This window comes from Chryseobacterium sp. CFS2 (genome assembly GCF_036543225.1).
GTDB lineage: Bacteria > Bacteroidota > Bacteroidia > Flavobacteriales > Weeksellaceae > Chryseobacterium > Chryseobacterium culicis_A.
In genome coordinates, this window is sequence record NZ_JAZHQU010000001.1 from 692,058 (window position 1) to 749,728 (window position 57,671).

A 57,671-nucleotide genomic window follows, 5' to 3' on the forward strand; every position below is an offset into this window, starting at 1 on the left:
GAGTAATCATTTCTGTAAACGCTTGAGGTATACTCATAAATTTGTCTTCTTAATACTCCGTATTGAGTATGAATTAATATTTAAACTCTTTAAATTTTCGTCTGCAAAGGTACTATATAATAATGATATATTAAATTTTTCGATTGCATAAATAGGCTCTCAAAATACAAAAAATTGGCTATCAATTGATGAGAGTTTCAAAGTTTATATCCTTAATGTCAACTTTTCTGTCATTTATAAAAATAAAAAAGTGTTTTTTTTAAAGATAATGCATTGAAAAATCCAGTCGTTTTTGTATTATTGTCTCAAAAAATGAAAATAATACTATCCTATGGAGAAAGTATACATTTCATTATAAAAATCATTAAAATTATTGCAAAGACATAGGCGGATTCCTATATTTGCCCTACTTCACCAAATACAATGCTGTAGGCAAAAAGTTAAGGGCTATTCCTTAAGATAAATAAATGTTTATGATAAATAAAGAAGTACAATCTCAAAGCAGGAATTACACGGTTCCGTTGATTACCATCACCCTGCTGTTTTTTATGTGGGGATTCATCACCTGTATGAATGACATCCTGATCCCCTATCTGAAACAACTTTTCAATCTTACCTTTTTCGAATCCATGCTGGTACAGTTCTGCTTTTTCGGAGCTTACTTTATCGGATCACTGATTTATTTTCTGATCTCTATCACGAAAGGAGATCCCATTAATAAATTAGGATATAAAAAAGGAATCCTGTTCGGAATTTTTCTGGCAGCTTTAGGCTGTGTCCTGTTTTATCCGGCAGCTACTTTTTCGTATTACCCACTGTTTCTGGGTGCTTTGTTTATTTTAGGACTCGGCTTTACAGTACTTCAGATTACGGCCAATGCGTATGTTTCGCTGCTGGGAAGTGAAGAATCTGCTTCCAGCCGTCTGAATATGACTCAGGCATTCAATGCATTCGGAACAACCATTGCTCCGGTGCTTGGAGGTCACCTTATTTTTGAATTTTTCTCTTCTCCGGACGGATCTTTCAGCGCTGTAGCCACAAGAATTCCTTACCTTATTTTTGCAGGGATTCTTTTATTGGTCGCCTTATTGATCTCAAGAGTTAAGCTTCCTTCATTCCAGATGGGTGAAGAAGAAATTGTAAAAGGCTGGGGAGCGCTTGAATTCAGTCACCTGAAATTTGGAGTATTTGCTATGTTCTGCTATGTAGGCGGAGAAGTAGCTGTAGGAAGTTTTATCATCAGCTTCCTGGAACAGCCACAGATTATGGGCTTTAATGAAATCATCAGTAAGAATTATCTTTCCATGTATTGGGGTGGAGCCATGATAGGACGTTTTCTTGGTGCGATTTCTCTAAACCAGTCTTTGAGCCAGAGTAAAAAAGCGCTTTATATGCTGGGAGCTGCTGCTGCTGTTTTCCTTGTTATTTTCAGCATTGTAAACCTCACTTTCTCTCAGATCAGCTTTTTCATTGTATTTATTATTCTTAATTTCATTGCCTTCTTCATTGGTAAAGCAGCACCGGCAAGAACATTATCAATCTTTGCCGCAATTAATGTTGTATTATTGATTTCCGCAATGGTGAATCATGGTGAAATGGCCATGTACAGTATTTTAGGAATCGGAATCTTCAACTCTATTATGTTCTCTAACATTTATACCCTCGCCATTTCAGGACTGGGGAAATATACCAGTCAGGGATCATCTTTAGTGGTAATGGCTATTTTGGGAGGAGCTATTGTTCCTATTTTCCAGGGATACCTTGCAGATCAGTTTGGAGTACAGCATTCATTTATTATTCCTGTATTCTGTTATCTGGTGATTCTTATTTTTGGAGCTTACTGTACCAAATATCTTGGTCATGTAGAAAGCACTGAAGCCAAATCAGGACATTAAAATAAAATCAAATCAAAATGTATAAGCGGAATATCTCAAAGGTATTCCGCTTCTTTTTGGATCTTATCATGTAACTTTTCATTGAAAAAAGGAACTTATCTTATTAATAAACACCATTACAATGAAAATACAGTTAAAGCTTGAATACGCAGCATTTCTGTTGTTAGGAGCATATGCTTTTGCCCAGACAGGATATTCTTGGTGGTGGTTTGCAGGACTTTTCTTGGCACCCGATATTTCCATGCTGGGATATACGGTTAATAATAAAGTGGGAGCTTTTTGCTATAACCTTTTCCATCATTTTGGAGTAGCCATTGTGGTGTATCTTGCCGGAACAGCTCTCTCACTGCCCTATTTACAAATGATCGGAACGATCTTATTTTCCCATTCTGCTTTTGACAGAATTCTGGGATATGGATTGAAATATCCTGATAGTTTTCAGAATACCCATTTGGGGAAGATTGGGAAAAAGGTTGAGTAAATGAATGCTGCAGAGAATTAACCACCCCGTCAAAAATTCTTTGAATTTTCGCCACCCCTCCGGAGGAGGGGAATTATCACACCTTCAGTTGTGCTATTGGCTTAAGTTGTAATCTTTTTATGGATAATAAAAGCTGGATTCCTACGGAATGACACAATTCAAATAGAGTTTTAATCATTCAATTTGTCATTCCGTAGGAATCTCAACAAAATTGATCAGAACCTTCTGTGACTTTTGTGGTTATATTACAACTAAAAAAGCAACCTCTTTCGAAGTTGCTTTTTATTTTGAAAATCTTTATAGATTATTTTCTTAAACCTAGTTCAGCAATAATTGCTCTATATCTTGCGATATCTTTGTTTTTAAGGTAATCTAGTAAACTTTTTCTCTTACCTACCAATTTCACTAGAGATCTCTCTGTGTTGAAATCATGACGGTTAGCCTTTAAGTGCTGAGATAAGTGGTTGATTCTGAAAGTGAAAAGAGCGATTTGTCCTTCAGCACTCCCTGTGTCTTGTGCAGATTTTCCGTGTTTTGCGAAAATTTCCTGCTTTTTGTCTGTTGTTAAGTACATTCCAATATTGTTTAATGATTATTATGTAACGGGTGCAAAATTACGACTATTTTTTGATTCTGCAAACATTATTGATTTCATATATCAAAATTGATAGAAAAAAATGTTAAAAATTTCTTAATAAATTATATGCAATCCAACGAAAAGGCAGTAATTTTGCATTCGGATTACAAATGAAAAAAATTATATTCTTTACAGCGGTTACTACTTTTTTATTCATCGGGTTTACTTCGGTAAAAGCCCAGAGGAATGCTGATGATAAAATAAAAAAAGTTCTATACTTCAATCCCGAGGTAGAACCTGATATTGATGAAATAAAAGACCCTACCAACAGTGCTTTCTTTGATGCAGTTACCGATAATTTTGGTGACAGAAGGAATAAAATGCTTCGTGCAGAAGTTCAGGTTCCCTTTGACAGTATTGATAAACAGACTATCGTAGACTACTGCCATAATAATGATGCAGACTTTGCCATTGTTTCCAAAGTAAGATATTTCAAAGTAGGTTTTGGAAAATATGTATTCTCCAACCAGGTGGTTGTCAGCATGAAACTTTTTGGTTCTGACGGAAATCTTGTAACCGAAACAGATCACGATACTTACCGAAAAAATATGCGTCTGCTGGGCTCTACCGTAAATTCTGTTAAACTAGGAACTGAAGGAGCCATAAAAGGAATTATTAAGAAACTGAGAAAATTAAAACCCACGGAAGCAGAGCTTTGAGTTTCGGGTTCAAGGTTTAAAGTTTAAGGTTTAAGGTTTAAGGTTTAAGGTTGGAATATAAGACCTTTATAGTCAATGGTCAATTTTGCTTCGCAAGTCAATTGTGAATTTTTATTCCTGGGGTAAGTAATGCGTACCAGAAAAAATTCATAATTCATAATTCATAATTCATAATTCATAATTCATAATTCTTTCATAGCCCTTTTCCGGTAGAATATCTTTGTGTTTATAAACCATTTGAAGGCTTTCATTAATTTGGTTTTATCTTAAATCTAAATTATTATGAAAAATTCAAATTTAAAAAAGTTAAGCAGAGAAAGTCAGAGAGAAATCTTAGGAAGTATCATCCGTCTTCAGAAATGCCAGTATCATTTTGAATGTCCTGGCGGATCATGCTGTCATCGGGTATGCGTTGCTTATGCATGTCCGGAATTATAAAAATTTTCATGTTATACAGAGCACTTGTTTACTTTTACAAACAGGTGCTTTTTGTTTATAAAACGCTATAAATAATTGATTAACAATTAAATATTTTCACTAAATAATGATTTATTAAATATTTTTTACTATTTTAGTTCAACATTAAAACCAAAATCTCATGAAAAATTTCAAGAAACTCAGCAGGCAGGCTGCCAAACAAATTAACGGAGGATCCATGGAAAGATGCAGTGAAAGCAATCCATGTCCTGTAGGATATTGCTGCAATGGTATTTGCTCACCCTTTATCTGCCTTGAATAAAAGTACACCTAACCATCAACTATAAAATAAACATCATGAAAAATCTAAAAAAACTCAGCCGACAAGTACAGAAAGAAATCAAAGGCAGCGGACCTTTCAAAAGATGCACAGAGCATTACGAATGTCCGGGCGGATCATGTTGCCATAACATCTGTGTCATAAATCCATGTCCCCTGGAATAATATATGATCATTACAGACACCTGCATTTGTAGGTGTTTTTTATTTAAAACTTAAATAAAACATTGATTCATAGTAAAATATTTTCACTCACAAATGAATAATATAGAAATATTTACTATTTTAGTCTAACATAAAATCAAAACTATAAACTATATGAAAAATCTAAAAAAACTCAGCAGAGAAGCTGCCAAACAAATTAATGGAGGTATTGGACCATTCAGATGCAGTATAACAAGACCTTGTTCCGTTGGATACTGCTGTAATGGAGAATGCCTTGATCATGACTGTCCGATAGAGCCTTAATCTTGCTATATTTGATTGCCATGAAAAATTCAAATCTTAAGAAGCTCAACAGGCTGGAACAAAAAAACATTAAAGGAAGCGGAATAAAAAAGTGTGGTGACAATTCAGATTGCGGACCATACCAATGTTGTACAAATGCTGTTTGTATATACATTCCTACTTCAGAATGCGAACCAATGTAAAGAATATTGGAATTTAAAATTTAATTTTTGCACATCCGTTTCGGCGGGTGTTTTTTTTTGCTCTTATAGTGAAGCATTAAACTTTAATTAATCCTTAATTTTGTCAGTTTATAGCTCAGTCTTAAAAATTTGAATTATTTTTGCATATCCAAAAAATTTCACGTTTTGAATTCTAGAGACGAACTTATCTTCAACCCTGCCGATATTGCCGAAACCCTCAGCGAACTTCCTGCTGATGAGAGGCTGCTCGCATTCCTGAAGGTTCCCAAAGAATACAAAGCAGAGGTTTTTTCACATCTTGATCCTGATTTCCAGGAAGATACCATCAGAAGTATCGGAAGCGATGAAGTTTCCGAAATCCTGAATGCCATGACTCCGGATGACAGAACTGCTCTTTTCGAGGATTTCCCGGATGAGCTTATCAAGTATTCCATCAACCACCTTAACCCTCAGGAAAGAAGAATTGCTTTAAAGCTTCTTGGATACAACTCGGATTCAATTGCCCGTCTGATGACGCCCTATTATATTCAGATCCGTAAGGAATGGACGGTAAAAAGATGTCTTCAGCAAATCAAAAAGGTAGGAAAAAGAGTGGAAACCATGAACTATCTGTATGTTGTGGATGAAAGAAACCGCCTCATTGATGACCTTGCTATCGGAACTTTACTTTTGGAAGAGGAAGATACTTTGGTTTCAGATATTACAGACAATCATTTTGTAGCCATTACTACCACTACCTCTAAAGAGGATGCGGTAACCTATTTCGAAAAGTATGACCGTGGCGCTCTTCCTATTATTACGGAAGCCGGTGTTTTGGTAGGAATCGTAACGATAGATGACATCCTAGATCAGATTGAACAGCAGAACACAGAAGATATCCAGAAATTTGGGGGATTGGAAGCATTGGATCTTCCCTATACCCAAACTTCATGGACAGAGATGATTAAAAAAAGGGCAACCTGGCTGATCATTCTCTTTGTTTCGGAAATGCTGACGGCTTCAGCAATGGGATATTTTGATAAAGAAATTGAAAAAGCCGTTGTTCTGGCCCTATTTGTTCCGTTAATTATTTCCAGCGGAGGAAATTCAGGATCCCAGGCTGCCACTTTGATTATTCGTGCGATGGCTCTTCAGGAAATCAATCTCAAAGACTGGTGGTATGTCATGAAAAAAGAGATTATCTCCGGATTATGTCTGGGGGCCATCTTAGGAATCATCGGATTTATACGAATTATGCTTTGGCAGCAGATAGGTCTTTTTGATTATGGCCAATATTGGGTATATGTCGGATTAAGTGTTTCTGTTTCTTTGATTGCTATTGTGTTGTGGGGAACGTTATCCGGTTCTATGATTCCGTTTGTTTTAAAGAAATTAAATCTTGACCCTGCTACCTCTTCTGCTCCATTTGTAGCAACATTGGTGGATGTTACGGGGCTTATTATCTATTTTACCGTAGCCGGACTTTTCTTAACCGGAAAACTTTTGTAATTTTAGGCATCATCTAACATGCCAATATGAAAATCGTTTCTCTTGTACCCTCTATTACTGAGGCTTTATTTGACCTTGGACTTACCGAAAATGAAGTTGTCGGCAGAACAAAATTCTGTATTCATCCTCAGGATAAAATAAAAAATGTAGCTGTAATCGGAGGAACAAAAAATATCAATATTGATAAAATTAAAGCGCTGCAACCGGATCTTATTCTTGCCAATAAGGAAGAAAATGTAAAGGATCAGGTAGAAGCTTTAATGGGCGATTATAAAGTAATGGTAACCAATATTGACACGATTGAAGATAATTATTATTTGCTTAAAAATCTCGGAAAGCTTTTCGGAAAGGAAGACAGAGCACAGCTTTTCAATCTTAAAATTTATGATATCCTGAATCAGGCAAAACTGGAAACTCCAGTCAAAGCAGCTTATCTTATCTGGAATAATCCTTATATGACCATTGGCTCAGATACTTTCATCCACAGAATTTTATCGGAAATTGGTTTTGAGAATATTTTCAAAGATAAAACCCGCTATCCTCAAATTACTGTTGAAGACCTGGCGGATGCTGATGTCATCATGCTTTCTTCTGAACCTTTTCCATTTAAAGAAAAACATATTCAGGAACTACAGGTTTTTTATCCGGATAAAAAGATTATGATCGTAGATGGGGAGGCATTTTCCTGGTATGGAACTCATATTGCGAAATGCGAAAATTATTTTAAAGAACTGCTTGCTGAAATTCATCTGATGCAGCAAAGCTGATTTTCAACCATCAACTTTAAACTCTAAACTTTAAACCCAAAACATTAAACTTTAAATTTTTAATTCACATGTCTGATACCATTATTTTATCTGAGGGAGCCGAATTTGATCACGTTATACAGGAAGTTTCGAAATACATCAATCTTTATGTTATGGCGTTTGAAAAAGATGAACGCACCATTACACGTGTCGACAAACGTGAAAATATGTATGGAGGAAACGGAACTGTTTATATGCTGCAGATGTTTGATCAGAAAGAATTAGCAAATAATCGTTTAGCAGCCTATATGGTTTTACTGAACAAAGGGGACGAGTCTGGTTTTCATACGCACAATCAAAGAAATGAACAGGAATTGTATGTTGTTGTTCATGGAACCGGAGAGTATAGAGAAAGAACAGGAACAGAGGGCTCCATACGTAAGAAAGCACTACAAAAAGGGGATATTACAGCCATTAGTTCCATCGGATATCATTCTGTGGAAAACACTGGAGGTGAACCCTTAATTATGTTTGTCATTACCACTAACAATCCATAAAAAAACTCCGGATCAATCAGCCGGAGTCTATATTTTATTGTAAGTTTTCAATTACAAAATCTTAGAAACTTCATTACAAAGCCATTCTAATAATTCACGGTCTTCCTTCGTGAAAGGATCAATGGTATGAGAATCAATATCAATCTGGCCAATGTTTTTTCCGTCTTTAAAAATCGGAACTACAATTTCAGCTTTTGTATCGATAGAACAGCTAAGGTAGTTGCTCTCTTCATGTACGTCAGGAACTACAAATGTTTCATTGGAAACTGCTACCTGACCACAAATTCCTTTACCGTAAGGAATAATGGTATGATCTGTTGGTGCTCCCACATAAGGGCCTAAAATCAACTCTTCCTTATCTCCGTTTTTGAAATAAAAGCCAGTCCAGTTGAAGTAAGGAATTTCCTGATCCAACAAGTGGCAAACTTTTTCAAGTTTTTCTTCTGTATTATGTTTAGGACTTTCAAGAATTGAGGAAAGTCTTTTCTTTAATTCTGACATTGTATATATATTTTAAGAGAATTGTTTTAGGGAAAGTTCTTCTTTATATCCGAACATTCCACGCTCTTTAATCATTTCTGCTACACCTTCCGGAACCTGAGTTTCCCAACCTTTCACACAGCAGGCAATTTTTCTCAATATTTCTCTGGAATAAATTTCCAGAAACTCCGGATTATAATTGGTAATATCAACAATACGGTTGTTGTGTTTGAAATATTTATAGAGTTCTTTAAGGTTTTCTTCTACTTTCAGGTTTGAAGAATCCAGTAACTGGTGAGTTTCCGGATCTTTATAAGGATACAGATATACTCTCATCCCGTTTCTGAAAAATTTCCCGAATGCTTCAAGGATTCCACCTGACAAATCTTTATAGTATTTCTCATCAAATACCATTAAAAGGTTGTTTACTCCCATTGCTACACCAATATCTCCACTGGTATAAGATGCAAAATAATCGATCAGTCTGTAATATTCAGAGAAGTTAGAAATAATAACAGTGTATCCCAGTTTAGCCAGAATATCAACCCTGTCAAGGAAATCTCTTTCGTCAATATCTCCGTCTGCTCTCAGATTGGAAATAGTAATCTCAATAAGAACTTCTGTTTCTTCATGGGTACAGATGGCATCTTTGAAGAACATATCCATCCCGTTTTTAAGCATGTCAATGTTTACTTTCGTTACCGGTCTGAAACTTCCTCTTACCGCAAAAATATTTTTCTTGTACAGTACATCTGCCGGAAGCATGTTACTTCCTTGAGAATTGAAGATTACTGCATCAGTCATTCCATTCTTTACCAATTGAAGAGACATCAGTCTGTTATCAACATAGGCAAAGGCAGGTCCGCTGAAATCAATCATATCAATTTCCAGGTTGTCTTTTGCCACATCATCGTATAAAGATTCCACTAAAGTTCTTGGGTTGTCAAAATAATTGAAAGCCCCGAAAATAAGGTTCACTCCCAGATTCCCTAAGGTTTCCTGCTGAAGAGTGGCATCATTTTCTTTGAATTTTACGTGAATTACGATTTCATTGTAATCTTCATTTTCTTTGGTCTGAAAACGAATTCCTACCCAGCCGTGGCCTTTTACAGTCTTGTCAAAATTAATGGTGGTTACCGTATTGGCATAAGAAAAGAATTTTCTGTCAGGATTATTATCCCTTGAAATCCTCTCTTCAATCAAAGCTACTTCATATCGAAGCATTTTGCGAAGCCTGTTTTGGGTAACATACCTGTTTTTTACTTCCTTTCCGTAGATGGCATCACTAAAATCTTTGTCATAAGCAGACATTGCCTTAGCAATCGTACCGGAAGCTCCCCCTGCTCTAAAAAAGTGGCGAACAGTCTCCTGCCCTGCTCCAATTTCTGCGAAAGTACCATAAATAGTAGGATCTAGATTAATTGTTAATGCTTTTTGTTTAGGAGTTAGTTTCTGATACATTAGGACATGAAATTTTTTGTAAATTTACCAAAATTAAACCAACCTCAAAACAAAATGAAGTTGAAATTTTTAGGAACTGGTACTTCTCAAGGTGTACCTGTTATAGGCTGCACATGTGAAGTATGTACTTCACAAAATCCCAAAGACAAACGTTTACGTTCTTCCGTGATGGTTACCACGGAAGAAAATAAAAAAATACTGATCGATTGCGGTCCGGATTTCAGGCAGCAAATGCTTACCAATCATGAACATACCGTAGATATTGCGTTGATTACCCATGAACATAATGATCACGTAATCGGACTGGATGATATGCGGCCACTGATTTTTAAGAGTGGAAAAGATGTTCCGCTCTACTGCTATTCAAGAGTGGCTCATGAAATAAAAAACAGGTTTCCTTACGCTTTTGCAGATGTAAGATATCCCGGTGCGCCCGCTTTTGAACTTCACGAAATTGAAAATAAGCCTTTTCAGGTACTGGATACGGAAATCACTCCTGTGGAAGTGATTCACTATAAGATTACCGTGTTTGGATATAAGTTTAAAAAGCTGGCTTATATTACAGATGCCGGATTTATTTCTGAAACGGAGAAAGAAAAATTGAAGAATCTTGATATTCTGATCTTAAACTGTATCAGAAAATTTGATCCCCATCCTGCCCATTTTATCCTTCCGGATGTTATTAAGCTGTTTGAAGAGCTCAAACCTGAGAAATTATTTTTAACACACATCAGTCATCATTTAGGACTGCATGATATTGAAGATAAGCAGCTTCCACCCGGAATACACCTTGCCTACGATGGTTTGGAACTTAATTTTTAAAAAAATTCTTCAAAAAGCTTTTGAACATTGAAAAAAGTTCCTATATTTGCACACCAATTTGAAACAAACACCATGTTTGTACTCAACATCAAGCCCAGGTGGCGGAATTGGTAGACGCGCTGGTCTCAAACACCAGTTCTTAGGAGTACCGGTTCGATCCCGGTCCTGGGTACAAAAAAACCTCTGAAATCTTTTGATTATCAGAGGTTTTTGTTTTTCATGAGAGTTAAATGGGGCTATTTTATATTTTTAATTTATCAATTCGGATCAACCCCAAAAGTGGATCAGTATTGCGGCCGGCCAATGAAAATTATTGTTTGCCAGCCGCATACTATAGTATTTATTTATAAAATCTAGTTTTTCTCATATACATAAATATGTACATTTCCTGGTAAAAAAGCCAGATCATTATTACCACTGGTGGTTCCATTAAAGTTATTATGATTTCTTCTTTGAGCAAATATTCCTACGTTAAAAGTCCCGACAGGCACATTTCTAAAGACAAAAGATCTGAAATTGGCTTTTTTCGTATCAGCAAAATTAGTTCCATCCATTCCTATGGGCCCGCTATCAGAAAGAGCAATTTCTGTACCTGCTGAATTCGTTATATTAGTTTTAAATAAGTAGGCTATTCCAGCTGAAGTGGATAAACCATTGACATAAGCATCTATGTCAATATATATCACAACAATATTATTAGGGCTGCTTACCTTTAATCCATTTTTAGCACCTAGTATGAGAGTTGGACCATTTTCCGTGCTTAAAGTGAACGTAACGTTATTCGTTACAAATTCACTAAATGATGTCAGTAAATTGACAGGCCCCGTTACAGCACTAAGATCTTTCCAGACCGCCGGGCTTCCTGCACCCTGTGATACTAAAACCTGATTGCTCAGTCCGGCTGATCCGGCTGTGGTTGCAGTCCCTCCGACTTTAATTTCCCCGGTCACCTGAACTGATCCGTTAACATGCAGCGCCTCTTGAGGGGTTGATGTGTTAACCCCAACATTTCCCCCTGGGGTAATAGACAATCTAGGAAAGTTATTGGTCATCAATCTCAGATCGTTATTAGTAGTAGTCCCAAAAGAACCAATGCCTGAACCAATATATGACGTAAGAACTGCTGTACCATTGGTGTGACTGAATCCAAAATTATTATCAGGTGTACTCACCGTAAGTTTAGTATTAGGCGCGTTTGTACCAATCCCAACATCTCCCCCTGGGGTAATAGACAATCTAGGAAAGTTATTGGTCATCAATCTCAGATCGTTATTACTAGTAGTCCCAAAAGAACCAATGCCTGAACCAATATACGACGTAAGAACTACTGTACCATTGGTATGACTGAACCCAAAATTATTATCAGCTGTCGTAACCGTAAGTTTAGTATTGGGCGCGTTTGTACCAATCCCAACATCTCCCGCTGAGGTAATAGACAATCTATGAAAGTTATTGGTCATCAATCTCAGATCGTTATTAGTAGTACTCCCAAAAGAAACAATGCCTGCTCCTATATGTGACTTAAGATCTACTGTACCATTGGTATGACTGAACCCATAACTACCATCAGGTGTACTCACTGTAAGTTTAGTATTGGGCGTCGTTGTCCCCACTCCTATACGGTCATTGGCTGCATCTACCGAAAAGGTAGCACCATCTACCGAAAATGCATTGGCTTGGGTCCCCGTGAATGCCAGGGTGTTAGCTCCTTGCGTTACTGTTCTGTTGCCTGTAAGGGTACCATCTGTATTGTAGATATTACCCGCTGTTGCATTGGTGGGATTATGCAGCTTTACCCACGCTGTTCCGTCATAGTAGTAGTACCCTACAGCATCTATATTGACTGCTGTTCCCGCTTGTGATCCGGTAGCTATACTGTTGACATAGATTAAAGTGGAAGCAGGAACTCCTGTCATACTTTGGGCTCTCTGCCGGTCCAGCCGGGTAATCAGAACTCCGTCTACACTGGTAGAAGTGCCGGTAGCCTTTTTGGCATTGATATCCAGCGTAGCAGCAGGACTTGCCGTATTAATACCCATCTGCGAATACGCTTTGCAAAAACCCAGCAAAACTATCGCCAATGGTAATAGTTTTTTTTTCATACATAAAAAGTTTTATTGTTTACATTCATTTGATTTGACAAAATTAATCACAAACCAATAGGCAAAACAAAATCAGGATACATCATAAATACGACAGTTATACATCAAACCTGCACCACTAATGTAGAGACAAATAAAAATCCATAAAAGTATAAAAGAAGGAATATATGAAAAGGAATTCTCCATTACTTTTTAAAGCCCATCTGTTTAAAAATACAGCATTGAGGGTATTTGTAAAAACAAGAATAAAGCACCTGTTCCATGCTATAAAAAACCTCCGAAATCTTTTGATTATCAGAGGTTTTTATTCAAGCATTATAATAACAATATCGAAATCGATAATTCTAATTCGATTCGTCAAAACTAAACACAAAACAAGCCTTACACAAGAAAAACAATACATCAAATATGCACCCAGCATACATTACATATACACCATTAAAAATAAACAACGGAAAATCAATAAGAAAAACCAAGTCATCAAAAATTCTTGTCCAGATGAATGTATAAGCAATACGGAATTGCAACCCATACTTAATAACTGCCTAACAATTATTCATGTATAAGTAAGATTTATGCTACACTCACTCCAAAAAGCCTTCCCACTAACGCGGTAATTCCCATGGCCACTGTTCCCCAGAAACAGATCCTCAATACGGCTATTTTAATACCTGAACCTCCCGCTCTAGCTGAAATTGCTCCTAAAAGCATCAAGAATATGATGGAGAACCCATATTGGAAGTACACCATCTGTTTAATTGGAGCCAGAAGAGAAACGGTAAATGGCAATAAAGCTCCTACCGCAAATGAACCAAATGAAGCCATTGCTGCCTGTAAAGGTTTGGCTTGTGTTATCTCATTAATCCCCAGTTCATCACGGGCATGTGCTCCCAGTGCATCGTGTTCTGTAAGTTCAATAGCTACCTGCATCGCTGTTTCTTTGGTACAGCCTCTTTTTTCATACACTTTGGCCAATTCTCTAAGTTCTACCTCCGGCATTTGTTCAAGCTCACGTTTTTCACGGATCAAATCTGCTTTCTCTGTATCTTCCTGTGAACTTACGGAAACATATTCACCGGCTGCCATAGACATTGCCCCGGCAATCATACCCGCCAGTGCTGCAAGAATAATCATATGCCGATCCGGTTCTGCTGCTGCAACTCCTATGACGATACTTGTAGTGGATAACAACCCGTCATTCGCTCCCAATACTGCTGCCCGAAGCCAGCCTACTCTGTTTACATAATGTTTCTCCAGCTGATGATGCATAACTTTTATTTTGGTGGTACGCTAAAGTTACCCAATATTTCATCAAGAATCATTTTAAATTATATTCATTCTTAATTCGGATAGGGGTTCTCAAACAATTTGTAACACCTTAAAAATCAAATCAAAAACCCAAAAACCCACCTCATTCTGTCCGGAAATTCCTATTTTCTTATCTTTGCAACAATGAATTTATTATATATCAACTGGGACATCAATCCCGAAATCGTCAATATCCTAGGACTTCCTATAAAATATTACGGATTATTATTTCTTACAGGACTTGTTTTATCGCTAAATATTTTAAAACGTATTTATAAAAAAGAAGGCCTCAGTACACAAGCACACGAAGCTTTATTTTCCTATGCGCTTATAGGAATTTTGGTGGGTGCGAGGCTGGGACACTGTCTTTTTTATGATTTTGATTATTATTTACAACATCCGCTTGAAGTATTTTTACCGATTCAGAAAGGACCAGACGGAGTTTATCATTTTACAGGATTTGCAGGTCTTGCCAGTCATGGTGGTGGTATCGGTCTGGTGATTATGCTTCTTTTATATGCGAGAAAATTTTCTATTCCGTTTATGACGGTTCTTGATGCTATAGCAATTGTACTTCCGTTGGGAGGAACCTTCATCAGGCTGGCTAATCTGATGAATTCTGAAATCATCGGAGTTCCTACTGACGTTCCATGGGCGTTTATCTTCCGTCAGGTAGATGATCTTCCGAGACATCCGGCACAACTGTATGAAGCAATCTCTTATGCCCTTATTTTCTTATTTATTTACTTTATTTATAGGAAAGATATTTTTAAAATCGGAAAAGGGTTTTATTTTGGGATCAGTATTCTGCTCATCTTTATTATGAGAATTCTGATTGAATTTATCAAGGTGGATCAGGTAGAATTTGAGCACGGAATGATTTTGAATATGGGGCAGCTTCTGAGCATTCCATTTGTTCTTCTTGGATTATTCTTTATCATTAAAAGTATATTGGAGAAAGGAAAGATTAAAACAACTTAATTTTTTCCTTTATCTTACCATAAAAAACTCACTGAAAGCTATTTTTCAGTGAGTTTCTTTTTTAATGGATTCTACAATATGCTATCTCGTTGTATATCCGCCGTTAGCAAATATCGTTTGGCCTGTGATCCACCAACCATCTGTTACCAGAAATTCTACCAATGGAGCAATATCCTTAATATCCGTTAGTCCTCCGAGTGCTGATGCTGATTTATGATATGCTACCGCATCATCGGTTTCCTGTCCGTAGAAAAAAGGAGTATCCATGGGACCGGGTGCTACTGCGGTTACCGAAATCCCTCTGTTTCCAAATTCTTTGGAAGCTGCTCTTGTAAAATGTTCTACCGGTGCTTTTGCTCCTGCATATGTGGAATACAGTCCAGTGTAAGCCGCCAGCAATGAAGTAACTATGGTACAGATCTTCCCGTGATCGTTCAGCTTTTTACCCGCTTCCTGCAAAAAGAAGTAAGCAGATTTTGAATTGACATTGAACATGGTATCATATTCTGCTTCTGTAGTCTCCGAAAATGGCTTTTTCAATACCATTCCCACGGTATTGATTGCAATATCAATTCCTCCGAAACGGGAAATCGTTTCCTCAAAGAACTTTGTAATATGGTCTACTTTGGTAAGATCACCCTGGAATAGAAATGCTTCAGCTCCCAATGCCTGTACTTCAGCCAGTGTTTTTTCACTTTCTGCTTTTGAGCTTTCACTGTTGTAGTGGATGGCCAGCTTTGCCCCTTTTGCTGCAAAATCCCTGCTTAATAATCCGCCTAAATTTTTACCACCTCCGGCAATTAAAACAACTTTCCCTTTTACATTTTGTGTTGACATGTTTTTTTATATTTAAATGTTAATGAGACAAAGATGAATAATAAAAATGGCCACAACATGGTGAAATTTTCGGGATTTTTTGATTTCGGATTTCCTACTGAAGGTGAAATATTTATTATTTTTTATGTAAACAATAGCTTCTCAATAGAATGCTATTTACCAGCCAGATACGCCTTGAGACCAACCTTTTTAGTTAAACACTTTTGTATAATTCCCAAAATCACATCAATTTTAGGCATAACATTTGATACGTTCCTCCCGTATCACGCACCACCACTTCATTTTTAATATATTTTTTTATAATCCTCAGTTTTCTGGGGATTTTTTATAGGATTATTACCGCTTTCTTGATACTCTTACACTCAGATCATAACATATCCTGCAAAACCATTTCTGATAATCAATCATTTAAAACCTGATTATTCATTTTATTGTTGTATATTTGTACATTATAAACCAAGTCTCTACTTTGTTTTCTGTAACGACCCGAATATTTTTATTCAGTCTTTGCCTTTTGAGCAGCCATCTTTTTAACTTTTATTCTTCTATTAAGAACAATACTTGTCGGAATTTTAAAGCTCTGTATGATTGGGATGATCCAAAACAGAAAACATAGCCAGGCTTTATAGGGTCTAAAACAGATCAGATTGAACCAATTAATTTATAGAAACTAAATACTAAAAATAATTTATGGCAGATTCTTTTTCTAAAAAGGAAAATTTCAAGAAAAAAATTCAAAAGCAAAAAGAAAAGGCGCTAAGACGCGAAGAACGTAAAACGAACAACAACAAAGGAGCGGAGGATGTCTTCATGTATGTAGACGAATTCGGAAGATTAACTTCTACTCCACCTGAACAAAGACAGGAAGTAAACCTTGATGATATTCAATTGGGTGCTGCACCTATCATTGAAGAAGATCCAAGAAAAACAGGAATTGTTACTTTCCTGAGTGAAAAAGGATATGGCTTCATTACTGAAGATAATAACAAAGAAAATATCTTCTTCCACAACAACAACTGTGCAGAGCCTGTGAAAAAAGGGAACAAAGTATCTTTCGAAAAAGAGAAATCTCCTAAAGGATTTTCTGCTGTTGAAATTCAGCTTGTTAAATAATAGGTACTTATAAAATGTTTCTGCAGGATAAGTAGATACATTTTAAACCATATACAAAGAGACTGCCCTTCAGGCAGTCTCTTTTTTTGGGGACATATAAAAAAAGTTAACTCAACTTGTAAAAGTTGGATTCTTACGCAAGATCCTGGAATTATTTCAATTATCATTACGGGAATCCGTAGAATCTGATTATACTATAAAAGAAGCTGCCTAAAAGACAGCTTCTTCATCGTAAAAAAAGTAAAAATTAATCCAGTTTCCCGCCCAGTGCTTTAAACAGCAGGACGTTATTTCTGGTATTCTGATGCTGAAACTGCAGTAAATCCAGTTCAGCCGTTAATTTGCTCTTTTGAGAATTAATCAATTCAAAATAGTTCGCGTAACCTGTCAGATACAAATCATTGGAAACCTCAACACCGCGGTCAAGAAAGCCTACTTCTTCTGATTTCAGTTTCAAAACACGTTCATAGATCTTCGTCTGTTTCAAAATAGACTGAAGTTCATTAAAAGCAGTCGTAATACTTTTCTGATAATTCAAAAAAGCGATTTCCTGCTCTTTGCTCGCTACTTTAAATTCATATTTCAACTGTCCTTTATTGAAAACCGGAACCATTAATCCTCCTAATAACTGCCCTGCTAGTGAGCTTGGTTTAAAGAATGTTTCCACAGAAAAAGAATTCATCCCGAAACCGGCCCCCAGATCAATCTTTGGATAAAAAGCAGCTCTTGCAGCCTTCGCATCAGCCTGAGAAGCTTCTAAAACATAATAATTAGCTGCAACATCCGGTCTGGAGTGGATCACATTTTCCACATTAATGGCTTTATTCAGCACTTCCATATTGGTAGGCATTAATATTTTGCCACGCTTTACCTCTCCACCATAGCTTCCTGTCAAAGTAGTGATCGCCTGTTCTACCGTAACGATTTCTACTCTGATGTGTTCAATTTCTGCCAGCCAGTTGTTATTTTGTGCCTTGAACTGCTGCACCGCCAATTCCGTAGCTTTTCCTACTTCACGTTGTGCCAGAACAATCTCAAAAGCTCTTTGCTGAAGCTTATAATTCTTCTGATAAATGGCAAGACGGTTGTCTAAGGCTACCAACTGATAATAGAGATTGGCAATATCAGTGAAAAGCTCCACCTGCAGCAGCCTTAATCCTTCTGTGGAAGCCAGATATTTCTTTTGGGCAGCGATTTTTTTATTTTTCAGTTTTCCCCAGGCATCAATTTCCCAGCTGCTTCTTGCTCCCAGCCAGTAATTCGGGGTAAAATCTCTGTTGATTTTCTGATTTTCCGTAATATTGGGTGAGAGATTCGTATCATAGTTTCCCACTCCTTCCATCGTATATTTTCCGTAGCGGTTACCAGAAGCTTCTACTCCCACCTCAAGGGAAGGCAGCAGATCCATCTTTGATCTTTGAAGGAAACTGTTGGCAATTTCCACTCTCTGCTGGGCAATCTGGAAATCCGGGTTTGCCTGAACTACTTTATCAAAAAGTTCCAGCAGCTGCGGATCTGTAAAGTAAGCCTTCAGGTTAATCTGCTGAAATTCATCTGAAGTTTTATTTTTATCGGTTTTGATAATTTCTTCCGGTAATTCCTGAGCTTTTTTGAGCTCTGTTACTTTGGGAACAGCGCATGAAACAAGGCTTAGTGAGGCTATTCCGTATATTATATTTCTATGATTTAATCTTTTCATCTTTCTTCTTATTTTCAAGTTTTGCAAAGAATATATAGAGCCCCGGAATGACTACTAATCCGAAGATGGTTCCAATCAGCATTCCTCCTGCCGCCGCTGTACCAATGGAACGGTTTCCTATTGCACCCGCACCGGATGCAATACATAACGGAATAAGTCCTGCCACAAATGCAAAAGAAGTCATCAGAATGGGTCTCAGACGTTGTCTCGCACCTTCAATAGCTGCCGGAATGATATCAAATCCCTGCTTATTTCTTGCCACTGCAAATTCTACAATCAGAATAGCATTTTTGGCTAAAAGACCAATCAGCATGACCAATGCTACCTGTGCATAAATATTATTATCCAATCCCATCAGTACCAAAGCGATATAAGAACCGAAGATTCCTGTCGGAAGACTTAATAATACAGGCATTGGAAGAAGGAAACTTTCGTATTGTGCCGCCAATAAAAGATAGACGAATAAAAGACAGATTGCGAAGATATAAACAGTCTGGTTTCCTGATAAAATCTCTTCTCTTGTCATCCCCGACCATTCAATATCAAATCCTCTGGGCAGTGTCTCTTTGGCCACACGTTCTACAGCTGCAATAGCATCTCCCGAGCTGTAGCCATCTGCAGGCTCTCCATTGATCATAGCAGACATATACATATTATACCTTGTCAGTACTTCAGGTCCGTATACTTTTTCAATAGTGATGAATGTGGAGAAAGGAACCATTTCACCCTTGTCATTTTTTAAATATAAATTCAGAATACTCTCAGGAGTGTCTCTGTGTTCAGGACTTGCCTGTACCATCACTTTATACATCTGGCTGAAACGGATAAAATTTGTGGCGTAATAAGACCCCAGCATGGTCTGCAACGTGGACATCGCATTATCTACCGATACACCTTTCTTTGCTGCCATATCATAATCTACATTGATCATGTACTGTGGGAAAGTAGCATCAAAGCTGGTGAAGTTATTCTGCAGCTCCGGAGCATCATTCAGTTTTTTCACAAAATCTTTAGTGATCTTATCGGTATTCTCTATCGTTCCTCCGGTTCTGTCTAATAAACGTAATTCAAAACCGCTGGTATTACCGAAACCAGGCACAGTTGGCGGTGCAAAAATTTCAATTTGTGCATCTGCAATGCTCTTTGTTTTATCTGATAGTTCTGTAATGAGATCATTGACAGAAATATTTCTTTCTTTCCAGTCTTTAAGATTGATCATCGCCATTCCGTAGGATGAACCTGCAATTTCTGTTACAATACTGTACCCGGCAAGAGTGGTCACATTTTCTACGCCTTTAATTTTTTTGGCAATAACCGTCACTTCATCCAGCACTTTTTCTGTTCTTTCTACTGTTGCTCCCTGTGGAGTAGTCACACTTACGTATACCATTCCCTGATCTTCCATGGGAATAAATCCGGTTGGCAGGAATTTACTGGTCACAAAAGTAAGTCCGACAAATAAAAATAACAGTCCAAAAGTTACGGTAGTTCTTGTTGCGAACTTTGTTAAGATTCCCACATAGCCATTTGTCAGTCTTTCAAAGCCTGTATTGAAACTCTGGAAAGCTCTGTCGATGATTGTTTTCTTCTTATCATGATTGTGAGGTTTTAAAATAATTGCACAAAGCGCTGGAGTTAACGTCAAAGCATTTACTCCGGAAATCACAATACTGATTGCCAATGTCAATGAAAACTGACGATAAAATACGCCTACCGGACCATCAAGGAACGCCACAGGAATAAATACCGCAGACATCACAATGGTAATAGCCACTACCGCTCCTGCAATTTCTTTGGTTGCGCTGATGGTGGCATCCATGGCATTCATTCCTTCTTCCATTTTAACGTGGACGGCTTCAACGACGACAATAGCATTATCCACTACAATACCTATCGCAAGAACCAGGGCAAACAGCGTTAAAAGGTTAACTGAGAAATCCAGCATATTCATGAAGGCAAAAGTTCCTACCAATGCCACCGGAACAGCCAATACAGGAATCAATGTGGAACGCCAGTCCTGAAGGAAGATAAATACTACAATTCCTACCAGAATAAAGGCTTCAATAAGAGTTGTTAATACCGCACTGATGGAAGCATCCAGGAATCTGGAAACATCATAAGCCATGTTGTATTCCATCCCCGGAGGGAAAGAAGTGACTTTTAACTCTTCCATTTTTGCCTTTACACTTTCAATCACTTCAGAAGCGTTGGAACCCGGGCGCTGCTTCATCATGATTGATGCAGAAGGTCTTCCGTCTGTTTTGGAAACCATTCCGTAGTTCATAGCACCGAATTCAACTTTCGCAATATCTTTAAGCTTTAAGATTGTTCCGTCCACATCAGATCTGATGGGAACTTCTTCATATTGTTTAGGCTCAAAAAACTTTCCTTTATATTTGATTACATACTGAAGCTGGCTGGAAGTTTTTCCAGATGTTTCACCCACTTTTCCGGGTGCTGCGGAAATATTCTGTTTTTGGAGGGAAGTGATCACTTCATCCGCAGAAATATTGTAAGCCGCCATTTTCTGTGGATCCAGCCATACTCTCATGGAGTATTCTTTCTGTCCCATAATCTCCGCACGCCCTACTCCATCAATACGTTTCAGCTCCTGAAGAACATTGATATCTGTAAAGTTATAAATGAACTGCTCATCCTGACTCGGATCAGCACTTGTGATATTGAGATACATCAGCATACTGTTCACCTCTTTTTCAGTGGTAACACCGGCTCTGATTACCTCTTCAGGAAGCTCATCAAGAATAGTGGTCACTCTGTTCTGAACGTTTACTGCTGCTACATCAGGATCTGTTCCTACTTCAAAGAAAACCTGGATAAGGGTAAGACCGTCATTGGAAGTTACCGTTGACATATAAGTCATCCTCGGTACTCCATTGATGGCACGTTCCAGAGGAAGGGCTACCGCATTGGCAGATACTTCAGCATTCGCTCCCGTATATTTTGCAGTAACGGTTACTGAAGGGGGAACAATATCCGGAAACTGAGTGATTGGCATCTTTAGTAAAGCCATGATTCCCAGCAGAACAAATAATATGGAAATAACCAACGAAAGAACCTTTCGTCTTATAAACATTTCTACCATAGTTAATTGATTTAAAGATTATGAAAGGTTAATACTTCTTTTTGATTTTGATAATATCACCATCTTTCAAAGACTGAGTCCCTTCATAAATGATTAAATCTCCTTTTTTAAGACCACTTTCCACCATATAAGAATCTCTTAATGTAGTACCGATCTTAATATTGGTCATTTTCACTTTATTCTGCTTATCCACTACAAAAACATAAGTCTTGTCCTGAATGGAGAAGGTAGATTTTTGCGGAATAAGAATCGCGTTATTCTGTTGTTCAGAAATAATAAGTTTCCCGGAAGTTCCGTGTTTAATTAAACGGTCAGGATTTGGGAAAAGCACTTTATACCGGATGGAACCTGTGGTTCTGTCGATTTCTCCTTCTGCTGTTTTTAAAGCTCCGTTGAACTGATAATTAACCCCGTTGGGAAGAGTCAGTTCAATCTTTTGATGACTACCGATTTTATCGTTGGCCAAAAGCTCAAAATATAAGTTTTCAGGAATAGAGAAATAAGCATACACTTCATTCAATTGGGAAAGTGTGGTCAATAGGGTTCCATTTTCCACCAAACTTCCGTCTTTATGGGGAATTACGTCAATCACTCCGTCAAAAGGCGCTGTAATTTTTGTAAAGCTTATTTTCTGAAGAACGGTTCTCTTTTCTGCATCAGCAAATGCATGTTTTGCTTTGGCAGAGGACAGTTTGGCTTTCACCATTTCCAGTTCGTTATTGGCAACAAACTTTTTAGCGTGAAGACTCTGAATCTGCTTCAGCTCTACTTCTGCTATACGAACATCTGCTTCCATCTGCTTCAATGCAGCGTTTGCTTTCAGAAGTTCCATCTGTAGTTCAGCATCATTGATTTTAAATAAAGCCTGCCCCTGATGTACAAATTGTCCCTCATTTACATAAATATGCTGTATGATGCCTCCGATCCTCGAACGCATTTCTACATTTTTTTTAGCCTGGATATCAGTCACAAACTGGTTGCTCACCAATGTATCTTTTTCTTTGATTTCCAGTATGGGAACTTCTTTATCTTTCTGATTATTTTTTTCTTTGTCTTTACTGCATGACACAGCCAATAATGTTGCCATAAGGCAAATTATTACAGTTTTAAAATACATTTTTAAATGTTTAAGTTATAAAATTCCGTTAAAATGATTTGGCATTCAATAACTTAAGCCTAGTACAACTGAAGGAGATGGAGAAAGGATTTAACTCCACAAATAATAGAAATTGCGATTTCAGGAAGCGTAACTTTTGGAATAACTTTTAAAATTCCTGAAAAATCGGCTATTGCAGGATCATTTTTTTTAACTGAATGTTTTACAATTTTAGCAGCAGCAGGCAATGCATGCGTATTCATATCTGCCTCTTCGTAAACATCAAGAACATGAATATTTGTTACAGGCGGAACATGAGGAATATTCTGCAACGATTTTTCTGCCCAATTCGAATTGAAAAGGGAAAAAACCAGTATGATATAGAATAAGAAAAATGACCTCAGACTTGCCATGTCAAACAGAACACATTAGTTTTTCAGTAAAAACGATAATCCTGCAAAAATAGGGTTTTCTACCGGGAAATCCAGCCCTGGAACTGTTAAAAAAACTTAAACAATCGATTAATAATTCTATTAATTGGAATTTGGATTCCTTTGGAATGACGAACAGGATGCTAAGTCTATTCATGTCGTGTGTGATTCTATAGCAATCCAACTAGAATCGTTAAAAGTTTTGGCTAAAGCCAGATGAATTTTGGTTTATTATTAACGGGCTAAAGCCCGTTCCTATTGAATGATTAAAATTGTATCGCTAGAACAATTTGCTGAGAACTCTAAAACGATAATCAAAAATATGGTCCAGTTTCTTTCGGACAAAAATGCGATGTGTAATTTCACCTAAAAAGCCCATAGGAAGTTCATAATCTATAGTATCTCTCATCAGAACACCTTCTGCATTGGGAATAAATTCATGATGATGATTCCATAATTTGTACGGCCCTTTTTTCTGAAAATCGATGAAGCTTTTCTGAAAATCAACGTGGGTAATCTCGGTCTGCCATTTCATTTTAATCCCCAACAATGGAGAGACATAATAGTCGATGAGCATTCCTTCATAGATTTCATCATCTTCCATTTCCGTTAAAACAATAAAGCCCATATCTTTCGGGGTGATCTCTGAAAGATTATTTGCTGAGGAAAAGAATTTCCATGCAGTTTCTATATCACAGTTGAGTTGTTGTTCGCGGAAAAGGGTATGTTTCATAAGACGGAATCAGTTTACATGACTGTTAAGAAACAAATGTATGACAAAGATTTAATTATAGATCCACATTAATACAGGTTTTCCGGATTTCTGAATCATAGGATCAATTTCCTTCATCGCATTATTGGAAACAGTGGGACAGCCCCATCCTTCAGGAGATCCATTCGGGAAAGTTTCATGATCGCTCATCAGATTCCAGGAATGAAAGACAATAAATCTTTTCAAAGCATTGCTATTGGTTTCTTCAAGGCCGTGCATCAGGTATTTTATATTAATTCCCCAATCACTGTACCCTCTTCCTTCAAGCTTATATTTCCCTAATGAAGACAGATGACTTCCGTCTTCATTGCTAAATCCAGGATCCGCTTTAGAATTGTCTTTACTCCATGAATTGGAACCGCAGCCATGGCCTACCAGATATTTTTTTGAGATCTTATTACTTTTAAAATCCCAAACAAAAAAACGGTTAACACCTGAATGAAGGCTCATATCAATAAGGATACAGAAATCTTTGTTTAGGTTCTTTGAAGTACAGAACGCCAACGCTTCTTCCGCTTTTATTTTTAGTTTAGAAAGATCTGCTTCAGGTTTCTTTTCTACAACTACAGGTGTTTCAACAGTTCTTATTGTATTATTTTTTCTTTCTTGTGAACATGAACCTATCCAAAAGATGATGAGAAACAGATAACCCTTCTTCATGTATTATTTATAGTGTTGAAAAATTCCAAAATCTGAAGGTGTCCAAAGTGCAGCTTTCTGTCCTGCTGCTTTTAAAGCATTATTTGACCATGTATTACAGGTGTAAAGAAAACTGTAAGTTCCTTTGGCATCATAAAAGGCATCGTTGTCACTGTACACCGCATTTGTAGGGATTAACATGAAGTTTCCGTTCTGATCTCTGTCAAATTTATCTTCTACAAATTTCACTAAGTTCTGATACTGACTTCTGCTGATCATAATCATTTTGCAGTCATCTCCTTCTTTCATTGTATTATAATAGGTACAATGCATGGCAGAATCGCTTAGCCAGAATGCGGCTTTTACGGCTGTCGAAAACTTAAGATCTGCCCAGGTTGGAGTATCAAGATAGAACCCTTTATCGCCCCATCCTATTCCGATATACTGATAATCTGTTTTTTTTGATTTTGTATTGGCAAAAGGAATTTTCTGGCTCCAGTCCTGCAGATCGTTTTTCACAGGCATTACGATATCTGTGTGTACCCCGTTGGTATAAATGTAGATGGGAATTTCCTTCTTCTGTCCGTCATCCTTTGCAGAAACAGGAATATAGGGAATCAGCAGCCCGAGGATTACATAAATAATCACAATTCCTAAAATAATTCCTATCACTTTCAGGAGATACATTAATATCGATTTCACAGTCATGTTTTTTAATAAAATTTAATCTTTAATTTTTAGTAAAAGTATTTGTTTTAATCGAAAAAATGGCTATATTTAGTTACGAAATATTCACAAATATGCGTAAAAATACTAAATCCCAAAAAAGATTTAAAGTAAGAGTAAAAACAGCTCCTAAAAGAGTACAGAAAAAACGTTGATTTTCGGTGAGATTTTAATCTCCTGGAAATCAATTTTTCTTTATAGGAAAGGTTTTTCAAGAAACTTATTGAAATAAATTTTCACCTCCTTAAAGCGAAAAATTTAAGGAATGGTCGATTATCAGCTTTAGTTTGGAACTACAAAAAATTCCAAAGGAGGGATTGTCACCGAAAGTTCAGAGAAAAATCAGTCAGAAGACTTCTGTAAAAACTCAATATTTCTTTTCAGTCCTGCAAATTTGGTGCGTTTCACAGGTGATTTTCTGAAGATTTCTGAGAAAATTTCCTGAGTGATTTCTTTCCATTCTCCTTTTTTGAAGTTTTTTAACGCTTCATTAGGCTGGAATCGGCTTTGTTTGTTAGGCGCTGAGAATCTATTCCACGGGCATACGTCCTGGCAGATATCACAACCGAACATCCAGTCCTCCATTTTATCTTTAAAATGGCTGGGAATCTCATCCTTCAGTTCTATGGTTGCATACGAGATGCAGCGGCTTCCATCAATAATTTTTTCAGAAACGATAGCATCTGTGGGACATGCTTCAATACATTTACGGCAGCTTCCGCAGTGATCTGTCGTCGCATGATCCGGGATAAGTTCCAGATCACAGATAATTTCAGCCAGAAAATAGAAAGAACCGCTTTGTTTGGTAATGAGGTTGGCATTTTTCCCTACCCAGCCTATTCCTGACTTTTTCGCCCAGGCTCTTTCCAGAACCGGTGCAGAATCTACAAAAACCCGGAATCCGAATTCTCCTATTTCTTCCTGTAACTCAGCTACCATCTCACGGAGAATTTCTTTGATTACTTCATGATAATCCTCTGCATAAGCATATTTTGAAATCTTATAGTTTTCCAGAATTGAAATTTTTTCTTCGGGAAAATAGTTATAAGAAAGTGAAATTACAGATTTTGAACCTTCTACGAGAAGGCGTGGATCAAGTCTTTTGTCGAAATGGTTTTCCATGTATTTCATTTCGCCATTAAAATTATTCTTGAGCCATTTTTCGAGGCGGGGAGCCTCTTCTTCCAGAAAATCAGCTTTGGAAATACCACAATTCTGAAACCCAAAACTTTTTGCCTTGGACTTTATCAGTTGGGAATATTTTTCAGCAGCTGCATTCATAATTTCACAGTGCAAAATTAAGATTATTTTATCAATCTTCTGATTTTGGCAGAAGTTCCCCTGATCTATAACTTCTACCCAGCTTCTTTTCTGAAAAATTATGTTTTCATTAGGATTTTTTTCAAAAAAAAATTGCGTAATTTCGTTTCTAATTTAATGTTTAAAACCAACAACTATGTCTTTAATAGAAGTAATACAATCAGGAAACTATGAATTAATTGACGTTCGCGAGCCAATGGAGCTTGAAATGGACGGTAATATAGATGGTGCTAAGAATATTCCTTTAGGTGAAGTAGAAGATAGACAAGATGAGATTCTATCTATTGAAAAGCCGGTTATCTTATTCTGCAGAAGTGGAAACAGAAGCGGAAAAGCATTGGATTATCTTACTGCTCAAGGATTAAAGGACGGTTATAACGGCGGAGGCTGGGCTGAGCTGAAGGCTGTTCTGGAAGCAAATCAGGGAACTTTTTAAAAGTTCCTTTTTTTATCCCTCTTTTTATGAATCTGAATCAGCAATTCGAACAGCTTTGTTCTTCGCTTACCAACGATCTGCAGTTGATTAACAGTCTTTGGAAGGAGATTGAAACCAGATATTCTGAAAAAGGAAGATACTATCACAATCTTTTTCATCTTGAAAATATGTTTCAGGAGCTTGAAGCAGTGAAGGCGAATATTTCAGATTTTACGGCCGTTTCCTTTTCTGTATTTTATCATGATATTATTTACGATGCAACATCCAAGTCTAATGAGGAGAAAAGTGCTGTTAAAGCAGAGAAAAGACTTTCTGAACTTCATGTAAATAAAGATAAAATCTCAATTATTTCGGAGCAGATTCTGGCGACAAAATCTCACCAGCAGTCTAATCATGCAGACACCAATTATCTTTTGGATGCTGATCTTTCCGTATTGGGTAAAGATTTTAAAACCTATATGGAATATACTCAAAATATCCGAAGAGAATATTCTATTTACCCTGATTTTTTGTATCAACCGGGACGAAAAAAAGTCCTTAAACATTTTCTGGAACTTGAAAGCATTTTTAAAACAGAATATTTTAAGGAAAAATATGAAACTCAGGCAAAGGAAAATATTGCTGCTGAACTTAGGCTCCTGTAACTGAAATTTATTCTATATAAAACAAAGACACCCATTTTAAAGGTGTCTTAATTTATATTATTTCGGTTTAAGAATACTTACTTATAAATTCTATTGTTCTTTCCAATACAAGCTCAGGAGCTTCTTTATGGGGTGTATGGCCTATAGCGGGAATAATATATTTTTCAGCACTTCCACTTACCTGACTAACTGTTTTTTCCATCTGATCCAACGTCCCATATTCATCAGCTTCTCCCTGAATAAATAACAATGGAGCTTTAATATCTTTCAACAGATACTCTATATTCCAGGTTCTGTAATCATCCCGTGTCCAGGTTTCTGTCCAGGCTTTGAAAAGCATTTCTACTTTATCTCCGTGATACTTCTGTAAACGTTCCGCAAGATTGGTCGTTTTGTAAGCTTCCCAGGCATCATAGACTCCTTTTAAAGTCACATCTTCCACAAAAATATGACCTGCTTCACAGATAACGGCTTTTACTTTTTCGGGATATTTTGCAGCGGTGATCAAAGCTATTGTTCCCCCGTCACTATGCCCGAATAGAATCACATGATCAAGATTCATTTCAATCAGTACATCATTCAGCAGATCTGCTTCCAGCTCCATATAATTTACGGGTCTTTCATGAGTAAGCATAGGATATGATTTTCCATAACCTAAGCGATCGTAAGCAAGCGTATTGCATTGTGCAGCTTCAGATAATTTAGCTGGAAAGTCTCTCCAAAGCTGTACCGAACCGAGTGAATCATGCAGAAATATAATTGTAGGTCTGCCTTCAAACGGATTATAGTGTTCTATATATAATTTTTTACCCTTTACATCAATTATTCTTCCTTCCATTAGATAATTATATTTTAAAAAACAGGCATTTTCGTTTCTTCAAATTCTTTTAATAAGTGACTGAAAACAGTTTCTACCGGAAGAATGTCATCAATCAGAGCTGAAACCTGACCTATTTCCAATTCTCCATCTTCCATATCTCCTTCAAACATTCCGCGTTTTGCTCTTGCTCTTCCTAATGAAGCAATTAAGGCTTCTTTATCTCTTCCATTCAGGTAGATATCTTCCAGTTCATTGAAGAACTTATTTTTCACCATTCTTACAGGTGCCAGTTCTTTCAAGGTAAGATGAGTATCTCCTTCCTGTAGTTCTGTAATTTTCTTTTTCCAGTTTTCATGAGCACTTGCTTCTGTAGTGGCAGCAAAACGGGAACCGATCTGTACACCGTCTGCTCCAAGAATCATGGCTGCTTTGATTTGTGAGCCTAAGGCAATTCCACCTGCTGCAATTAATGGTTTAGAAATATGTTTTTTTACATTCGGAATAAGACAAAACGTTGTGGTTTCATCTCTTCCGTTGTGACCTCCTGCTTCGAAACCTTCTGCAACAATAGCATCTACTCCTGCATCTTCACATTTTACAGCAAATTTGGTAGAGGAAACTACGTGAGCTACTTTTATTCCTTCTTTCTGCAGGGTTTCTGTATAGGTTTTAGGATTCCCTGCTGACGTAAATACAATTTCCACTCTTTCTTCAAGAATAATCTGAATGATTTCTTCAATATTAGGATATAACATCGGTACGTTTACCCCGAAAGGTTTATCGGTCGCCTGTTTACATTTCCGGATATTTTCTCTTAGAATGTCAGGATACATACTTCCCGCTCCTATGATACCCAATCCGCCACAGTTAGAAACAGCAGAAGCCAGTCTCCATCCCGAGTGCCAGATCATCCCAGCCTGGATAATTGGATATTTAATATTAAAAAGGTGTGAAATTCTATTTTGTGTTGCCTCCATATCATGAAGTTTTTTTGCAGCGTTGAAATCTATAAAATTGCTCATGCGTAAAAATACTAAAAACAATGGTTTTCAGGGAAGAATATGTCAATATTTTCTATCATTCCCATTCATGTTTTAAAGCTTTATCATAAAAAAACCTTCAGAAATTCTGAAGGTTTTGATTTTATTTTGTCAAGGATTGTTTCTTCCAGTTCGACTTAAAGCTACAGCTGTCGTAACGTCCGTCAATGGAGATAAAAGTTGTCGGTAACTTAGAGTTGACAAACTTTTCAACCATTTCACTTTTCTTTTTATTCAGCGCCATCTGCTTGATTCTGCTGAAATCTGTTTCCAGTGTAATCTGGTGAGAAGGAATCACATCTTCAATTTTAATAATCTTGATTTGCTTTCTCTTGTTTTCTTCATCTTCAAAAGCAGTAGTGATGTCTCCCTTGTTCAATCCTGCCAATTCATAGCTGATTGTTCCAGGAATACTTTCTCTTTCGATTTTATCAGAACCATCAGCTCCAGGAACTATTCCAGCGTTGAATTTTGTTCTTTTATCTTCTGAGAATTTAAAAGCAGCGTCTTTAAATGTCATTTTGCCATTCAAAATAAGACCTCTAATACTGTCTAGTTTTGCTTTTGCTGTTTTAATTTCCTCATCAGTAGGTGTAGCTTTTAACAAGATGTGTCTTGCATCATATACTTTACCTGATCTTTTTAATAACTGAATAATATGGAAACCAAATTCAGATTCGATAGGATCTGAGATTTCATTTTCCTGAAGGTTCAATGCAGCAGCTTCGAATGGCTTAACCATCTGCCCTTTATTGATATTTTTATACAATCCTCCATTAGCAGCTGATCCTTCATCTTCAGAATAGATTCTTGCCTGGCTCTCGAAGGTTTCTCCTCCAATAATATCCTGCTTGATCTTTTTCAATCTGTTGATAAGATCTTGCTTGTGAGCTTCCGTAAGTGCCGGATAGATCATAATCTGAGCTAAAGTAACCTCATCTTTTACTTGTGGCAACTGTGTTTTATACATATTGTAGAAATCAGTAACCTCATTTGGAGTAACGTCAGCTTTATCAGTAATTCTCTGGTATTTTGCCTGTCCGTAGTACTGGTCTGTGTCTATCTTTTCGATAGCATTTTTCATCTCATAAGAGTTTCTGAACTTATAAGCGGCAAGCAATGTTTTTTCATCCGGAAATTGAGAAAGCAACTGACGGTATTTTGCGTTAGCCTGTTCCTTAATGGCTGCAGAACGGTTTTCAATTAAGGTATCTTTTTTTGCTTCGTATACAAGAAGCTTGTTGCTGATAAGGTTTTCCAGGAACTCACATTTGTCTGTATTCGCAGCTCCCTGTTGTTTCCCATAATTCATCTGCTCGTTTACATCAGATTCCAAAACAATCTCATCCCCGATAACAGCTGCAATACCATCCACCAAATCTCCTTGTTTTAGCTGGGCATTCATCATATTTGAAGAGAATATCATGATGAAAATCCCAAGAAGAAAAGTGATTTTTAGTTTATTTGTCATTTTACTATTTTAACAAGTTGCAAATTTAGAATTCTTAACGAATTACACTCAATTTTTTATTATAAATATTTCTTAAAAAGACTTATTTACTGCAGTTCAACATCAAATGTCGTTAATTCTTTGAATTGTCTCAATCTGCTGAACATATCTGCTTCGCTTACTTCCTCTATTCTTTCAGTTCCGAACTTCTCTACAGTGAAAGAAGCCATTGCAGATCCTACAATAAGTGCAGATTTCATCGTTTCGAAATCAATTTTTTCTTTTTTAGCAAGATAAGCAGCAAATCCTCCGGCAAAAGTATCTCCTGCTCCTGTTGGATCGAAAACATCTTCTAACGGAAGAGCCGGGATAGCAAATACTTTATTGTCATGGAAAAGCAAAGCTCCGTGTTCTCCTTTTTTGATAATTACATACTCAGGACCCATTGTGTGAATTTTTTTAGCCGCTTTTACCAAAGAATATTCTCCTGAAAGCTGTCTTGCTTCTTCATCATTGATGGTAATAACGTCTGTTTTTGCAATCATATCCATTAAGATATCCCATGCAGAATCCATCCAGAAGTTCATGGTATCAAGGATAACCAGCTTAGGACGGTTGTTCATTTTTTCAAGTACAGACAGCTGCACTCCAGGGTGTAGGTTTCCAAGTAATAAGATTTCGGCATCCTGCATTGAATCCGGGATTTTCGGATCGAAATTCTCAAGTACATTTACTTCTGTAGCCAAAGTATCTCTTGTATTCAGATCATTGTGGTATTTTCCAGACCAGAAAAATGTTTTTCCTTCTTTTACGATTTCAATTCCTTCGATGTTTACCTCTCTGTTTGTGAACATATCAAGATGTTCTTGTGGAAAGTCTCCTCCTACTACAGAAACAATTCCGGATTTAACGCCTAAAATTGATGAAGTGATCCCGATATAAGTGGCTGCACCTCCTAAAATTTTGTCCGTTTTACCAAATGGTGTTTCAATTGCATCAAATGCAACACTTCCTACAACTAAAAGTTTCATATATTTTTCAATGTATATTAAAAGTAATTATTTTTTCCATTCAAAAGTGTCCAGCAGGTGTTTCATATCATTTTTGATATAGTTCACTGCAGGCGCAAGAGAATCCGGTTTCGGTCTCGTATTAAAATATAAGTAAGCAGTAACGAAGTGCTTCGTACTGTCTGTAATGTAAAACTGAAGATTGGAAGCACTCTGGCCTTTCAGCTCATAGAAGTTTCCATATACTTTCTTTTCAGGATATTCAAAGGATTTTGTATCAATGGAACTTGCTTTAATGGTATGTTCATACACCATTTTCTCAGCTTCCTTGATATGGTCTGCAAAGTCGTTCTGTATCGGGTAATAGGTAACAAAAAGCTTAGCCTTCATTTTCGGATAATTCACATAGAACCAGCAAGGTTTCTTAGCAGGTGCAATCGAAGCAAAATCAGAATATTCAAAGGTATAGGCACAATTGTTTTCAAACTTTTGGTATTTCGGTGCAGGATATTCAAGACGCAGTTCCCCATAAGGTTTTGGTGAAGCGTCTTTTCCACATGAAATTAAAAGCAGCGATACAAAAATAAAAATGACTTTTTTAATCATTTTGCAAAAGTACAAATTAGATTTCAGATTTCGGAAGACAAATTTCAGTCTTTCAGAGAGTTTTGAATGTAATTTTCCAGAGGCTTCGGAAAGGATTTTTCATGAGAACCTTCAACGTCGGTAATCAGGTACTGGTTTTCAGTAATAAAATCGTTCCAGATCTTCTCAGAAGTGATTTCAACATTCAATATTTCAATAGTTAAATTCTTATGAGTCAGTTTATGGGTGACTATTTTTGAGCCTGTAATGAATCGCTCCATATCTGTAGAAATGGCAACTGGAAACTCAAACAATTTCTTCCATATGAAGTCATCTGTTCTCTGACGGATCAGGAACTTTCCGTTTCTATGCACAAAATAATAGGTTAAAGCAAGATCTTCTGCCTTTACTTTTTTAGTTTTCACGGGATAATCTGAGATTTTTTGCATAGAAAATGCGAGACAGTCTTCATTCACAGGACATTCTCCGCAAATCGGATTTTTGGGTTTACAGATTTCTGACCCTATATCCATCATGGCTTGATTAAAATCGCTCACATTTTCCGGCATTACCAAAGCTGCCAGTTCAGAGAAATACGTGAATGCCCTTGAATTTGAAATATCAAAATCATCAGCAAAAAGACGGCTCAGAACACGGTAGAAATTCCCATCAACTGCAGGCATTTTCCCTCCGAAGCATATACTTGACACGGCTGCTGCAGTGTACTTCCCTACTCCTTTTAATTTTAAAATTTCTTCATACTGATTCGGAAAAACGCCCTGATAATCATTCATGATCTGTTGGGCAGCTTTATGAATATTGATGGCTCTTGAATAATAACCCAATCCTTTCCAATACAATAAAACTTCATTTTCTTCAGCTTCAGCCAACGTTTTTACATTAGGAAATCTTTTAATAAAATTATTGTAATGGTTTAATCCCTGATTGATCCTTGTCTGCTGAAATACGATTTCACAGATCCAGATTTTGTACGGATCTTTTGTCTGTCTGAAAGGCAGATCTCTTGCATTATTTTTATACCATTCAAGGATTTTGCTGCCAATATGCAGAAAATCTGAATTTCGGTTATCCTTCTCCAAAAATTTTTGTTTTGCTTTTTAAAGATACTTTGCTTTTAAAAACCCAATGACATTTGTTTTATGTTTGAAAACACTTAGTATTGACAATGTCATGCTGAGCTAAGTTGAAGCATCTTATATTTTGCAAAGATAAAACTTATTTACCATCTTTAACAGAATATACAGGCGCAGCTTTTAACCATTGATACTTAAGGTTTCTGTCTTTAGCAATGAAACGATACCCTTCCAGTTTTTTCAGATAAACATACATGGAATCGGTATTTTTGATCTTTAATTTATATTGGGATAAAAACATCATAGGCATTTCTACAGCAGAATCTCTTACCGTTTTCAATACTTTTCCTGATTTTACTTTATAAAGAAAGAATGATTTTCCGCGGCCTTTGGAACTGTCTGCTAATTTTACCTCTGAACTTGCAAGGACGAGTTCACTGCCATCAAAACATTCATCTCTATTCATGATGTATGCTTTTCCTTCCTGACGTTCCTGTGCGAAAAGATCATTTTCGTAAGTGCCTGGACTTTGGTATTTTTTCTCACAGCTTATCAAAAGTACCATCATTATCGAAGGTAACCCCAGAATAAGCTTCTTATTCATATTAAATTTCATAGGTGTTGGTTGAAAAAAAACCGATGTAATATTGCATCGGTTTTTGTTATATAAAGTATGTTTATGTTACTCCTGAGTATATTCTGCATCCCATTCGTTACCGTCATCTCCTTTGTGTCCGTCCAATTTAATAACGAAACTTTTTGTAGGGAAATAAGGGGTCATACGGATATCCAGCCACACTCTGTCTTTGTTTACTCTATCCTGCTCAAAACGAACAATTTTGAATTTCTCGATCAATTTGTCCGGTCCTTTGATGTTATCCAGGAACGTCACAATCTGTCTTCTCAAATCGTCCTCGTTTTTAGCATTCCAGTTTTCGAAAGCTCTTCTGTTCAGGAAGTCAAGCAATACTTTGGTTACATAGTCGAATACACGAACTACGGAATACGTCTGAAGACCGATATTGTCTCCTGTAAATAAGGTCTTCGCTGAGAAAGCCATAATTTTTCCGTACTCGTTTACCATAGGTACAAGACCCATTTTTTCCAACTGAGAAATTTCACTTTTCTTCAATTCGAATTTTACTGCGTCTACTTCGTTGATATTACCATGTTTTTTACCTGCTGCCACCTGAGACATCAGTGTTTTGTGGATTTTTCCGGCTAATGAAGTGGAAGGTGGAAGTTCTACATTTTCTTCTTCCCCTACTTCTTCAGCTTTCCCACGTCCTACCAGCCAGTTACACGTCATAATAACGTTACTTCTGTGAAGCTCACCTCCTGTAAGGTTTGCAGAGTGGAATAAATCTACAACGTCATCCGGTTTATCAAGGTTGGCGAAGTCTGTAACCATCATAACTTTGTTTTCGTTACAGATTTTTGCCCATTTCTCGATCACCTTGTTAGATCCTAAATATCCTGGAATGGCAAGGATTGAGTAGTTATCTCTAAGGTCAAGACGGTCGTAATAGTTTTTGAATTCTTCTGAGATTGCATCAATGAACAAAGGGTTATCCAAATCGGAAACCTGTTCAAGGCTTGCATTTACGATACTTACGTTATCCACTTTATCCAATTCTGTATTTTTGTAGAATTGAGCTACTGTTCTGTAGTTGGTTTCCAACAGACGAACGGCATCCAGTGTATTTTTTAAGTTTGTTTTCAGGTTTTGATCGGCCTGCTGTGCTTTAGTTTTGCAGGTATCGGCCATTTTATCCGCAGATTCACTCCCTTCTAAAAGGTTTACCCAAAGATTGATCTTCTGAAGAAGTTCTTTTCTTTCGTCTGCTTTATTGCTGTCATTCAGGAAGATTTCTTTTCTTGCCTTTCTTGTTGGGTTCATATTGGCAATACCGTCTACAACGGATTCAACAAAGCCAAATCCTCCCATTTTATTGAGCTCTGCAAGCGGGTTGCCCTTCGGCTGCCCTGCGTGTTGCTGCTGCCCCTGCTGCTGGCTTTCTTGTGCCTGTAATTTGCTATCCATGATTTAATGTTAGTCTTTAATTATTTTTCAAGTTCTTGTGCCACTTCTTTCAATACTTCTATGAACGCAGTTCTTGTCTGATCGTTCTCCAGCATGTTGCGTAGAATTTTATTGGTTTTCAGCTGACGTACTATTTTATTGTACTGCTCCTGTTCCATGCTCAGCTGCTGCAGATAATCTGACTTCTGAGTAAGGCTTTTAGGGGTAAAGTCTCCAAGGTTTTGAAAACGGAATTCCTCTTCTACCATTCCGCCGTCTTCTGTTTCGTGTTGTACAGATACTGAAGGCTGAAAATGTTTGAAAACGTCTTCCACTGTTTTTAATCCTGTTACGATTTCAGGGGTATAAGACTCGTCTGTTGTAAGTTGGCTTACTATCAGTGATTTATTTTCCTGTATTTCCTGAATAGCTTCATTAGCGTCTACTTTTACCTCGTTTCCGCCAACACCATAATTAAACATTGCCATATTATTGTTATTTTGAGATTTACTATTTTGGTTTGGATCTGTCTTTGAGTAATTTACCGATGAATCAAATAAATTACCAATCCAATGTTTAAATTTAAAAAAAAACTGTAACATACAAAATTTTACTAAGATTTTTCTTGAATCATCTAAATCTATTTATATTCATTTAACATACAATCACCGCATTACGATATCACTAAGCTATGAAAAAATAAATAAAGTCTTCCAAGAAAAATAAAATAAAATTTTTGTTCGCTTTGCTCTTTTATAAACATGCCTGATGAATGTTAAAATAAGAATTCTTAATACTTTACAAAAAATATTCTTTATATTTAAACAAAGTGAACCGTGTCATGAAAGATGTAAAAATAGCGTTCAGAAAACCGATATTTCCAGTTTCAGAAGCATTACAGCAGTATTTGGAAAAATATAACAGAACCACCAAAATCAGGTTTCTGTATGAAGATCTTCTAAGGTTTAGCGACAGCGTGAGTATTCTGGATAAGGACGGCAAAGATACTTTGTGGCTTGGGGTTTTGTATTCTGAATATGAGTTTAAAGAAATAGAGGCTAATTTAAATAAGATTTATACCCTCCTTCATTCTGATGGAGATATCGCTACTTTACCTTATCTGAAAGTAGATACCATCGACTTTTGTACTTTCGGAAATTCTAAACCTTTCCGGATTCGGGTGAGAAATGTACTGAATGATAATTATACGTATTTTTATATTAAACAGGCTGATGCTTCACGAATATTCGGACTGGAGCTTGAGGATCTGCTTTCTCCCAACCGAATTAATTTTCTGGTATACAAAAATACTTTGATTGAAGAGCATATTTTAGGAATTCCGGGAGATGTTTTTATTCAGAAGCATCTTCCTAACTGTTCAGAACTTGAAAAGGCCCAGATTTCCAAAGAGTTTGTAAAATTCAATGAGCGATGTCTCATCGGGTTGCTTGGGGATATGCGTTCTTATAATTACGTCGTCATTCCTATACATGATTTCGACCAGGTTATTTACAGAATTCGCCCCATTGATTTTGATCAGCAAACTTACGAAGGGAATTTAAAAGTTTATCTTCCGCAGTATTTCAAAGAAAACAGCCCAATGGTCAATATGGTACTGGAAAAACTGAAGCCCAGCTCTATAGAACAATACCGTAAGGAGGTACGATCACAAATCGTAAAAAGAGTGACCAGCAGCCAAAACAGATTTGATGAACTTATTTCTATTATGAAAAAAGATAATATCGCACCGGAAGCCAATGTCACAGAATTAAGGACAGCATTACAAAAGCTCACCTACGATGTCAACTTCAAGTATTGTAAAACGATGGGAGACATTATAGAAACCGGAATAAAGTTTGTTCTCCGGAATTATAAGAAAGAATATTAAAAAGAGAATCCGCCTCAACTTAATGGGAGACGGATTCTTTCTTTTCTAACAATTTATAAGGTAAAATTACCAGATTTTTATTCTGTCCTGAGGAGCTTTATACATTTTGTCTCCAGGTTTGATATCAAATGCTTTGATGAATGAGTCCTGATTTACCAGTGGTCCAAAGGCTCTGAACATGCCCGGAGAGTGCGGATCTGTTTTCACCTGATTGATCATATACTGATCAGTAGCTTTTGTTCTCCACACGGTTGCCCAGCTCATAAAGAATCTCTGATCCTGAGTGAACCCGCTGATTTTTCCTGGATTTCCTTTATCTTTTAAATACATCTGCAGCGCATCGTAAGCCACCGCTACTCCACCTAAGTCACCGATGTTTTCACCACTTGTAAACTTACCGTTCACGAAGCTTCCTTTTACTGGTTCGTAAGCACTGTACTGAGCGGCTAACTGACCTACTTTCGCATCAAAGTTTTTACGGTCAGCATCTGTCCACCAGTTATTAAGGTTACCATCACCATCGAAACGTGAACCACTGTCATCAAATCCGTGAGAAATTTCGTGACCGATAACAGCTCCGATCCCTCCGAAGTTCACCGCTGCATCCGCTAAAGGATTATAGAAAGGTGGCTGAAGAATGGCTGCAGGGAATACAATTTCGTTGTTTGATCCGCTGTAATAAGCATTTACAGTTTGAGGAGACATTCCCCATTCTGTTTTATCAACAGGCTTTCCTACTTTATCCAGACTTCTCTGATACTGCCATGCTGCTACATTCTGAAGGTTAGAATACAGTGTTGCTCCCTGTTTTGGAGATTCTACTTTCAGTTGAGTATAATCTTTCCATTTATCCGGGTACGCAATTTTCACTGTAAACTTGGATAGTTTTTCCTGAGCTTTTACTTTGGTCTCAGGAGACATCCAGTCTATATTCGCGATGTGTGTTTTGAATGATTTTAAAAGGTAATCAATATAGGTTTCCATCTGCTTTTTAGCTTCAGGAGTGAAGTATTTGTCTACATACAGTTTTCCGAATGCTTCTCCAAGAACACCATTGACAAGGGTAAGCCCTCTTTTGTTCATTGGACGCTGCTCTTTCTGCCCCTGTAGATATTTAGCATAGAAATCGAATCTGATCTGCTCAAGGCTATCATCCAGATTACTTGCATTGCCATTGATGATGTGATATTTCAGATAATCTTTCAGTAAAGGAAGGTTTTTCTGGGTAATGAACTGATCCATATTCTGGTAATATTTCAGTTCTCCGATGATCACTCTGTCTGTATTTACGCCTGCATCTTTCAGGTATTTTGCAAGATCTACATTTTTAACAAGACCGGATAATTCTGATACATTTTTAGGGTTGTATCTTAAATTAGCATCTCTGTTTTGCTCAAGAGTCAATAAATAATTGGCTAGCTGTTTTTCAAAGTCTACCACATTCTGTGCAGCCTGTGGAGAGTTTTTATATCCTAAAACTCCAAATAGCTTTCCTACATATGCCTGGTATTCCGCCAATGTTTTCGTATTGGCTTCATTTACTTTCTGGTAGTAATCTCTTCCCAATCCCAGATCCGGACCGCCAAGATATACTGCATTCATATTGGAATTCTTCATATCAGCGCCCACTCTCCATCCGTAGAAAGAGTTGTCTCCTAATCTTGTAGCTTCCAAAAGGTATTTCTGAAGGTCATTAAGACTTTTAATAGCATCTACTTTGGCAAGATCAGCTTTAATCGGTGCGAGACCTTCTGCATTTCTCTTACTGGTATCCATAAAAGAAGCATACAGATTCTGAATCTTCTGTCCTTCTGAACCTGCAGGATATGATTCTGTAAGAATTTTGTTTAATATATCTAGTGAAGCATCATCCACATTTTCTCTCAAAGCATTGAAAGAACCCCAGTTTGCTTTATCGGAAGGAATCTGAGTCGTTTTCACCCAATTTCCGTTCACATAGCTAAAAAAGTCATCCTGTGGGCGGACACTTGTATCCATATACGATAAATTAATTCCCTCCTCTTTAGCTTCTTCTTTTACCGGTTCAGCCACTACAGCAGTAGCTTCTTTTTTGTTCTCCGTCCCTGCAGTCTTGGCTGCACCACACGAATTAAGAAATACAATACCTGAAAGGGCAAGTATTCCAATATTTAGCTTTTTCATTAAAAATAATTTTTGATTTTACACAAACTTATCAAATATACAAACTTTAATGATATGTTATGAATGATAATTGAGATATGGGTTAAAATTGAAAATTCAAGGTTTAATGTTTAATGTTTAATGTTTAATGTTTGAGGTTTTTGGGTGTCTTTTGGAATGTGGGTGGAAAGTGAGATTGTTGTAGACCACCCCGTCAAAAATTCTTTGAATTTTTGACACCCCTCCAAAGGATGGGAATGATGGAAGTCACTACGACAAATATATATCATCCGATTCCCTAATCCCTAATCCCTAATCCTATTCACCTGCTACCTATTATCTACCACCTGCCACCTAAAAAAATAACCGCCCATTGCTGAGCGGTTGTTATTTTTACCAGATTTTGATTCTTTCTTCCGGCGTTTTGTATAGTTTGTCTCCTTTTTTCACATCGAATGCTTTGTAGAATGCATCAACGTTAATTAGCGGACCGAAACTTCTGAAATATCCCGGAGAGTGCGGATCAGTTTTCACCTGATTTACCATATATTTCTCACTTGATAATGTTCTCCAAACCGTTGCCCAGCTTAGGAAGAATCTCTGATCCTGAGAGAATCCACTGATTTTTCCTGGGTTTCCTTTGTCTTTCAGATACATCTGAAGAGCGTCATAAGCGATGTTTACCCCTCCTAAGTCAGCGATATTTTCTCCATTTGTGAAAGTACCGTTTACAAAAGTTCCTTTTACCGGCTCGTACTTGTCATACTGAGAAGCAAGAGCTTTTGTTGCTTTTTCGAAGTTCGCTTTATCTGCCGGAGTCCACCAGTCTACCAAGTTACCGTCTGCATCGAACTGTGCTCCTGAATCATCAAATCCGTGGCTCATTTCGTGACCGATAACGGCACCGATACCTCCGAAGTTTACAGCAGCATCAGCTTTAGGGTTAAAGAATGGCGGCTGAAGGATTGCAGCTGGGAATACAATCTCATTGTTTACAGGATTGTAATAGGCATTTACAGTCTGCGGAGTCATTCCCCATTCTGTTTTATCAACCGGCTTACCAATTTTAGCTAAGTCTTTGTTGTACTGCCATTCACCGATGTTCTGAAGATTCTGATATAGATTTCCTCCTTTAGCTTCAGAAATGATATTTAATTTTGAATAGTCTTTCCATTTGTCCGGATAAGCAACTTTTACCGTAAACTTGTTCAGCTTCTCCATTGCTTTTTCCTTAGTTGTAGAAGACATCCAAGCTAAATTATTGATATGAACTGCGAAACTTTTCTTTAAATAATCGATCAATTCTACCATCTGAGCTTTTGCTTCAGCAGGGAAATATTTTTCAACATATAATTTTCCAAAAGCTTCTCCTAAAGTACCATTAATCAACTCAAAACCTCTTTTGTTAAGAGCTCTTTGTTCTTGTTGACCTCTAAGATATTTACCATAGAAAGCAAATTTCATGTTTCCTAAGTTTTCACTTAAATAAGAAGCACTTCCGTGGATCATATGGAATTTAAGATAATCTTTGATCACAGAAAGATTCTGAGCATTGATTAGTTTATCAAAGTCTTTATAGTATCCTAATTCACTGATGATTACTTTGTCAGAATTTACTCCTACTTTTTTAAGGTAGCCAGGGATATCTACTCCTTTTACCAAAGTAGAAAGCTCAGCCATTGTTTTAGGGTTGTACTGAAGAGTGTTGTCACGGCTCTGCTCGTTTGTCAGATAAGTATTCGCGATGCTTTTTTCAAAATTAACGATACCTTTTGCTGCTTCATCAGCATTTTTATATCCTAATTCTTTTAACATGGAAGCTACATACTTCTGGTATTCAGCAATAGCTTCTGTATTTTTCTCGTTTACTTTCTGGTAGTAATCTCTTCCTAAACCTAAAGAAGCGTTTCCTAAATAAACAGCGTTCATTTTAGAATCTTTAAGGTCTGCATCAATTCCCCATCCGTATAAAGTGTTTTCTCCTTCTTTCGTTACAGAAATCAGATAATTCTGAAGGTCAGCCATGCTTTTAATCGCATCAATTTTATTCAGATTATTCTGAATAGGCTTAATTCCGTCAGCATTTCTCTTCTCCATATTCATATAAGTAGCATACAAATCCTGGATCTTTTTCCCTTCACTTCCGTCAGCAAATTTATCTTTCAAAAGAGAGTTCAGGATCGTCATGGAATTGTTATCCGTATCCTCAGCCAGTTTATTGAAGCTTCCCCAAGTTGGTTTATCAGATGGAATTTTGGCTGTTTTCATCCAGGTTCCACTCACATAGTTGTAAAAATCATCCTGAGGACGCACCGAAGTGTCCATCAAGCTAAGGTCTAAACCTTTATCTGTGTTATTCACTGCTACTTTAGCAGCTTTAGCTTGTGCGCTCATCGTAGTCTGAGTGCAGATCCCTGCTATTAAAAACAAAGAAAGCGTTATTTTTTTCATTATGATAACAATTTTTAGAATATGTATGATTTATTTCGAATTTGTTACTTTTCAATAAAACAAATTTAAATAAATAACATGAAAATCTCTTAAGTGGGAAGTTGGGAGCAGGAAGCTGGAGATTATGAAAGTCATAAAACAACCTCCAGCTACATGATCACATTTTTTTTGATCCAACCTTTACTTTTACTGGAAAAATCAGACAATAGAAGGCAGAAGTTTCCCAACTTTTTAAGAAGTTGCTATCTCTTTCACATTCCCGGTTCTTTTCAGAAATCCCCAGGACTGCATTTCGCCTTTCAGTGCTTTTCTTAAACTTTTAAATAATACAATATACATCAGCCATCTATACCCGAATCTCTGCGGAATAATATATAGGAGGTTAATCAGTTTTTCCCGCTGCATAATGAATGCCACTAAGGCTAATGAGGCATCCACTAAAAGAAAGATCAGATAATAGGTAAATATTTTGTCTCCGTTGCCGGACAGCATTCCAAAGAACATGATCACGTCTGCCATTGGCGAGAAAAACGGAATAATGTATTGGAATAATAAAATATTCGGCATTGCCCAAAGTCCCAATCCTTTATATTTGGGGTTAAGGAAAGTCTGTCTCTGTTTCCAGAACATCTGCATAATTCCATAAGTCCAGCGAAAACGTTGTTTTAAAAACTGCTTTACGGTTTCAGGAGCTTCAGTAACTGCAATGGCTCTGTTTTCATTGGCCACCGTGTATCCCGCTTTTAAAATTTTCACAGTAATATCACAGTCTTCCGCTAAAGTATCAGATGAATAGCCTCCTGCTTCAATAATCACTGATCTTTTAAAGGCTCCGATAGCCCCTGGAATTACGGTAATAGCATTGATATGAGCATACGCAAGCCTGTCGAAATTCTGACTTGTTGTATATTCTATCGCCTGCCATTTGGTAAGCCAGTTTACTCTATTTCCTACTTTCACATTTCCAGCAACAGCAGCTATTTTCTCTTCAGGATTTGAATTCAAAAATCTGGCAATCATATATTTTACAGCATCCTGCTGAAGTTTGGTATCGGCATCAATACACACTACATACTCTGCATCAGTTTCTGAAATTCCAAAGTTTAAAGCAGTTGCTTTTCCGCCATTACTTTTAGTGAAAATTTTCAGGTCCGGATGATTCGGGAATGCTTCTACTGCTTTTTCATACGTAGAATCTTTGCTTCCGTCATCTACCATGATGATATTAAAATTCGGATAAGTCTGTTTCAACAAATTCTGAAGGGAAGAAACAATATTTACTTCTTCATTATAGGCAGGCACAATAATGGAGACTTTCGGATAGGATTCCAGAACCGGAAATCCGCCCAGCTTTTTTTCTTTTCTTCTTTCTTTAAAAGCCCAATAGGCCATCAGCAATAGTCTGATCAAACCTAATACAATGAAAATGGTAAATAATGCCACCAGAAAATGGCTTATTCCGTAAATAACGGTCGCTAACACAAGGTTCAGCTGCATGATGTAATATGACTTTGTTTTAGGAACTGCCGGCATCAGTTCGCTTCTGCTTTTATGCAAGATATTTGTCAGGTTGGTAAAATGATAACCTTGTTTCTGAAGTGTTGGGATTAAAATTTTCAAAGCTTTCACCGTTTCTGCTCTCGTATCGCCGCCCGCATCATGAAGAAGAATGATATTTCCTCTCTCATGTTTGACTCCTGCCATTACACGTTTTACAATTTCATCTGCTTTTATTCCGGGCTGCCAGTCTTCAGGATCAATATTTTCACCGATATCAAGATAGTTTTGCTGTCTTGCCAAAGCCACCGGAATAATCTCTTCTGAAGTGGTAGGCTCAGAGTCTGCGTTATAGGGAGCTCTGAACAGAATTGTACTGTGCCCTGTCACGCATTCTATCAGTAATCTTGTTAGTTTCAGTTCCAGTAAAGCTCTTTCCGGACTTACTTTCGCAACATTTTCGTGAGTGAATGTATGATTTCCAATTTCATGTCCTTCGCGATAAATTCTTTTAACAAGCGGAAGGTTCTTTTCGGCATTTAATCCTACTAAAAAGAATGCTGCCGGAACATGATATTTGGACAGTACATCTAATATCTGCGGAGTATATGTTTCATCCGGACCGTCATCAAAAGTAAGCACCAATTCTTTCTGAGGAGCACTTCCATATTTTTTCACTTCGTAAGAGCTTGGATACGTGATATAATTTTCGTCTGTGATAATTTTCTCTTTCGGATCAATTTCCAGCGCGATTTTTCCGTCATGAGGAGTATTCAGAACATCCAGCACTTCTCCGTCTCCGATGTAATCCACCATGGTCTGCCCTTTTACATTTTCCAGTGTTTTCAAATTCAGTTTGGAAAGTCCTGCAAACGTAAGATCTTTATCATAAAAATTCCATACTCTGCTGTCTTCACTTCCCAGTCTCCAAAGTGCCGTTCCTGCCAATGGATATTCTGAGGAGAAACGCATTGTATTAAAAATGGAGGCTGCATCATTGAAAAATACGGTATGGGTGAGATTTTTAGAATCTGTGTAAGAATAATTTAAATTAAAAGTATTGTCATTAAAATCAATTACCGCTTTACTGGCGCTGGCTTTGGTAATGGCCTGCATGTAGGTAACGGAGGTATTGTCATCTTTATTGGAACTCCAGTCATAGCCATACGCTCCTAATCCCAAAATGATTTTCTGAGGAGAGGTCTGCTTCACAATTTTTCCTGTCTGTTCTTCGATCCATTTTTGTGAAGAAACCGGACCTGCATTACTTCCTGCAGAATATTCATCGTAAGCCATCAGTACAAAGTAATCTACGTAAGGATCTAATCTTGGGATGTTATAATCATCATTATCCGTCATGATATCCATGGTAACCAATAACTGATTTTTTTTGAAGGTCTCTGACAGTTCTTTCATAAAGGCAATCAGATTTTCATCAGAGTTCAGGTTCATATCCTCAAAGTCAATATTAATTCCTTTGAAGTTATATTTTTTACATTGCTGAGTAATCTTTTGAATCAGATGCGTTCTTTTTTGCGGATCATTAAGAACTTTTACCAGTCCTTCTGAATGGAATTCCTGATTGGAATTATTGCTCAGCATCGGCATTGCTGCAACTCCCGTTCTTTTAATCACTTTATAGCCTTCCGGATCTACATTTGTTTTCAGGTCTCCTGTTTTAGGATCAAGGAAAAACCATTCCGGAAAAACCAGATTGACGTGTCTGATATTTCGTTTCAGAGACATCAGAGACTGAGGATCCCATGCGACATAGAATGCAGACCGGATTCCACCTGGAAACTGAGCCCAGTTTCTGTTCTGATTTTTATATCTTTCTGCTCTCGCTTTCTGAATTTTGTCGAGGTTGGTATGGATTGTTTTTTCAGAAATAAAGCTTCTGAAACCTTTATACTCTTTGGATATTTTATTCTCCTGAAGATAGGGTTTATTGGCTGTAATGACAGCTTTATAGTCTTCTTTAAAAGGGATTTTAGGACTTCTGTCCAGGGTCATCATCAGACCCAACGCAAGCAGAAGCAGTATTCCTATAAAGATAAAAACACGGCTCCCCCATTGTACACTTTTCCAGCGTTTCTTGCTGTTGGTCTGAAAAATCTGTTTGGAATTTTCCACGATTTTGAAATTTATTGAATGGCTTTCAAAAAGTGTGAAAAACTGTATAAAAATTAATTAAAAAAAAATTAAAAAAACAGACTCATATTTAACTGTTTATAAGAAGACTTATCAAATCCTGAATCACCTTTTGGGAAACAAAATCCATAAAATCTACTCTTTCCAGATGTGGCATGTATAATTTGGAGGTCACCTCCTGATCATTGATCCTGATGGTATAAAAAACAGTTCCTATATCTTTACCATCTTCTCCTTTTCCTGGCCCTGCGACTCCAGTGGTAGAAAGGGAAATATGGGTTTCAAACAATTGCTGGCATCCTTTTGCCATTTCCTGTGCCACCTGTTCGCTCACTACCGTAAACTGATCTACGGTGTCTCTGGAAACATTTAAAATTTTAATCTTTTTCTCTGTAGCATAAGCCACCATTCCACCAAGGAAGTATTTTGAGCTGCCGGAAACTGAAGTGATCATTTTTGCCAGTTCACCTCCTGTACAGCTTTCTGCAGTAGAAATCGTCAGATTCCTTTCAGTAAGCATTTCTGCCAGAATATTCTCGATTTTATCTTCAGATACTGCAATGACATGACCTTCTACCAAAGGCAGCAATTTTTGAATTTCTTTTTCCGTTCTCTGCTTCAGCTGTTCTTCATTCTCACCGGAAGCCGTCAGACGAAGCTTCACCCGTGTTCCAACCGGAAGATAAGACAGTGCAATATTTTCCGGAAGTGCCAGTTCCCAGTCTTCGATCTTGTCTGCAAGAATACTCTCAGGAATTCCCACTACAGAAACAATTCTGGTATGAATGTAATGAAGGCTGAATCTTTGCTGCAAATAAGGAATAATCTGATCTTTAATAAGCGGTTTTACTTCGTAAGGAACACCCGGAAGGCTGTAACATAATTTTCCGTTATGCTCCATCATCATACAGGGTGCAGTTCCATAATGGTTTTGAAAAACAATAGATTTTGTAGGTACAAAAGCCTGTTCTCTGTTTCTCTCCAGAATATCTGCCCGCCCTCTTCTTTCCATGTAGCCTTTAAGATGATTGAAAGTTACCTCATCCAAAGCAATTTCATCGTTAAAATACTCTGCCAGCGCCTTTTTGGTTTTATCATCTCTGGTAGGCCCGAGCCCTCCAGTTGTAATAACTAAATCACCGGTTTCAAAAGCAATACTCAATGCATTTTTAATGGTTTCAATTTCGTCTGAGATGGTAAGAATCTGAGTAACTTTTATTCCTATGTTTTTAAGTTCGGCAGCAATAAAGTTAGAATTGGTATCTACCGTATTTCCAGAAAGGATTTCGTCACCAATGGTGATCAGAACAGCTTTTTCCATATGTTTTTTTGTTGAAAAAAATTCTCTGCAAATGACGGAAAATTCTGTGGCTGCGGCAATATAAATTGATTTTTTCTATTTTTGATGAAAATATTTAAAACTACAATATAAATTATGTCTAAATATGATGATGCTTCATGGCATTATGGCGGTGATTTTCCGGAAGGAATTCCTCAGAAAAACGGGGCAACACACACAGGAATGTTCCTGAACTGGTGCATTCACAACAATATGATTTCTGATGAACTGAAAGAAGACCATGAAGAAGAAATTGAAAAATTAAAACGAAGAGAAATTACGGGTGCGGAATTCATTATGGATTCCTGTGACGGAAAATTTTCTGAATATGATCTGAATGAACTGGGAAATCTTTTTGCAAAAGATTATTATGCAGACGATACAGACTTCGGAAACAGATACAGCTCATTTGCTGATGATTATGTGAACATTTTCGATGCCAAAGCAGAGGAAAGTGACTATGAATACGAAACATTCTATCACATCGAGGATACCTACGAAAACTATGATCTGATGAAGCAGGTTATCGATCATCGTTTTGAGGAATGGAAGGAGTATATTAAAAGCTAATATCTACAAGATAAAAGTATGAAAGGGCAAAATTGTATGATTTTGCCCTTTTGTATTTTTATTATTAATTATGTTTCACCCAGATGAGTTCATTGGTATTATAACCAATTTTTCTTGCTTTCTGAAGAAAACGCTGACGGATACTTTCCGGAATATTGGTTGTACGGGAAAGAATCCATAGATATTTTAAACTGCTGCCAGCTACCAGCGCATATTGATAGTCTTCATCAATATCTATAACGTTATAACCGGCCCAGATCGGTTTAAAAAATGAAACCTTCAGACGGGCTTCTGTGGGATCTTTTACAAATTTAGCTTCCCCGATAGATTCATTCCATACTTTTTTACCGTAATCGTACCCTTTATTTCTAACCTGAACAGTACCATCCGGATTCAACGAATATTCTGCAGTGACATTATCCATATTTTTTTCGAACCTGTAATCAAAACGGGCAATCTCATACCATCTGCCAAGGTATTTTTTAAGATCAAAATTCTTTACGGCAAAGGCACCTCTGGGAATTCTTACTGAATAGGAATTGAAAATGATAAGCCCGAATGCTCCCAACGAAACGGGAAGGATAATTTTATGAATGGTTTTCATGACAGTAAGATTTTGTATGGTTATTTAGGAAAACGTCAAAAATAATGCCTTACACCTGTTAAGGAACAATAAATTCTATGAAAAAACTTTCAGAAAATTATCTTTAAAGCTTCCGGAGACTTCAATTTCCGTATCGTCAGACAACATTACGGTTCCACTTTTATGATAAGATTTCACAAAACCTGTATTGATAATATGGGAACGGTGAACCCTCACAAAAGGATTTTCCAGAAGGTCATCAAAATGTTTCAGAAAACGGCACACCATTTTTTTGGAACCGTCGGTAAGATAAACCTGTGTAAAGTTTCCATCTGCCTGAAGCCTTACAATATCTTCAGTTTTTACCACATCAAAACCTTGTAGAGTAGGCAGGATCAATTGCTGCTTTTCAGGTTTTAATTTCAGATTTTCAAGGAGAATCTTGTTTCTGTTAAGTTCTTCTTTTTTCTCAAGGCTTTCCACCACTTTATTGACCGCCAGAATGAGTTCCTGAATATCAATGGGTTTTAAAATATAATAACTTGCCGATTTATTTAATGCCTGTAATGAATATTGTGAAAATGCTGTAATGAAAATGGTTTCATAGGATAGATCTTTGGTTGCCTCCAGAACGTCAAAAGCATTTCCAAAAGGCATTTCTACGTCCAGAAAGACCAATTGAGGCTGTTTCTCAGTGATTAAAGGAACGGCTTCTTTAATATTCTCCGCTTCACCAAGAATTTCCACCTGCGGGCAGTATTTGGTAAGATAACTTCTCAGAACTTCTCTTGCTATGATTTCATCATCTACAATGACAGCTTTTATTTTCATTTGAATAGATATTAGGTGGCAGCTACTAGGTTGCTGGTGCAAATTAGGAATATTTAGCCAACTTTACAATCTCCTCAAAGAAACGTATAGCGTTATATTCCTTTTTATGTTATCCTAAATCGTCATCAATTTATAAAGAAGATCTAGCCTGAATTCAGATCAGATCAAATTGATCTGGAGCGTTACCAAAACTCCGGTATTATTTTCTTTATCTTTTACAGAGCAGGTAATATCTTTCTTATACAGATCGTTCAGAAGCTGGATTCTTTCCAGTGTATTTTTCATTCCTCTGCCCTCTCTTGTCTTTTGATGCTGGGTTTTCTGCTTTTTACTTTCCTCAATTCCTATTCCGTTGTCTTCGATAATAATTTTAAGGTGTGATTCACTTTTATCAAAGCTTAGTTTTAAAAATCCTTTTTCAGATCTGTAGCGGAGTCCATGCCAGACTGCATTTTCCAGAAACGGCTGTATAAGCATTCCCGGAACTTGCAGGTTTTGCATATTCAGGCTTTCATCTACATCAATTTCATAATCGAACTTATCTGCAAAACGTGTTTTTTCTAAAGCAAGATAATTTTGAAGAAGATCAAGCTCCTGCTGGAAAGGAATAAAATCTTCGGCTGAGTTTTCCATCACCCCGCGCATCAGCTTTGAAAATTTAGTCAGATACTGATTGGCTTCCAGTTCGTTATTGGTGGCTATAAAATGATTGACACTGTTTAAACTGTTAAAAATAAAATGCGGATTCATCTCTCTGCGTAATGATTGAAGGGCAATTTTTTTATTTTTCGTCTGAACTTTTTTCAATGTTCTGAAAATAAAAATCATCAATCCTGTCAGTAGAATCAAAGCACCAATCAGACTGTAATTGAACACATTTTTCTTTCTGATAAGCTCATCTTTCAGCTCTTTTTCTTTTTCCAGCTGGGATATTCTCTGTTCGGTATCTTCCAGAATTTTATTATCGACCAGGCTTCTGTCTTTGGAGACAAGATTCGGGAGTTTTCCTAAAAAGTCTCTGTATAACTGAACTGAAGCATCCACATTTCCTGAAATTGCATAAAGGCTGTCCAGTTTTTTTACACTTTTCTGTGCTTCCAGTGTATGACCTTTATCTAAGGCAATTCCATAGGCATTTTTCAAAAGATCTACGGCTTCTTTGGGATCATTCTTTTTAATATAAATATCTGCCAGTTCCTGAATCTGATTGACTTTTTCCTGCGAATTGTCCTTCACAAAATCTTCTTTCAGTACTTTCTTTTTAGCTTCAATAGCTTTATCATAATTTTTGTTCTCAACATAGAGATCTGCTAATTTCTGATTGATCGCCAATGCCTGTTGAGGAGCTTCTTTTTTGGAAATTTTATAGGCGGTATTCAGGTTTTCTTCAGCGCTTGAAACATCTTTTTGTTTAAGATTAACATCAGCCAGTTGGCTGTAGCTTTCTGCAAGATCTCCCTGTTCGTTTTCTTTTTTACTCAGATTGATATTATTCTGGATCGCTTCCGCCTTAAGTTCGGGTGTAGGAGAAGAAAGTCTTGTAACATCATTAGTATTTACAGCTTTACTTTTTTCACTGTACCCCATTTGTGCCGCTCTGCCATAGTTACTGATAGCAGGCGTTATTTTGTTCTGTTTTTCCTGTGACTGAGCCAATCTGCGGGTTGCTTTTTCAATATTGGGTTTGTCGTTAAGTTTTTCATACAGATTTTTAGCTTTGGTGTAATATTCTTCACTCTTCGGAAAATTCCCGTTATTAAAAAATGTTTCACCAATATTATAATATGAATCAGCCTGGGCAGGTTCATTTTTAGTATCAATTGCTTTTTTCAGCTTCTTCGTTTCTACCTGCACTTCTTCCACAGCAGCACTGCTGTTATTCGTGGTTTGGGAATGTATTCTATTTCCCCAAAGCGCCAGTAAAAAGAAGGTAAAGAGTTTAAGCATTTTCATAAAACAAAGATATACATATATATAGTCTGCTCAAAAACTATTCACCAAGTGAAGCTTCCCTTTCACCAAGTTGAGTCGTTGACACTGTGACCGTAAGGCTAAGTTTGGGGCAAAATAATTCAAATTTAAAAATCATGAAAAAACAAACATCCGTATTTTTCCTCATCATGGCTTCTCTTTTAAGTCTTTCCAAAGCGCAGGTGGGAGGAAACCAGATTTACAGAGACAAAAATAACAACGATTATTCCGCTCTAAAAAACCTCCCTGACTTCAACAATGCCAATAGTTATTTCACGAATGATTCCACGCTTGTTGTTAATGTAAAAGTATTGATGAATAAGACTGCAGACCGATATAAACTTACTCTTGGTCTGAATGAAGAAGCTGCAACACCTAAAATTGCTATTGAAAATATCAACAGGAGAATCAATGGTTTTATAAAAAGGATATCATCAATGGGCATCAGAAACGATGATATTTTTGTGGATTTTATCTCACAGACAAAAATCTATGATTATGACATTAATAAAGACACTCAGGTAACCACTCAAAAAATGGACGGGTTCGAAACCAAGAAGAATATCATTATTACCGTAAACAAGCATTCAATGATAGAAAAGCTCATCTCTGAAGCTTCAGATTTCCAGATTTATGATGTTATTAAAGTGGATTATATCAGCAATGATATTGATAAAATCCAGGAAGACCTTCTCAAAGAGGCTTATGCTGTCTTTGACAAAAAGAAGGATAATTATTTTAAACTGTTTAAAAAAGAAATTATTGGAAGCCCTACAGCGACTTCAGGTTTTACTTATACTTTCCCAAAAAATCAATATCAGAATTATGCAGCCTTTGAAAGCGCCAGCGTCACCTATGGGTATGATAGCAGATATGTAAAAAAAGAAGAAAGGAAATCAAAGACCTTTTACTATGACGGAACAGATTATACCGGCTTTGATAAAGTCATCAACAACTCCGATCCTGAGGTGGGTATACAATATATTATGAACCTCAGCGTAAAATATGATCTGAAGAAAAATAAAGAGAAGTAATTCATTTCTGAAGTCTCACCAAGTGAAAGCTCCATTTCACCAAGTTTCCCGAATTCCGGTTTCTGATCGGCGTAATTTTACATCAGAATTAAAAATTTAAAACAGGAAATTATGAAATTGAAACATTTTTTATTAATCGGAATTTTAACCCTTGGAAGCTTTGTAAATGCTCAGACACAAGAAGTAAAGAAAAATGCAATTGAAGTAACAGGTGTTGCTGAAATGGAAGTAGAACCGGATGAAATTATTTTTAGCATCGGAATAAAAGCAGATAACAAAAATGATCTGGCAGATAATGAAAAGAAGTTATTTGAAATTTTAAAAAATGCAGGGTTAAAGAACGAGGATATCAAGTTCAAATCAATGTACCAGAATATCTATTCTAAAACAGCCAAGTTTACTAAAAGTTATCAGTTTAAAGCCAGCACAAAATCAAGTCTGAGTAAAATTTTTGAAGACCTGAACCAAAAATGGGTAAGCAGCCTGAACATTGCTGAGGTAAAGAATACTAAAATTGCAGATTTCAGAAAAGCGGTAAAAATCAATGCTTTGAAAGCCGCTAAAGAAAAGGCAGATTACTTGTTGGAAAGTATGGGCAAAAAGACAGGAAATGCTCTTGAAATTGTAGAAATAGAAGACTATACCAGCGATATGATCATGCCGGCCGCTTACAAAGGAAGAATGAACAGCGTACAGATGGAAATGGCGGATGCTCCGGTAGATTATTCTTTTGATAATATTGAAAACATCAAACTGAAATACAGCATCAAAACAAAATACGAAATTCTTTAAAAGAATAAGTTCAAAATAAAGCTGCCCAAAGGGTAGCTTTATTGGTTTTTTGTAGTTTCGAACGGATTCTGATTTATTGTAAAAGAGATTCTTCCTTCGTCAGAATGACAATTTTGAAACAACCTCTTTTTTCTCTATGGCATACTCACCAAGTCAAATTACCCCTTCACCAAGTTCCCCAATTTTCAGTCTTAAATAGAGATAATTTTACTTCAGGAATTCAAAATAATAAACAATGAAACGTTATTTTTTACTAATCATATTTTCAGTTGTCTTTATCAAAGCACAGGAAATTAAGAAAAAAATTGAAGTAAAACAGGCCACTGTATTTCTTCAGGGAGCAAAAGTTTTCGGAAGTACCAATGTAAGTCTTCAGAAAGGTAGAAATACCATAAGAATTGTCAATCTTCCCAATAATCTGGATGAAAATACCTATAAAATCAATCTTGAAAAAAATACGACACTCCTTTCCATAACGCCTCAAAATAATTTTTTGAAAAATGATGAATTGTCAGATAATGAAAAAAAACTTGAAACAGAGACAAAAAAGCTTCAAAGACAGGTAAGCCTGTTGAATATTCAAATCAAAAATCTGGCGGGTGAGCAGCATATCATTAATGATAATTTAAAAATTTCTATCAATGATAAATCTACTCCGCAGGAACAGCTTATTAAACTTACTGAGTTTTACAGAAAGAGAATGCTGGAAATTGATAACCAGGTATTCCTTCTGAATGAGCAGAAAACGGTTCTGGATGAAAGTATTGCAAAGCTCAGTAATCAGTATGCTGAAGAGCAAACCCATAAAAATACCAATCGTAAAGAGCTTCTTCTTGAAATTCTTGCGGATAACGAAACCAGTCTGAATCTTGGGGTAAGCTATATTGTTTCTGATGCCGGATGGATTCCTTCTTATGATTTGCGTGCTGAATCTGTAAAGAAACCTCTGGAAATGGTTTACAAGGGTAAAATTTATCAGAAAACCGGACAGGACTGGAAAAATGTAAAGCTGTTTGTCTCTACATACAGACCATCATACAATCAGGACAGACCTATTTTATCTCCACTTTATGTAGCAGAATATACTCCTTACAATTCTCAGATGGAAATTGCAGGTTATAAATCTAAAAAAGAAATTTCAGCAGCCAATGCTTATCAGATGAGAGAAGATATTGCTGCAAAACCAAACCAGATTCCTGTAGCTACAGTTTCTGACAGCCAGATGAATGTGATCTATGAGCTTAATTACAATCAAACCATTGTAAGCCAGGAAAAAGAACAATATGTGATCCTTGATAAAAAACAGGTTGATGCCACTTACAAATACCACACAGTTCCAAAACTTAACAACCAGGTATTCCTGATGGCTTTTGTGAAGAACTGGCAGAACCTCAACCTCATCAATGGAGAAGCGAATATCTATTTTGAAGATAACTATATCGGAAAAACCAATATTACCAGCAATTATGTAAAAGATGAGTTCCCGATTTCTCTTGGAGTAGATGAAAGAATTACAGTAAAAAGAATCAAGCTTGGAGACAAGACCTCTCAAAAGGCCATGAACACAAACAAATGGGAAACAGAATCTTATCAAATCAGCATCAGAAATAATACAAAAGAAAATATTGAACTGGAAGTTCTTGATCAGCTTCCCATCAGCGAAAACTCTAAGATTCTGGTTAAAACATTAGACCTTGGCGGTGGAAGCCTTGATGATAAAACGGGAAGTATCCTGTGGAACAAAAACATAGGTTCAGGAAATTCAGAGAAGATTACCTTCTCCTATGAAGTGAAGTATCCTAAAGATATGCAGATCCAGTATTACAGCAGATAACCCATAATAAATAATGATATGACAACTTTAAAAATCTTAGCACTTACAGCGGGTACAGCTTTTTTAAGCTCCGGCAATATTCCGGACAACCGCTCTATACAAAGTAATGGTAATCTTAATTTACCGATGCAAAAAGTTACAGTGATTCCGGCTCACTCAACCTTAAAGGATAATAAAATTCAGGTCGCTCTTTTACTGGATACTTCCAATAGTATGGACGGGTTGATTGATCAGGCAAAATCCAGACTGTGGAATATTGTGAATACTTTGACCACTTTAAAATACAACGGAAAAGCGCCCCAGATTGAAATTGCCCTCTATGAATACGGAAACGACGGAATCCGTGATGAAAATTATATCCGCCAGGTTGCTCCTCTTACTCAGGATCTGGATCTTATTTCCGAAAAATTATTCGCCTTAAGAACCAATGGCGGAAGTGAATATTGTGGAGCTGTTATTCGTGATGCCTCTGCCAACCTGAACTGGGACAGTAATGATAAAAGTATGAAACTGATTTATATTGCAGGGAATGAAGCATTCAATCAGGGAAAAATAAATTATAAAGATGTTGTTTCAAAAGCGAAGAATAAAAATATTTATACCAACACCATTTTCTGTGGAAGCCGGGAGGAAGGAATTCAGACGTTCTGGCAAAACGGAGCATCTCTAGGAGGTGGAAAATACTTCAATATCGACAGTGACAGGAAAGTAATCTATATTGAAACACCTTACGACATCAAAATTTCCGAATGCAATGCGAAGCTGAACGACACTTACATCTATTATGGAAACCACGGTTCGGAATACAGATTAAAGCAGATCACGCAGGATAAAAACGCTGAATCACAGTCAGCATCCAACTTAGTGGAAAGGGCTGTTGCCAAATCTAAAAAGAATGCTTACAAAAATGACCATTGGGATCTGGTGGATAAAGCTGAAAAGGATGCCGGATTTATTGCCCATGTAAAAGAAAGTGAACTTCCTGCTGAGCTGAAGGGAAAAAGCAAAGAAGAAATTCAAAAAACGATTACAGAAAAGTCTGCCGCCCGCGATAAAATCCAGAAAGAAATAGAGGAACTATCCAAAAAGCGCCAGACCTTTATTGACGGAGAGATGAAGAAAAGAGGCACTGATGATTCTGATGATCTGGGAAAAGCCATTGAAAGTTCTATTGTTGAACTGGCTAAAAAGAACGGGTATAGTTTGTAGTTTAAAAGCGGGTTTTACCCGCTTTTATATGTTATTAAATACGTGTAAACCACCCCGTCAAAAATTCTTTGAATTTTCGCCACCCCTCCAGAGGATGGGAATTAAGCATGTGCAATGGGAATATTTGTTGGAGTATCTATTTATTACATTTTTTCAAGTAATTTAACCAGGATTCCTACGGAATGGCACAATTCGAATAACGGTTTATCCGGGTCGTTTGTCATTCCGTAGGAATCTAAACAATTTTTATTATAGTTTGAAAATCATAGATTTTTTTAGCTTTTATGCGCTTCATATGCACAAAGTTTTCAACTTGAATGAACAAAGACTATAAAAACTTTTGTGACTTTTGTGGTAAAAATACAATCACCTCCCAAACCTAAAATATCTTGACAATGGATGTTTTTTATTTTTCATAAACAAAGAAGCCATCTTCATTCCTGTTACTGAAAAAGTGATTCCGTTTCCTCCAAACCCAAGGACAAAATAAGAGTTTTTAAATTTCTGATGTTCCCCGATATAAGGAAGCCCGTCTTTTGTTTCCCCAAAAGTTCCGGCCCAGACAAAATCTGTATAAAAATGATAATCCGGTTTTATTTTTTTTAGATTTTTCAGGATCTCTTTTTCTTTTTGATGAAGGATCGCGTCACGCTTTTCTGCAGCATAAAAATCTTCATCTCCTCCTCCAATAAGAAGCCTTCCATCATCAGTCGTTCTCATGTACAGGTAAGGATCATCAGTATTCCAGACTAACGTACTGCTGATATTTTTAAACTTGTCTTTGTCTATTTCAGAAACAATGGCATAGGTACTTTTCAGATTCACAAAGTTTTCTTTCAGTAAATTTTTACTTTCGTAGCCAATACAGTAAATGATCTTTTTGGCTTTAATATTGAATCCACTGTCTACAGTGATCAGATTAAAACCTTTATGCTCCTCCACTTTTACCATTTCGGTCTTATCAAATATTTTCAACCCTTTTTTTACATTATGGATGAACAGCTCATGGGCAAACTGAAAAGCGTCAATACTTGCTCCCTGCCTGGATAAAATACCGCCATAGGTGTTTTTAAATTCAAATTTTTTAAAAATCTCTTCTGCTTCCAGCCACTTCACATCAAATCCGTTTTGTCTTCTTGCTTCGTATTCTTTCTTCAACCATTCCACATCTTTCTTTTTCGAAGCAAAATACAGTGATTTCTTTCGTTTAAAACCGGCCTTGGATTTAGTTATTTTTGAAAGCCTTTCTATTGTGTCAATAGCATTACTGCAGGCTGCATAGCTCAGAACAGCTCCTTTTTTGCCTATTTTTTCTATCAGTTCATAAAGAGGAACATCTATTTCGTACTGGAGCATTGAAGTGGTGGCAGAAGTACTTCCGTTACAAAGTTCTCTTTTATCAATAAGGATTGTATTATATCCGTCTTCTACCATCTGATGGGCAATCAGGCTTCCTGTAATGCCACCTCCTACAATGAGAACATCACATTCTTCATTTGATTTTAAAGAAGGATAAGA

General features: G+C 36.8%; 53 protein-coding genes and 1 tRNA gene (2 of these 54 cut by a window edge). 22 read left to right on the plus strand and 32 right to left on the minus strand.

Annotation, left to right across the window (positions count from 1 at the left end; genetic code table 11):
• Nucleotides 1-37, minus strand: partial view of a polyribonucleotide nucleotidyltransferase gene (locus tag ODR02_RS03065; RefSeq protein WP_209785529.1) — the 5' portion only. Its footprint begins 2,222 nt before the window's first position; the window shows 37 of its 2,259 coding nt (coding positions 1-37); it begins with the start codon at nucleotides 35-37; its stop codon lies beyond the left edge, outside the window.
• 436 nt (nucleotides 38-473) lie between these two features.
• On the opposite strand from ODR02_RS03065, the gene ODR02_RS03070 reads away from it, so the two are divergent.
• Nucleotides 474-1,895 carry a sugar MFS transporter gene (locus ODR02_RS03070; protein ID WP_309511589.1) on the plus strand — a complete coding sequence of 474 codons (1,422 nt, stop codon included), beginning with the start codon at nucleotides 474-476 and terminating at the stop codon, nucleotides 1,893-1,895.
• Between the two features lie 121 nt (nucleotides 1,896-2,016).
• Nucleotides 2,017-2,376 carry a DUF4260 domain-containing protein gene (locus tag ODR02_RS03075; protein ID WP_309511590.1) on the plus strand — a complete coding sequence of 120 codons (360 nt, stop codon included), beginning with the start codon at nucleotides 2,017-2,019 and terminating at the stop codon, nucleotides 2,374-2,376.
• Between the two features lie 304 nt (nucleotides 2,377-2,680).
• On the opposite strand, the gene rpsO is transcribed toward ODR02_RS03075, so the two are convergent.
• Complete coding sequence (gene rpsO / locus ODR02_RS03080; protein ID WP_034692246.1) at nucleotides 2,681-2,950, minus strand: 30S ribosomal protein S15; 270 nt, start codon at nucleotides 2,948-2,950, stop codon at nucleotides 2,681-2,683.
• A 173-nt stretch (nucleotides 2,951-3,123) separates the two neighbouring features.
• On the opposite strand from rpsO, the gene ODR02_RS03085 reads away from it, so the two are divergent.
• From ODR02_RS03085 to ODR02_RS03120, 8 genes are all read left to right on the plus strand, one after another.
• Nucleotides 3,124-3,672, plus strand: a complete 549-nt coding sequence (locus tag ODR02_RS03085; RefSeq protein WP_209785532.1) for a pyruvate decarboxylase — start codon at nucleotides 3,124-3,126, stop codon at nucleotides 3,670-3,672.
• Between the two features lie 282 nt (nucleotides 3,673-3,954).
• Nucleotides 3,955-4,110: a hypothetical protein gene (locus ODR02_RS03090; protein WP_165791689.1), complete on the plus strand. Its 156-nt coding sequence runs from the start codon at nucleotides 3,955-3,957 to the stop codon at nucleotides 4,108-4,110.
• A gap of 160 nt (nucleotides 4,111-4,270) precedes the next feature.
• A complete protein-coding gene (locus ODR02_RS03095; protein ID WP_309511591.1) occupies nucleotides 4,271-4,411 on the plus strand; it encodes a bacteriocin-like protein in 141 nt (46 codons plus the stop codon).
• Nucleotides 4,412-4,446: 35 nt separating this feature from the next.
• Complete coding sequence (locus ODR02_RS03100) at nucleotides 4,447-4,593, plus strand: bacteriocin-like protein (RefSeq protein WP_164976668.1); 147 nt, start codon at nucleotides 4,447-4,449, stop codon at nucleotides 4,591-4,593.
• 153 nt (nucleotides 4,594-4,746) lie between these two features.
• Nucleotides 4,747-4,896, plus strand: coding sequence for a bacteriocin-like protein (locus ODR02_RS03105; RefSeq protein ID WP_158521347.1), 150 nt, complete (start codon nucleotides 4,747-4,749; stop codon nucleotides 4,894-4,896).
• 347 nt (nucleotides 4,897-5,243) lie between these two features.
• Nucleotides 5,244-6,566 (plus strand): magnesium transporter, encoded by a 1,323-nt coding sequence (gene mgtE, locus ODR02_RS03110; protein ID WP_209785534.1) that lies wholly within the window; start codon nucleotides 5,244-5,246, stop codon nucleotides 6,564-6,566.
• Nucleotides 6,567-6,592: 26 nt separating this feature from the next.
• Complete coding sequence (locus tag ODR02_RS03115) at nucleotides 6,593-7,333, plus strand: ABC transporter substrate-binding protein (RefSeq protein ID WP_309511592.1); 741 nt, start codon at nucleotides 6,593-6,595, stop codon at nucleotides 7,331-7,333.
• A gap of 68 nt (nucleotides 7,334-7,401) precedes the next feature.
• Nucleotides 7,402-7,869 (plus strand): cupin domain-containing protein, encoded by a 468-nt coding sequence (locus ODR02_RS03120; protein WP_309511593.1) that lies wholly within the window; start codon nucleotides 7,402-7,404, stop codon nucleotides 7,867-7,869.
• A 51-nt stretch (nucleotides 7,870-7,920) separates the two neighbouring features.
• Here ODR02_RS03120 and ODR02_RS03125 read toward each other — a convergent pair whose 3' ends face one another.
• Both ODR02_RS03125 and ODR02_RS03130 read right to left on the minus strand, forming a co-directional pair.
• Nucleotides 7,921-8,370: a GAF domain-containing protein gene (locus tag ODR02_RS03125; protein ID WP_079240912.1), complete on the minus strand. Its 450-nt coding sequence runs from the start codon at nucleotides 8,368-8,370 to the stop codon at nucleotides 7,921-7,923.
• Nucleotides 8,371-8,382: 12 nt separating this feature from the next.
• Nucleotides 8,383-9,810, minus strand: a complete 1,428-nt coding sequence (locus ODR02_RS03130) for a nicotinate-nucleotide adenylyltransferase (RefSeq protein WP_105683909.1) — start codon at nucleotides 9,808-9,810, stop codon at nucleotides 8,383-8,385.
• Nucleotides 9,811-9,864: 54 nt separating this feature from the next.
• Between ODR02_RS03130 and ODR02_RS03135 the strand changes: the two genes are divergently transcribed.
• Nucleotides 9,865-10,632 carry an MBL fold metallo-hydrolase gene (locus ODR02_RS03135; RefSeq protein WP_309511594.1) on the plus strand — a complete coding sequence of 256 codons (768 nt, stop codon included), beginning with the start codon at nucleotides 9,865-9,867 and terminating at the stop codon, nucleotides 10,630-10,632.
• A gap of 92 nt (nucleotides 10,633-10,724) precedes the next feature.
• A tRNA-Leu gene (locus tag ODR02_RS03140) sits at nucleotides 10,725-10,804 on the plus strand.
• A 181-nt stretch (nucleotides 10,805-10,985) separates the two neighbouring features.
• Here ODR02_RS03140 and ODR02_RS03145 read toward each other — a convergent pair.
• Together ODR02_RS03145 and ODR02_RS03150 are read right to left on the minus strand one after the other, a co-directional pair.
• Nucleotides 10,986-12,734 (minus strand): hypothetical protein, encoded by a 1,749-nt coding sequence (locus ODR02_RS03145; protein ID WP_309511595.1) that lies wholly within the window; start codon nucleotides 12,732-12,734, stop codon nucleotides 10,986-10,988.
• 573 nt (nucleotides 12,735-13,307) lie between these two features.
• The gene (locus ODR02_RS03150; protein WP_209785593.1) at nucleotides 13,308-14,003 is read right to left on the minus strand and encodes a VIT1/CCC1 transporter family protein; all 696 of its coding nucleotides are present in this window, start codon (nucleotides 14,001-14,003) and stop codon (nucleotides 13,308-13,310) included.
• Between the two features lie 183 nt (nucleotides 14,004-14,186).
• Here ODR02_RS03150 and lgt point away from each other — a divergent pair, with 183 nt between their 5' ends.
• Entirely contained in the window at nucleotides 14,187-15,023 is an 837-nt protein-coding gene (gene lgt, locus ODR02_RS03155; RefSeq protein ID WP_309511596.1) for a prolipoprotein diacylglyceryl transferase, read from the plus strand.
• An 81-nt stretch (nucleotides 15,024-15,104) separates the two neighbouring features.
• On the opposite strand, the gene ODR02_RS03160 is transcribed toward lgt, so the two are convergent.
• A complete protein-coding gene (locus tag ODR02_RS03160) occupies nucleotides 15,105-15,860 on the minus strand; it encodes an SDR family oxidoreductase (protein ID WP_209785595.1) in 756 nt (251 codons plus the stop codon).
• A gap of 690 nt (nucleotides 15,861-16,550) precedes the next feature.
• On the opposite strand from ODR02_RS03160, the gene ODR02_RS03165 reads away from it, so the two are divergent.
• Complete coding sequence (locus ODR02_RS03165) at nucleotides 16,551-16,973, plus strand: cold shock domain-containing protein (RefSeq protein WP_105683902.1); 423 nt, start codon at nucleotides 16,551-16,553, stop codon at nucleotides 16,971-16,973.
• A 247-nt stretch (nucleotides 16,974-17,220) separates the two neighbouring features.
• On the opposite strand, the gene ODR02_RS03170 is transcribed toward ODR02_RS03165, so the two are convergent.
• The 8 genes from ODR02_RS03170 to queG all read right to left on the minus strand — a co-directional run bounded on the left by ODR02_RS03170 (nucleotide 17,221) and on the right by queG (nucleotide 26,720).
• A complete protein-coding gene (locus tag ODR02_RS03170) occupies nucleotides 17,221-18,672 on the minus strand; it encodes a TolC family protein (RefSeq protein WP_309511597.1) in 1,452 nt (483 codons plus the stop codon).
• Nucleotides 18,653-21,775 carry an efflux RND transporter permease subunit gene (locus ODR02_RS03175; RefSeq protein WP_309511598.1) on the minus strand — a complete coding sequence of 1,041 codons (3,123 nt, stop codon included), beginning with the start codon at nucleotides 21,773-21,775 and terminating at the stop codon, nucleotides 18,653-18,655. The genes ODR02_RS03170 and ODR02_RS03175 overlap by 20 nt, the downstream gene beginning before the upstream one ends.
• A 28-nt stretch (nucleotides 21,776-21,803) precedes the next feature.
• A complete protein-coding gene (locus ODR02_RS03180) occupies nucleotides 21,804-22,892 on the minus strand; it encodes an efflux RND transporter periplasmic adaptor subunit (protein ID WP_209785598.1) in 1,089 nt (362 codons plus the stop codon).
• 59 nt (nucleotides 22,893-22,951) lie between these two features.
• Nucleotides 22,952-23,284: a hypothetical protein gene (locus ODR02_RS03185; RefSeq protein WP_209785599.1), complete on the minus strand. Its 333-nt coding sequence runs from the start codon at nucleotides 23,282-23,284 to the stop codon at nucleotides 22,952-22,954.
• 298 nt (nucleotides 23,285-23,582) lie between these two features.
• The gene (locus tag ODR02_RS03190; protein ID WP_309511599.1) at nucleotides 23,583-24,035 is read right to left on the minus strand and encodes an SRPBCC family protein; all 453 of its coding nucleotides are present in this window, start codon (nucleotides 24,033-24,035) and stop codon (nucleotides 23,583-23,585) included.
• Between the two features lie 51 nt (nucleotides 24,036-24,086).
• Nucleotides 24,087-24,734: a murein L,D-transpeptidase catalytic domain-containing protein gene (locus tag ODR02_RS03195; protein WP_209785601.1), complete on the minus strand. Its 648-nt coding sequence runs from the start codon at nucleotides 24,732-24,734 to the stop codon at nucleotides 24,087-24,089.
• 3 nt (nucleotides 24,735-24,737) lie between these two features.
• Nucleotides 24,738-25,421, minus strand: a complete 684-nt coding sequence (locus ODR02_RS03200) for a TIGR02117 family protein (protein WP_209785602.1) — start codon at nucleotides 25,419-25,421, stop codon at nucleotides 24,738-24,740.
• 360 nt (nucleotides 25,422-25,781) lie between these two features.
• Complete coding sequence (gene queG / locus ODR02_RS03205) at nucleotides 25,782-26,720, minus strand: tRNA epoxyqueuosine(34) reductase QueG (protein WP_209789168.1); 939 nt, start codon at nucleotides 26,718-26,720, stop codon at nucleotides 25,782-25,784.
• A 175-nt stretch (nucleotides 26,721-26,895) separates the two neighbouring features.
• On the opposite strand from queG, the gene ODR02_RS03210 reads away from it, so the two are divergent.
• Nucleotides 26,896-27,195: a rhodanese-like domain-containing protein gene (locus ODR02_RS03210; protein ID WP_126653957.1), complete on the plus strand. Its 300-nt coding sequence runs from the start codon at nucleotides 26,896-26,898 to the stop codon at nucleotides 27,193-27,195.
• 26 nt (nucleotides 27,196-27,221) lie between these two features.
• Nucleotides 27,222-27,839: an HD domain-containing protein gene (locus ODR02_RS03215; protein ID WP_309511600.1), complete on the plus strand. Its 618-nt coding sequence runs from the start codon at nucleotides 27,222-27,224 to the stop codon at nucleotides 27,837-27,839.
• Nucleotides 27,840-27,906: 67 nt separating this feature from the next.
• Here ODR02_RS03215 and ODR02_RS03220 read toward each other — a convergent pair whose 3' ends face one another.
• From ODR02_RS03220 to ODR02_RS03260, 9 genes are all read right to left on the minus strand, one after another.
• Nucleotides 27,907-28,677, minus strand: a complete 771-nt coding sequence (locus ODR02_RS03220) for an alpha/beta fold hydrolase (RefSeq protein ID WP_309511601.1) — start codon at nucleotides 28,675-28,677, stop codon at nucleotides 27,907-27,909.
• 14 nt (nucleotides 28,678-28,691) lie between these two features.
• Nucleotides 28,692-29,681, minus strand: a complete 990-nt coding sequence (locus tag ODR02_RS03225; RefSeq protein ID WP_309511602.1) for an NAD(P)H-dependent flavin oxidoreductase — start codon at nucleotides 29,679-29,681, stop codon at nucleotides 28,692-28,694.
• Between the two features lie 121 nt (nucleotides 29,682-29,802).
• A complete protein-coding gene (locus tag ODR02_RS03230) occupies nucleotides 29,803-31,170 on the minus strand; it encodes a peptidylprolyl isomerase (RefSeq protein WP_209785607.1) in 1,368 nt (455 codons plus the stop codon).
• Between the two features lie 86 nt (nucleotides 31,171-31,256).
• Nucleotides 31,257-32,180, minus strand: coding sequence for a PfkB family carbohydrate kinase (locus ODR02_RS03235; RefSeq protein ID WP_105683883.1), 924 nt, complete (start codon nucleotides 32,178-32,180; stop codon nucleotides 31,257-31,259).
• 27 nt (nucleotides 32,181-32,207) lie between these two features.
• The gene (gldD, locus tag ODR02_RS03240) at nucleotides 32,208-32,765 is read right to left on the minus strand and encodes a gliding motility lipoprotein GldD (protein ID WP_105683882.1); all 558 of its coding nucleotides are present in this window, start codon (nucleotides 32,763-32,765) and stop codon (nucleotides 32,208-32,210) included.
• Between the two features lie 44 nt (nucleotides 32,766-32,809).
• A complete protein-coding gene (gene mutY / locus ODR02_RS03245) occupies nucleotides 32,810-33,844 on the minus strand; it encodes an A/G-specific adenine glycosylase (RefSeq protein ID WP_309511603.1) in 1,035 nt (344 codons plus the stop codon).
• 136 nt (nucleotides 33,845-33,980) lie between these two features.
• Nucleotides 33,981-34,442, minus strand: a complete 462-nt coding sequence (locus tag ODR02_RS03250) for a hypothetical protein (RefSeq protein ID WP_309511604.1) — start codon at nucleotides 34,440-34,442, stop codon at nucleotides 33,981-33,983.
• 78 nt (nucleotides 34,443-34,520) lie between these two features.
• Nucleotides 34,521-35,882, minus strand: a complete 1,362-nt coding sequence (locus tag ODR02_RS03255; protein ID WP_105683879.1) for a DUF5458 family protein — start codon at nucleotides 35,880-35,882, stop codon at nucleotides 34,521-34,523.
• A 20-nt stretch (nucleotides 35,883-35,902) separates the two neighbouring features.
• On the minus strand, nucleotides 35,903-36,349 hold the full coding sequence (locus tag ODR02_RS03260; RefSeq protein WP_165791687.1) for a type VI secretion system contractile sheath small subunit: 447 nt from the start codon (nucleotides 36,347-36,349) through the stop codon (nucleotides 35,903-35,905).
• A gap of 353 nt (nucleotides 36,350-36,702) precedes the next feature.
• On the opposite strand from ODR02_RS03260, the gene ODR02_RS03265 reads away from it, so the two are divergent.
• Nucleotides 36,703-37,749 carry a hypothetical protein gene (locus ODR02_RS03265; protein ID WP_309511605.1) on the plus strand — a complete coding sequence of 349 codons (1,047 nt, stop codon included), beginning with the start codon at nucleotides 36,703-36,705 and terminating at the stop codon, nucleotides 37,747-37,749.
• Between the two features lie 66 nt (nucleotides 37,750-37,815).
• Here the strand turns inward: ODR02_RS03265 and ODR02_RS03270 are convergent, their stop codons facing one another.
• From ODR02_RS03270 to ODR02_RS03285, 4 genes are all read right to left on the minus strand, one after another.
• Nucleotides 37,816-39,912, minus strand: a complete 2,097-nt coding sequence (locus ODR02_RS03270; protein WP_209785613.1) for a M13 family metallopeptidase — start codon at nucleotides 39,910-39,912, stop codon at nucleotides 37,816-37,818.
• A gap of 372 nt (nucleotides 39,913-40,284) precedes the next feature.
• Nucleotides 40,285-42,342 (minus strand): M13 family metallopeptidase, encoded by a 2,058-nt coding sequence (locus ODR02_RS03275; protein ID WP_408914912.1) that lies wholly within the window; start codon nucleotides 42,340-42,342, stop codon nucleotides 40,285-40,287.
• Between the two features lie 231 nt (nucleotides 42,343-42,573).
• The gene (locus ODR02_RS03280; RefSeq protein WP_309511606.1) at nucleotides 42,574-45,972 is read right to left on the minus strand and encodes a polysaccharide deacetylase family protein; all 3,399 of its coding nucleotides are present in this window, start codon (nucleotides 45,970-45,972) and stop codon (nucleotides 42,574-42,576) included.
• Between the two features lie 88 nt (nucleotides 45,973-46,060).
• Nucleotides 46,061-47,311 carry a CinA family nicotinamide mononucleotide deamidase-related protein gene (locus ODR02_RS03285; RefSeq protein WP_309511607.1) on the minus strand — a complete coding sequence of 417 codons (1,251 nt, stop codon included), beginning with the start codon at nucleotides 47,309-47,311 and terminating at the stop codon, nucleotides 46,061-46,063.
• Between the two features lie 114 nt (nucleotides 47,312-47,425).
• Here ODR02_RS03285 and ODR02_RS03290 point away from each other — a divergent pair, with 114 nt between their 5' ends.
• Complete coding sequence (locus ODR02_RS03290) at nucleotides 47,426-47,899, plus strand: DUF7832 domain-containing protein (protein WP_309511608.1); 474 nt, start codon at nucleotides 47,426-47,428, stop codon at nucleotides 47,897-47,899.
• A 64-nt stretch (nucleotides 47,900-47,963) separates the two neighbouring features.
• Here the strand turns inward: ODR02_RS03290 and ODR02_RS03295 are convergent, their stop codons facing one another.
• The 3 genes from ODR02_RS03295 to ODR02_RS03305 all read right to left on the minus strand — a co-directional run bounded on the left by ODR02_RS03295 (nucleotide 47,964) and on the right by ODR02_RS03305 (nucleotide 51,266).
• Complete coding sequence (locus ODR02_RS03295) at nucleotides 47,964-48,503, minus strand: lipocalin family protein (RefSeq protein WP_209785618.1); 540 nt, start codon at nucleotides 48,501-48,503, stop codon at nucleotides 47,964-47,966.
• Between the two features lie 75 nt (nucleotides 48,504-48,578).
• Entirely contained in the window at nucleotides 48,579-49,313 is a 735-nt protein-coding gene (locus ODR02_RS03300; RefSeq protein WP_185126828.1) for a LytR/AlgR family response regulator transcription factor, read from the minus strand.
• Nucleotides 49,314-49,472: 159 nt separating this feature from the next.
• Nucleotides 49,473-51,266, minus strand: coding sequence for a tetratricopeptide repeat-containing sensor histidine kinase (locus ODR02_RS03305; RefSeq protein WP_309511609.1), 1,794 nt, complete (start codon nucleotides 51,264-51,266; stop codon nucleotides 49,473-49,475).
• A gap of 134 nt (nucleotides 51,267-51,400) precedes the next feature.
• Between ODR02_RS03305 and ODR02_RS03310 the strand changes: the two genes are divergently transcribed.
• The 4 genes from ODR02_RS03310 (at nucleotide 51,401) to ODR02_RS03325 (ending at nucleotide 56,153) form a co-directional block, all read left to right on the plus strand.
• Complete coding sequence (locus ODR02_RS03310) at nucleotides 51,401-52,318, plus strand: SIMPL domain-containing protein (RefSeq protein ID WP_309511610.1); 918 nt, start codon at nucleotides 51,401-51,403, stop codon at nucleotides 52,316-52,318.
• Between the two features lie 111 nt (nucleotides 52,319-52,429).
• Nucleotides 52,430-53,110 (plus strand): SIMPL domain-containing protein, encoded by a 681-nt coding sequence (locus ODR02_RS03315; RefSeq protein ID WP_309511611.1) that lies wholly within the window; start codon nucleotides 52,430-52,432, stop codon nucleotides 53,108-53,110.
• A 235-nt stretch (nucleotides 53,111-53,345) separates the two neighbouring features.
• Nucleotides 53,346-54,944 carry a DUF4139 domain-containing protein gene (locus tag ODR02_RS03320; RefSeq protein ID WP_309511612.1) on the plus strand — a complete coding sequence of 533 codons (1,599 nt, stop codon included), beginning with the start codon at nucleotides 53,346-53,348 and terminating at the stop codon, nucleotides 54,942-54,944.
• Between the two features lie 18 nt (nucleotides 54,945-54,962).
• Entirely contained in the window at nucleotides 54,963-56,153 is a 1,191-nt protein-coding gene (locus ODR02_RS03325) for a VWA domain-containing protein (protein WP_309511613.1), read from the plus strand.
• 366 nt (nucleotides 56,154-56,519) lie between these two features.
• Here ODR02_RS03325 and ODR02_RS03330 read toward each other — a convergent pair whose 3' ends face one another.
• Nucleotides 56,520-57,671 carry the 3' portion of an NAD(P)/FAD-dependent oxidoreductase gene (locus ODR02_RS03330; RefSeq protein ID WP_309511614.1) on the minus strand. It continues 54 nt past the right edge of the window, so the window shows 1,152 of its 1,206 coding nt (coding positions 55-1,206); its start codon lies off the right edge, out of view; its stop codon occupies nucleotides 56,520-56,522.

Coding starts and splice junctions, on each gene's coding strand:
- ODR02_RS03100 (WP_164976668.1), top strand. CDS start 4,447: ATGAAAAATCTAAAAAAACTCAGCCGACAAGTACAGAAAGAAATCAAA.
- ODR02_RS03250 (WP_309511604.1), bottom strand. CDS start 34,442: ATGAATAAGAAGCTTATTCTGGGGTTACCTTCGATAATGATGGTACTT.
- ODR02_RS03265 (WP_309511605.1), top strand. CDS start 36,703: ATGAAAGATGTAAAAATAGCGTTCAGAAAACCGATATTTCCAGTTTCA.
- ODR02_RS03105 (WP_158521347.1), top strand. CDS start 4,747: ATGAAAAATCTAAAAAAACTCAGCAGAGAAGCTGCCAAACAAATTAAT.
- ODR02_RS03095 (WP_309511591.1), top strand. CDS start 4,271: ATGAAAAATTTCAAGAAACTCAGCAGGCAGGCTGCCAAACAAATTAAC.
- ODR02_RS03165 (WP_105683902.1), top strand. CDS start 16,551: ATGGCAGATTCTTTTTCTAAAAAGGAAAATTTCAAGAAAAAAATTCAA.
- gldD (WP_105683882.1), bottom strand. CDS start 32,765: ATGATTAAAAAAGTCATTTTTATTTTTGTATCGCTGCTTTTAATTTCA.
- ODR02_RS03090 (WP_165791689.1), top strand. CDS start 3,955: ATGAAAAATTCAAATTTAAAAAAGTTAAGCAGAGAAAGTCAGAGAGAA.
- ODR02_RS03230 (WP_209785607.1), bottom strand. CDS start 31,170: ATGACAAATAAACTAAAAATCACTTTTCTTCTTGGGATTTTCATCATG.
- ODR02_RS03070 (WP_309511589.1), top strand. CDS start 474: ATGATAAATAAAGAAGTACAATCTCAAAGCAGGAATTACACGGTTCCG.
- ODR02_RS03075 (WP_309511590.1), top strand. CDS start 2,017: ATGAAAATACAGTTAAAGCTTGAATACGCAGCATTTCTGTTGTTAGGA.
- ODR02_RS03300 (WP_185126828.1), bottom strand. CDS start 49,313: ATGAAAATAAAAGCTGTCATTGTAGATGATGAAATCATAGCAAGAGAA.
- ODR02_RS03275 (WP_408914912.1), bottom strand. CDS start 42,342: ATGAAAAAAATAACGCTTTCTTTGTTTTTAATAGCAGGGATCTGCACT.
- ODR02_RS03285 (WP_309511607.1), bottom strand. CDS start 47,311: ATGGAAAAAGCTGTTCTGATCACCATTGGTGACGAAATCCTTTCTGGA.
- ODR02_RS03320 (WP_309511612.1), top strand. CDS start 53,346: ATGAAACGTTATTTTTTACTAATCATATTTTCAGTTGTCTTTATCAAA.
- ODR02_RS03295 (WP_209785618.1), bottom strand. CDS start 48,503: ATGAAAACCATTCATAAAATTATCCTTCCCGTTTCGTTGGGAGCATTC.
- ODR02_RS03220 (WP_309511601.1), bottom strand. CDS start 28,677: ATGGAAGGAAGAATAATTGATGTAAAGGGTAAAAAATTATATATAGAA.
- ODR02_RS03315 (WP_309511611.1), top strand. CDS start 52,430: ATGAAATTGAAACATTTTTTATTAATCGGAATTTTAACCCTTGGAAGC.
- ODR02_RS03215 (WP_309511600.1), top strand. CDS start 27,222: ATGAATCTGAATCAGCAATTCGAACAGCTTTGTTCTTCGCTTACCAAC.
- ODR02_RS03175 (WP_309511598.1), bottom strand. CDS start 21,775: ATGGTAGAAATGTTTATAAGACGAAAGGTTCTTTCGTTGGTTATTTCC.
- ODR02_RS03125 (WP_079240912.1), bottom strand. CDS start 8,370: ATGTCAGAATTAAAGAAAAGACTTTCCTCAATTCTTGAAAGTCCTAAA.
- ODR02_RS03120 (WP_309511593.1), top strand. CDS start 7,402: ATGTCTGATACCATTATTTTATCTGAGGGAGCCGAATTTGATCACGTT.
- ODR02_RS03235 (WP_105683883.1), bottom strand. CDS start 32,180: ATGAAACTTTTAGTTGTAGGAAGTGTTGCATTTGATGCAATTGAAACA.
- ODR02_RS03170 (WP_309511597.1), bottom strand. CDS start 18,672: ATGAAAAGATTAAATCATAGAAATATAATATACGGAATAGCCTCACTA.
- ODR02_RS03255 (WP_105683879.1), bottom strand. CDS start 35,882: ATGGATAGCAAATTACAGGCACAAGAAAGCCAGCAGCAGGGGCAGCAG.
- ODR02_RS03185 (WP_209785599.1), bottom strand. CDS start 23,284: ATGGCAAGTCTGAGGTCATTTTTCTTATTCTATATCATACTGGTTTTT.
- ODR02_RS03260 (WP_165791687.1), bottom strand. CDS start 36,349: ATGGCAATGTTTAATTATGGTGTTGGCGGAAACGAGGTAAAAGTAGAC.
- ODR02_RS03135 (WP_309511594.1), top strand. CDS start 9,865: ATGAAGTTGAAATTTTTAGGAACTGGTACTTCTCAAGGTGTACCTGTT.
- ODR02_RS03115 (WP_309511592.1), top strand. CDS start 6,593: ATGAAAATCGTTTCTCTTGTACCCTCTATTACTGAGGCTTTATTTGAC.
- ODR02_RS03200 (WP_209785602.1), bottom strand. CDS start 25,421: ATGACTGTGAAATCGATATTAATGTATCTCCTGAAAGTGATAGGAATT.
- ODR02_RS03180 (WP_209785598.1), bottom strand. CDS start 22,892: ATGTATTTTAAAACTGTAATAATTTGCCTTATGGCAACATTATTGGCT.
- ODR02_RS03190 (WP_309511599.1), bottom strand. CDS start 24,035: ATGAAACATACCCTTTTCCGCGAACAACAACTCAACTGTGATATAGAA.
- ODR02_RS03145 (WP_309511595.1), bottom strand. CDS start 12,734: ATGAAAAAAAAACTATTACCATTGGCGATAGTTTTGCTGGGTTTTTGC.
- rpsO (WP_034692246.1), bottom strand. CDS start 2,950: ATGTACTTAACAACAGACAAAAAGCAGGAAATTTTCGCAAAACACGGA.
- queG (WP_209789168.1), bottom strand. CDS start 26,720: ATGAATGCAGCTGCTGAAAAATATTCCCAACTGATAAAGTCCAAGGCA.
- ODR02_RS03130 (WP_105683909.1), bottom strand. CDS start 9,810: ATGTATCAGAAACTAACTCCTAAACAAAAAGCATTAACAATTAATCTA.
- ODR02_RS03270 (WP_209785613.1), bottom strand. CDS start 39,912: ATGAAAAAGCTAAATATTGGAATACTTGCCCTTTCAGGTATTGTATTT.
- ODR02_RS03225 (WP_309511602.1), bottom strand. CDS start 29,681: ATGAGCAATTTTATAGATTTCAACGCTGCAAAAAAACTTCATGATATG.
- ODR02_RS03305 (WP_309511609.1), bottom strand. CDS start 51,266: ATGAAAATGCTTAAACTCTTTACCTTCTTTTTACTGGCGCTTTGGGGA.
- ODR02_RS03290 (WP_309511608.1), top strand. CDS start 47,426: ATGTCTAAATATGATGATGCTTCATGGCATTATGGCGGTGATTTTCCG.
- ODR02_RS03210 (WP_126653957.1), top strand. CDS start 26,896: ATGTCTTTAATAGAAGTAATACAATCAGGAAACTATGAATTAATTGAC.
- ODR02_RS03160 (WP_209785595.1), bottom strand. CDS start 15,860: ATGTCAACACAAAATGTAAAAGGGAAAGTTGTTTTAATTGCCGGAGGT.
- ODR02_RS03150 (WP_209785593.1), bottom strand. CDS start 14,003: ATGCATCATCAGCTGGAGAAACATTATGTAAACAGAGTAGGCTGGCTT.
- ODR02_RS03310 (WP_309511610.1), top strand. CDS start 51,401: ATGAAAAAACAAACATCCGTATTTTTCCTCATCATGGCTTCTCTTTTA.
- ODR02_RS03085 (WP_209785532.1), top strand. CDS start 3,124: ATGAAAAAAATTATATTCTTTACAGCGGTTACTACTTTTTTATTCATC.
- lgt (WP_309511596.1), top strand. CDS start 14,187: ATGAATTTATTATATATCAACTGGGACATCAATCCCGAAATCGTCAAT.
- ODR02_RS03325 (WP_309511613.1), top strand. CDS start 54,963: ATGACAACTTTAAAAATCTTAGCACTTACAGCGGGTACAGCTTTTTTA.
- ODR02_RS03195 (WP_209785601.1), bottom strand. CDS start 24,734: ATGAAGAAGGGTTATCTGTTTCTCATCATCTTTTGGATAGGTTCATGT.